Source organism: Dankookia sp. GCM10030260 (assembly GCF_042666655.1).
Classification (GTDB): domain Bacteria; phylum Pseudomonadota; class Alphaproteobacteria; order Acetobacterales; family Acetobacteraceae; genus Paracraurococcus.
Genome location: NZ_JBHTDE010000002.1, coordinates 221,366 through 276,423 on the forward strand (window position 1 = coordinate 221,366; position 55,058 = coordinate 276,423).

54 protein-coding genes (2 of these 54 running past the window's edge) are annotated in these 55,058 nt (G+C 71.7%); 21 read left to right on the plus strand and 33 right to left on the minus strand.

Annotation, left to right across the window (positions count from 1 at the left end):
- The 3 genes from ACFQS7_RS07455 to ACFQS7_RS07465 form a co-directional block, all read right to left on the minus strand.
- Positions 1-470, minus strand: the beginning of a protein-coding gene (locus ACFQS7_RS07455) for a DUF3141 domain-containing protein (protein WP_380066406.1). It extends 1,681 nt beyond the left edge of the window; only the first 470 of its 2,151 coding nucleotides appear in the window; it begins with the start codon at positions 468-470; its stop codon lies beyond the left edge, outside the window.
- A gap of 74 nt (positions 471-544) precedes the next feature.
- Complete coding sequence (locus ACFQS7_RS07460) at positions 545-1,507, minus strand: Bug family tripartite tricarboxylate transporter substrate binding protein (protein WP_380066407.1); 963 nt, start codon at positions 1,505-1,507, stop codon at positions 545-547.
- Position 1,508: 1 nt separating this feature from the next.
- A complete protein-coding gene (locus ACFQS7_RS07465; RefSeq protein WP_380066408.1) occupies positions 1,509-2,384 on the minus strand; it encodes an MBL fold metallo-hydrolase in 876 nt (291 codons plus the stop codon).
- Positions 2,385-2,534: 150 nt separating this feature from the next.
- Here ACFQS7_RS07465 and ACFQS7_RS07470 point away from each other — a divergent pair, with 150 nt between their 5' ends.
- A complete protein-coding gene (locus ACFQS7_RS07470) occupies positions 2,535-4,256 on the plus strand; it encodes a cation:proton antiporter (RefSeq protein WP_380066409.1) in 1,722 nt (573 codons plus the stop codon).
- A gap of 158 nt (positions 4,257-4,414) precedes the next feature.
- On the opposite strand, the gene ACFQS7_RS07475 is transcribed toward ACFQS7_RS07470, so the two are convergent.
- Entirely contained in the window at positions 4,415-5,521 is a 1,107-nt protein-coding gene (locus ACFQS7_RS07475) for a ring-opening amidohydrolase (RefSeq protein WP_380066410.1), read from the minus strand.
- 59 nt (positions 5,522-5,580) lie between these two features.
- Between ACFQS7_RS07475 and ACFQS7_RS07480 the strand changes: the two genes are divergently transcribed.
- Positions 5,581-6,336, plus strand: a complete 756-nt coding sequence (locus ACFQS7_RS07480; protein ID WP_380066411.1) for a hypothetical protein — start codon at positions 5,581-5,583, stop codon at positions 6,334-6,336.
- A gap of 433 nt (positions 6,337-6,769) precedes the next feature.
- Here ACFQS7_RS07480 and cysG read toward each other — a convergent pair whose 3' ends face one another.
- The 6 genes from cysG to ACFQS7_RS07510 form a co-directional block, all read right to left on the minus strand.
- A complete protein-coding gene (gene cysG / locus ACFQS7_RS07485) occupies positions 6,770-8,089 on the minus strand; it encodes a siroheme synthase CysG (protein ID WP_380066412.1) in 1,320 nt (439 codons plus the stop codon).
- A gap of 214 nt (positions 8,090-8,303) precedes the next feature.
- A complete protein-coding gene (locus tag ACFQS7_RS07490; protein WP_380066413.1) occupies positions 8,304-9,098 on the minus strand; it encodes an ABC transporter ATP-binding protein in 795 nt (264 codons plus the stop codon).
- Positions 9,099-9,112: 14 nt separating this feature from the next.
- Positions 9,113-9,976 carry a nitrate ABC transporter permease gene (ntrB, locus tag ACFQS7_RS07495; protein ID WP_380066414.1) on the minus strand — a complete coding sequence of 288 codons (864 nt, stop codon included), beginning with the start codon at positions 9,974-9,976 and terminating at the stop codon, positions 9,113-9,115.
- Position 9,977: 1 nt separating this feature from the next.
- The gene (locus ACFQS7_RS07500) at positions 9,978-11,243 is read right to left on the minus strand and encodes a CmpA/NrtA family ABC transporter substrate-binding protein (protein WP_380066415.1); all 1,266 of its coding nucleotides are present in this window, start codon (positions 11,241-11,243) and stop codon (positions 9,978-9,980) included.
- Positions 11,240-12,367, minus strand: coding sequence for a CmpA/NrtA family ABC transporter substrate-binding protein (locus ACFQS7_RS07505; protein WP_380066416.1), 1,128 nt, complete (start codon positions 12,365-12,367; stop codon positions 11,240-11,242). Before ACFQS7_RS07505 ends, ACFQS7_RS07500 begins: the two co-directional genes overlap by 4 nt.
- A 231-nt stretch (positions 12,368-12,598) precedes the next feature.
- Complete coding sequence (locus tag ACFQS7_RS07510) at positions 12,599-13,144, minus strand: ANTAR domain-containing response regulator (RefSeq protein WP_380066417.1); 546 nt, start codon at positions 13,142-13,144, stop codon at positions 12,599-12,601.
- Positions 13,145-13,283: 139 nt separating this feature from the next.
- Between ACFQS7_RS07510 and ACFQS7_RS07515 the strand changes: the two genes are divergently transcribed.
- From ACFQS7_RS07515 to ACFQS7_RS07525, 3 genes are all read left to right on the plus strand, one after another.
- Positions 13,284-14,258, plus strand: coding sequence for a Bug family tripartite tricarboxylate transporter substrate binding protein (locus ACFQS7_RS07515; protein ID WP_380066418.1), 975 nt, complete (start codon positions 13,284-13,286; stop codon positions 14,256-14,258).
- 234 nt (positions 14,259-14,492) lie between these two features.
- Positions 14,493-15,008 carry a hypothetical protein gene (locus tag ACFQS7_RS07520; protein ID WP_380066419.1) on the plus strand — a complete coding sequence of 172 codons (516 nt, stop codon included), beginning with the start codon at positions 14,493-14,495 and terminating at the stop codon, positions 15,006-15,008.
- Between the two features lie 91 nt (positions 15,009-15,099).
- Positions 15,100-16,524 carry a M20 family metallopeptidase gene (locus ACFQS7_RS07525; protein WP_380066420.1) on the plus strand — a complete coding sequence of 475 codons (1,425 nt, stop codon included), beginning with the start codon at positions 15,100-15,102 and terminating at the stop codon, positions 16,522-16,524.
- A gap of 132 nt (positions 16,525-16,656) precedes the next feature.
- Here ACFQS7_RS07525 and ACFQS7_RS07530 read toward each other — a convergent pair whose 3' ends face one another.
- The 5 genes from ACFQS7_RS07530 to ACFQS7_RS07550 all read right to left on the minus strand — a co-directional run bounded on the left by ACFQS7_RS07530 (position 16,657) and on the right by ACFQS7_RS07550 (position 22,621).
- Entirely contained in the window at positions 16,657-17,382 is a 726-nt protein-coding gene (locus ACFQS7_RS07530; protein WP_380066421.1) for an SOS response-associated peptidase, read from the minus strand.
- 68 nt (positions 17,383-17,450) lie between these two features.
- A complete protein-coding gene (locus tag ACFQS7_RS07535; protein ID WP_380066422.1) occupies positions 17,451-18,428 on the minus strand; it encodes a Bug family tripartite tricarboxylate transporter substrate binding protein in 978 nt (325 codons plus the stop codon).
- A gap of 127 nt (positions 18,429-18,555) precedes the next feature.
- Complete coding sequence (locus ACFQS7_RS07540; RefSeq protein WP_380066423.1) at positions 18,556-20,142, minus strand: gamma-glutamyltransferase; 1,587 nt, start codon at positions 20,140-20,142, stop codon at positions 18,556-18,558.
- A 93-nt stretch (positions 20,143-20,235) separates the two neighbouring features.
- Positions 20,236-20,886 (minus strand): GntR family transcriptional regulator, encoded by a 651-nt coding sequence (locus ACFQS7_RS07545; RefSeq protein ID WP_380066424.1) that lies wholly within the window; start codon positions 20,884-20,886, stop codon positions 20,236-20,238.
- 772 nt (positions 20,887-21,658) lie between these two features.
- Positions 21,659-22,621, minus strand: a complete 963-nt coding sequence (locus tag ACFQS7_RS07550; protein ID WP_380066425.1) for a tripartite tricarboxylate transporter substrate binding protein — start codon at positions 22,619-22,621, stop codon at positions 21,659-21,661.
- 82 nt (positions 22,622-22,703) lie between these two features.
- On the opposite strand from ACFQS7_RS07550, the gene ACFQS7_RS07555 reads away from it, so the two are divergent.
- Positions 22,704-23,153 carry an acyl-CoA thioesterase gene (locus tag ACFQS7_RS07555; protein ID WP_380066426.1) on the plus strand — a complete coding sequence of 150 codons (450 nt, stop codon included), beginning with the start codon at positions 22,704-22,706 and terminating at the stop codon, positions 23,151-23,153.
- Between the two features lie 28 nt (positions 23,154-23,181).
- The gene (locus ACFQS7_RS07560) at positions 23,182-23,562 is read left to right on the plus strand and encodes a YkvA family protein (protein ID WP_380066427.1); all 381 of its coding nucleotides are present in this window, start codon (positions 23,182-23,184) and stop codon (positions 23,560-23,562) included.
- A 118-nt stretch (positions 23,563-23,680) separates the two neighbouring features.
- On the opposite strand, the gene ACFQS7_RS07565 is transcribed toward ACFQS7_RS07560, so the two are convergent.
- Both ACFQS7_RS07565 and denD read right to left on the minus strand, forming a co-directional pair.
- The gene (locus tag ACFQS7_RS07565; RefSeq protein ID WP_380066428.1) at positions 23,681-24,073 is read right to left on the minus strand and encodes a RidA family protein; all 393 of its coding nucleotides are present in this window, start codon (positions 24,071-24,073) and stop codon (positions 23,681-23,683) included.
- Positions 24,073-25,059 carry a D-erythronate dehydrogenase gene (denD, locus tag ACFQS7_RS07570; RefSeq protein WP_380066429.1) on the minus strand — a complete coding sequence of 329 codons (987 nt, stop codon included), beginning with the start codon at positions 25,057-25,059 and terminating at the stop codon, positions 24,073-24,075. Before denD ends, ACFQS7_RS07565 begins: the two co-directional genes overlap by 1 nt.
- Before the next feature lie 86 nt (positions 25,060-25,145).
- Here denD and ACFQS7_RS07575 point away from each other — a divergent pair, with 86 nt between their 5' ends.
- The 5 genes from ACFQS7_RS07575 to ugpC all read left to right on the plus strand — a co-directional run bounded on the left by ACFQS7_RS07575 (position 25,146) and on the right by ugpC (position 30,661).
- Positions 25,146-26,309, plus strand: a complete 1,164-nt coding sequence (locus tag ACFQS7_RS07575; RefSeq protein ID WP_380066430.1) for a diaminopropionate ammonia-lyase — start codon at positions 25,146-25,148, stop codon at positions 26,307-26,309.
- Between the two features lie 124 nt (positions 26,310-26,433).
- Positions 26,434-27,777, plus strand: a complete 1,344-nt coding sequence (gene ugpB, locus ACFQS7_RS07580) for a sn-glycerol-3-phosphate ABC transporter substrate-binding protein UgpB (protein ID WP_380066431.1) — start codon at positions 26,434-26,436, stop codon at positions 27,775-27,777.
- Between the two features lie 85 nt (positions 27,778-27,862).
- Positions 27,863-28,744 (plus strand): sn-glycerol-3-phosphate ABC transporter permease UgpA, encoded by an 882-nt coding sequence (ugpA, locus tag ACFQS7_RS07585; protein ID WP_380066432.1) that lies wholly within the window; start codon positions 27,863-27,865, stop codon positions 28,742-28,744.
- Positions 28,731-29,588, plus strand: a complete 858-nt coding sequence (ugpE, locus tag ACFQS7_RS07590; RefSeq protein ID WP_380066433.1) for a sn-glycerol-3-phosphate ABC transporter permease UgpE — start codon at positions 28,731-28,733, stop codon at positions 29,586-29,588. Before ugpA ends, ugpE begins: the two co-directional genes overlap by 14 nt.
- Complete coding sequence (ugpC, locus tag ACFQS7_RS07595; RefSeq protein WP_380066434.1) at positions 29,588-30,661, plus strand: sn-glycerol-3-phosphate ABC transporter ATP-binding protein UgpC; 1,074 nt, start codon at positions 29,588-29,590, stop codon at positions 30,659-30,661. The genes ugpE and ugpC overlap by 1 nt, the downstream gene beginning before the upstream one ends.
- Positions 30,662-30,669: 8 nt before the next feature.
- Here ugpC and ACFQS7_RS07600 read toward each other — a convergent pair whose 3' ends face one another.
- The 8 genes from ACFQS7_RS07600 to ACFQS7_RS07635 form a co-directional block, all read right to left on the minus strand.
- Positions 30,670-31,857 (minus strand): glycoside hydrolase family 108 protein, encoded by a 1,188-nt coding sequence (locus ACFQS7_RS07600; protein WP_380066435.1) that lies wholly within the window; start codon positions 31,855-31,857, stop codon positions 30,670-30,672.
- A 297-nt stretch (positions 31,858-32,154) separates the two neighbouring features.
- Positions 32,155-32,793: a sugar transferase gene (locus ACFQS7_RS07605; protein ID WP_380066436.1), complete on the minus strand. Its 639-nt coding sequence runs from the start codon at positions 32,791-32,793 to the stop codon at positions 32,155-32,157.
- Between the two features lie 80 nt (positions 32,794-32,873).
- Positions 32,874-34,043, minus strand: a complete 1,170-nt coding sequence (locus ACFQS7_RS07610) for a glycosyltransferase family 2 protein (RefSeq protein WP_380066437.1) — start codon at positions 34,041-34,043, stop codon at positions 32,874-32,876.
- A 5-nt stretch (positions 34,044-34,048) separates the two neighbouring features.
- Positions 34,049-35,164 (minus strand): glycosyltransferase, encoded by a 1,116-nt coding sequence (locus ACFQS7_RS07615; RefSeq protein WP_380066438.1) that lies wholly within the window; start codon positions 35,162-35,164, stop codon positions 34,049-34,051.
- Positions 35,161-36,642: a GumC family protein gene (locus ACFQS7_RS07620; RefSeq protein ID WP_380066439.1), complete on the minus strand. Its 1,482-nt coding sequence runs from the start codon at positions 36,640-36,642 to the stop codon at positions 35,161-35,163. The genes ACFQS7_RS07615 and ACFQS7_RS07620 overlap by 4 nt, the downstream gene beginning before the upstream one ends.
- 103 nt (positions 36,643-36,745) lie before the next feature.
- Positions 36,746-37,276: a hypothetical protein gene (locus ACFQS7_RS07625; RefSeq protein WP_380066440.1), complete on the minus strand. Its 531-nt coding sequence runs from the start codon at positions 37,274-37,276 to the stop codon at positions 36,746-36,748.
- Between the two features lie 54 nt (positions 37,277-37,330).
- On the minus strand, positions 37,331-38,443 hold the full coding sequence (locus tag ACFQS7_RS07630) for an acyltransferase family protein (RefSeq protein ID WP_380066441.1): 1,113 nt from the start codon (positions 38,441-38,443) through the stop codon (positions 37,331-37,333).
- On the minus strand, positions 38,443-39,426 hold the full coding sequence (locus tag ACFQS7_RS07635) for a hypothetical protein (protein WP_380066442.1): 984 nt from the start codon (positions 39,424-39,426) through the stop codon (positions 38,443-38,445). Before ACFQS7_RS07635 ends, ACFQS7_RS07630 begins: the two co-directional genes overlap by 1 nt.
- A 138-nt stretch (positions 39,427-39,564) precedes the next feature.
- Between ACFQS7_RS07635 and msrA the strand changes: the two genes are divergently transcribed.
- The 8 genes from msrA to ACFQS7_RS07675 all read left to right on the plus strand — a co-directional run bounded on the left by msrA (position 39,565) and on the right by ACFQS7_RS07675 (position 46,369).
- Positions 39,565-40,140 (plus strand): peptide-methionine (S)-S-oxide reductase MsrA, encoded by a 576-nt coding sequence (gene msrA, locus ACFQS7_RS07640; RefSeq protein ID WP_380066443.1) that lies wholly within the window; start codon positions 39,565-39,567, stop codon positions 40,138-40,140.
- Between the two features lie 22 nt (positions 40,141-40,162).
- Positions 40,163-40,591 carry a peptide-methionine (R)-S-oxide reductase MsrB gene (msrB, locus tag ACFQS7_RS07645; RefSeq protein ID WP_380066444.1) on the plus strand — a complete coding sequence of 143 codons (429 nt, stop codon included), beginning with the start codon at positions 40,163-40,165 and terminating at the stop codon, positions 40,589-40,591.
- A gap of 87 nt (positions 40,592-40,678) precedes the next feature.
- The gene (locus ACFQS7_RS07650) at positions 40,679-41,734 is read left to right on the plus strand and encodes a beta-propeller fold lactonase family protein (RefSeq protein ID WP_380066445.1); all 1,056 of its coding nucleotides are present in this window, start codon (positions 40,679-40,681) and stop codon (positions 41,732-41,734) included.
- Positions 41,731-42,474 carry a polysaccharide deacetylase family protein gene (locus ACFQS7_RS07655; RefSeq protein ID WP_380066446.1) on the plus strand — a complete coding sequence of 248 codons (744 nt, stop codon included), beginning with the start codon at positions 41,731-41,733 and terminating at the stop codon, positions 42,472-42,474. The genes ACFQS7_RS07650 and ACFQS7_RS07655 overlap by 4 nt, the downstream gene beginning before the upstream one ends.
- A complete protein-coding gene (locus ACFQS7_RS07660) occupies positions 42,471-43,412 on the plus strand; it encodes a sterol desaturase family protein (protein ID WP_380066447.1) in 942 nt (313 codons plus the stop codon). The genes ACFQS7_RS07655 and ACFQS7_RS07660 overlap by 4 nt, the downstream gene beginning before the upstream one ends.
- Positions 43,413-43,460: 48 nt before the next feature.
- Positions 43,461-43,811, plus strand: coding sequence for a hypothetical protein (locus ACFQS7_RS07665; RefSeq protein ID WP_380066448.1), 351 nt, complete (start codon positions 43,461-43,463; stop codon positions 43,809-43,811).
- 286 nt (positions 43,812-44,097) lie between these two features.
- The gene (locus tag ACFQS7_RS07670) at positions 44,098-45,018 is read left to right on the plus strand and encodes a sensor histidine kinase (RefSeq protein ID WP_380066449.1); all 921 of its coding nucleotides are present in this window, start codon (positions 44,098-44,100) and stop codon (positions 45,016-45,018) included.
- A gap of 124 nt (positions 45,019-45,142) precedes the next feature.
- Positions 45,143-46,369 (plus strand): NAD(P)/FAD-dependent oxidoreductase, encoded by a 1,227-nt coding sequence (locus tag ACFQS7_RS07675; RefSeq protein WP_380066450.1) that lies wholly within the window; start codon positions 45,143-45,145, stop codon positions 46,367-46,369.
- 190 nt (positions 46,370-46,559) lie between these two features.
- Here ACFQS7_RS07675 and chrA read toward each other — a convergent pair whose 3' ends face one another.
- The 5 genes from chrA to ACFQS7_RS07700 form a co-directional block, all read right to left on the minus strand.
- A complete protein-coding gene (chrA, locus tag ACFQS7_RS07680; RefSeq protein ID WP_380066451.1) occupies positions 46,560-47,897 on the minus strand; it encodes a chromate efflux transporter in 1,338 nt (445 codons plus the stop codon).
- Entirely contained in the window at positions 47,894-48,055 is a 162-nt protein-coding gene (locus tag ACFQS7_RS07685; protein WP_380066452.1) for a hypothetical protein, read from the minus strand. The genes chrA and ACFQS7_RS07685 overlap by 4 nt, the downstream gene beginning before the upstream one ends.
- Positions 48,056-48,168: 113 nt before the next feature.
- Positions 48,169-48,708: a ferritin-like domain-containing protein gene (locus tag ACFQS7_RS07690; protein ID WP_380066453.1), complete on the minus strand. Its 540-nt coding sequence runs from the start codon at positions 48,706-48,708 to the stop codon at positions 48,169-48,171.
- A gap of 104 nt (positions 48,709-48,812) precedes the next feature.
- Positions 48,813-49,787, minus strand: coding sequence for an aldo/keto reductase (locus tag ACFQS7_RS07695; RefSeq protein ID WP_380066454.1), 975 nt, complete (start codon positions 49,785-49,787; stop codon positions 48,813-48,815).
- A 44-nt stretch (positions 49,788-49,831) separates the two neighbouring features.
- Positions 49,832-51,178 carry an alpha/beta hydrolase family esterase gene (locus ACFQS7_RS07700; RefSeq protein ID WP_380066455.1) on the minus strand — a complete coding sequence of 449 codons (1,347 nt, stop codon included), beginning with the start codon at positions 51,176-51,178 and terminating at the stop codon, positions 49,832-49,834.
- Positions 51,179-51,366: 188 nt separating this feature from the next.
- On the opposite strand from ACFQS7_RS07700, the gene ACFQS7_RS07705 reads away from it, so the two are divergent.
- The gene (locus ACFQS7_RS07705; protein WP_380066456.1) at positions 51,367-51,615 is read left to right on the plus strand and encodes a DUF3072 domain-containing protein; all 249 of its coding nucleotides are present in this window, start codon (positions 51,367-51,369) and stop codon (positions 51,613-51,615) included.
- Between the two features lie 51 nt (positions 51,616-51,666).
- On the opposite strand, the gene ACFQS7_RS07710 is transcribed toward ACFQS7_RS07705, so the two are convergent.
- The 3 genes from ACFQS7_RS07710 to ACFQS7_RS07720 form a co-directional block, all read right to left on the minus strand.
- Entirely contained in the window at positions 51,667-52,500 is an 834-nt protein-coding gene (locus tag ACFQS7_RS07710; RefSeq protein WP_380066457.1) for an NADPH-dependent oxidoreductase, read from the minus strand.
- A gap of 92 nt (positions 52,501-52,592) precedes the next feature.
- Positions 52,593-54,173: a hypothetical protein gene (locus tag ACFQS7_RS07715; protein WP_380066458.1), complete on the minus strand. Its 1,581-nt coding sequence runs from the start codon at positions 54,171-54,173 to the stop codon at positions 52,593-52,595.
- 279 nt (positions 54,174-54,452) lie between these two features.
- On the minus strand, positions 54,453-55,058 hold the 3' portion of the coding sequence (locus tag ACFQS7_RS07720; protein WP_380066459.1) for a Bug family tripartite tricarboxylate transporter substrate binding protein. Its footprint extends 390 nt past the window's final position; the window shows 606 of its 996 coding nt (coding positions 391-996); its start codon lies beyond the right edge, outside the window; it ends in the stop codon at positions 54,453-54,455.

Below are 55,058 nucleotides of genomic sequence, written 5' to 3' on the forward strand. Positions count from 1 at the left end.
TTGCCGATCACCGCCGGCGCCGGGGCCTGGCGGTGCCGGGCGCGGATCTCCTCCAGGAAGCGGGCCTCGGCCTCGGCCACGGTCAGCAGGGTCTGGCCCGGCATCGGTTCGGGGAAGAAGGTGACGAAATAGACCGGATGGCCGTGGCGCAGGGCGAAGCCGACCTCGCTGTCCGGCTTGAAGCCGCCGATGCCCGGCCCGTGCCCGGCGCGCGGGTCGACGATGACGAAGGGGCGGCGGCCGGGTTCCTCCGCCACGCCGTCCTCCGGCAGGATGCGCAGCAGGGCATAATTGGCGGGGGCCTCGAATTCGCGGGCGTCGAGGATGGTCTCGGTGGCGAATTTCAGCAGCGCCGGCTTGCCCGCCTGGGTGTGTTCGAGGAAAGCGTTGCCGCGCTGGCGCAGCGTGTCCCAGAACAGGATGCCGCGCTGGGTGGCGTCGAGCGCGTAGTCGAGCCAGTCCTTGATCATCGCCGTCGCTCCGCCATCGTCTATTTTTTGTGCGGTGCAGCATAACCGGGCCGGTTCTGCCTGGCCATCCGGTCTCAGTCCACCCGGATACTCGCCTCCCGCACCACTCGCGCATGCAGCGCGAACTGGCCTTCGAGGAAGCCCGCGAATTCTTCCGGCGTGTTCGGCCGCAGCAGGCCGCCGAGCGCCGCCAGCCGCTCCGCCACCGCGGGTTCCGCCGCGGCGGCGTTCAGCCCGGCGTTCAGCCGGCGGCGTGTCGCTTCCGGCGTGCCGGCCGGCAGGAAGATGCCGTTCCATTCATAGGTCTCGAAGCCGGGCAGGGTGGCGCCGATCGCCGGCACCCCGGGCAGCACCGCCACCTCCGCCTGCCCCGAATGGGCCAGGACGCGTGCGGTGCCGGCGCGAAACGGCGTGACGCTGCCGGGGACGTTGCTGAACTGCAGCTGGATGCGCCCGGTCACCATGTCGTTCCGCGCCGCCGGCGCGTCGCGGTAGACCACGTGGTTGATGCGCACCCCGGCCATGGTGTTGAACAGTGCCAGGGTGATGTGCTGGGCCGAGCCGATCCCGGTGGTCCCGGCATCGATCGTCCCCGGCGCCGCCTGCGCCGCGGCGATCAGCGCCGGCACGGTGCGGGGCGCGAACAGGGTGGACCCCAGGATGGTGTTCGGGGTGACGAGGGAGAGGAAGACCGGCAGGAAGTCGCGCTGGGTGTCGTAGGGCAGCCGCGGGCCGAACAGCGCCGGGTTCACCGAATGCGCGGTCGCGTCGTACAGCAACGTATTGCCGTCCGGCGGCGCGCGGGCCACCGCCGCGGCGGCGATGGTGCCGGCGCCGCCCGGCCGGTTCTCCACCACGAAATTCTGCCCGGTGCGTTCCGCCAGCCGGCCGAACAGCAGGCGGCAGACGATGTCCGCCGTGCCGCCGGCGCCATAGGCGTTGACGACGCGGATCGCCCGCGCCTGCGCCCGGGCGATGCCCGGTGCGGCGATGCCCGGTGCGGCGAGGCCCGCTGCCAGCAGCCCACGCCGGCGCATCTCAGCCGCGCGTCGGCATGAAGCGGAAGCCGTCGCCCCAGCGCGTCACGTGGCCGGTGGAGGGCGAGGGGAAATGCGCGGTGCAGACCAGCCGCCCGCTGTCGCACTGGTGTTCCAGGAAGCCCCGCCGGGTCGCCGCCGACTGCGCCGGGTCGACGTCACCGCGGAAGCAGATCTCCGGGTAGCGCATCTGCACCGGAGAATGGATCAGGTCGCCGGTGACCACGCCGATGGTCTCGCCCTTGCCCAGTTCGACCGCATAATGATCGGGCGTGTGGCCCGGCGTCGGGATCAGCCGGATGTGGTCGTTCAGCGCGATGTCGGTCCGCACCATCTCCGCCTGTCCGGCGGCGATGATCGGCAGCACGCTGTCCTCCAGCACCGGGTTCGGCGCGCGGGCGTGCTCCGCCTCCCAGTAGGCGAATTCCTTCTGCCCGAAGACGTACTTCGCCTTCGGGAAGGTCGGCACCCACCGGCCGTTCTCCAGCCGGGTGTTCCAGCCGACATGGTCGACATGCATGTGGGTGCACATGACATAGTCGATGTCGTTCACCGAACAGCCGGTGGCCGCCAGGTTACGCTCCCAGGTGTCCGAATCCTTCATGTTCCAGAAGGGCCGGGCCGGGCGCTGCTTGTGGTTGCCGACGCAGGTGTCGACCAGGATGGTGTGGTGCGGCGTGCGGATCAGGTAGGACTGGATGCAGAGCCGCAGCTTGCCCGTCGCCGGGTCGATGGCATCGGGTTCGAGCCAGGGGCGGTTCTCCTCCAGCATGTCATTCGTCAGCTTGGGGAAGAACTCCTGCGGATCGAAGAGCGGCGTCTCCTCCTCGATCACCCGATGGATCTCGAGGTCGCCCAGCTGGAACTTGGTGCTCATCCTGCGTCTCCCGCGCGGGCGTCCCCCCGCTGCCGGTCGCAGTGTAGCTTTCCGGCGGCAGGCCGCCAGCGGGAAGCCGCGCGGCGCGCCGCGGTGGAATTCGTCGGCGCGTGCGCCCCACGGCGATGCCGCCTGCGCTAGAAGCGTCGCATGCATGCCGCCCCGCCGATGCTGGCGACCCTCGTCCTCGCCCTCGCCCTTGCCCTGGCGTTCGGCGCCGCCGCGCGCTGGCTGCGGCTGCCGCCGCTGTTCGGCTACCTGCTGGCCGGCGTGGTCATCAGCCCGCATACGCCCGGCTTCGTCGGCGATGCCGAGCTGACCAGCACCCTGGCCGAGGTCGGCGTCGCCTTGCTGCTGTTCGGCGTCGGGCTGCATTTCCGCCTGGCCGACCTGCTGGCGGTCTGGCGCGTCGCGCTGCCGGGCGCAGTGCTGCAGGTCGGCTTCGGCATGGCACTGGGCGGGCTGCTGGGGGCCTTCGGCTTCGGCCTGGACTGGGGCCCGGCGCTGGTCTTCGGCCTGGCGCTCGCCATCGCCTCGACCGCGGTCGCCACCCGCATGCTGGCCGAGCAGGGCCAGCTCGCCGGCCCGGCCGGCAGGCTCGCGCTCGGCTGGCTGGTGGTGCAGGACCTGCTGGTGGTCCTCGCCTTGGTCATGGTCCCGGCCGCCGCCGGCGCCGGCACCGCGGGGCTGCCGCAGGCGCTGCTGACCGCCGGGCTGGAACTGGTCGGCTTCGCCGCCTGCGTGCTGCTGATCGGCCGCCGCGGCCTGCCGGCGCTGCTGTCGCGCCTGGCCCGTGGCCCGTCGCGCGAGCTCTTCACCCTCGGCGTCATCGTCGCCGCCCTCGGCACCGCCTATGCGGCGTCGGCGCTGTTCAACGTCTCCTTCGCGCTGGGCGCCTTCTTCGCCGGCGTGCTGCTGGGCGAGAGCGATGTCGGCCACCAGGCGGCGGCCGAATCCATGCCGATGCAGCGGGTCTTCGCCGCGCTGTTCTTCGTCTCGGTCGGCATGCTGCTCGACCCGGCGGCGCTGCTGGCGGCGCCGCTGCTCTCGGCCAGCGCCCTGCTAGCGGTGCTGCTCGGCGTCGGCCTCGCCAGCTTCCTGCTGCTGCTGGCCTTCCGGGTGCCGCCGCCGCTGGCGGCCCGGGTTGCCGGTGCCTTGGCGCAGATCGGCGAGTTCTCCTTCCTGCTGGTGAAGTTCGCCATTGGTCAGGGCGTGCTGCCGGCCTCCGCCAGCGCGCCGATCCTGGCCGCGGCCTTCGGCGGCATCCTGCTGCTGCCGCTGTCGCAGCGCGGCTTCGCCTGGGGCGCGCGGCGGCTGCACGCCTCGGCCCGCTGGCGCGCCTGGCAGGCGGCGGGGCAGGGGCCGCGCTTCACCCTGCCGGAGACCGGCGGGCTTTCCGGCCACGCCATCCTGATCGGCCACGGGCGGGTCGGCCGCGTGGTCTGCGCGGCGCTGCGGCGGCACGGGCTGCCGCTGGTGGTGATCGAGGCCGACCGCCGCAGCGCCGAAGCGGCGCGGGCCGCCGGCGTGCCGGTGATCTGGGGCGATGCCAGCCGGCCGGAGGTGCTGCAGGCCGCCCGGCCCGAGACCGCGGGGCTGGTGGTGCTGGCCCTGCCGGACGCGGCGGAGTCGCGCCGGGTGCTGCAGCTGGTCCGCGCCGCCAACCCGGAGATCCAGGCGGCAGCGCGGGCGCATGACGATGCCGACATGGCGGTGCTGCAGGGCGAGGGCGGCGTGGCGCTGGCGGTGATGGGGGAACGCGAGATCGCCCTCGGCATCGCCGATTTCGCCCTGCGCCGCCTCGGCGTCGAGGTGGCGGCGGCGCAGGCGACGGTGGATGCGCTGCGGGCGGGGCGGCCGGCCTTGGTTTGATCCACGACCGACAAGGCAAGGCCGGGGAGAAGGTATTCTCCCCGGACCCCTCATCTATTTCTGTGGGTTGGTACCTGCCGCGCGGCGAATGCCAAGCCCACAGAAAGGAAGGGAGGGGTTTGGGGAGGGAATGCCTTTCCCTCCCCGACCTTTCCTTCTCACCCCCGCCGGGCCACCACGGCGACCGGGCCGCCGCCATCCGGCCCCTGATGCTCCGCGCCGCCACTGACGAAGATGTCCGTCCTTCCGACCGCGCCGGCGATGACGCCGCCGACCAGGGCGCGGGCGTGGCGGGTGGCGTTGATGTCGCTGTCGTCGGCCATGATGTGCCGCCTGCCGCGGATCAACCCGGTCGAGGAGGGTTCTGCCTTGGCCAGCACCGCCACCAGCCGGTCCCGCGCGGCCTCCGGCACCTGACCGTCCTCGGTCGGCAGGCCGGCGGCGCGGAGCGCGGCATGGACCGCGGGCAGGTCGATGGCGTCGCGCATCACGGCGTGCGCGATGGCCAGGTCGCCGCCCCAGGCCGGGCTGTTGCCCAGCACGATGACCTCGTTGCGCAGCAATTCCACCCCCGCCGAGGTGCTGGCCCGGCCGGAGAACAGCGACCAGTCGGCGCCGATCGCCGCCTCCGGCACCGCGGCCAGCTCGCCCAAGGCCAGCGCCACGCCGAGCGCCGAGGCGCCGCGCGACAGGCCCATGGACTGGTAGGTGTCCTCGGTCGCCACGTCCCGGCCGCGGGCGCGCGCCGCGGCGATGCGCTCGCTGGTCAGCAGCGGGCACTTGACCTGGACGTAGTGGACCTGCGCCGGGTCGGTGATGCCGGCATCGGCCATGGCGGCGCGGACCGCGGCGGCGGTGGCCTGCACCTGGGGCGTGCGGCCCAGCGCCTCCGGCGCGAAGTCCGGCGTGAAGCCGGTGCCGATCGCCAGCGCGCCGGCCGGTTCCGGCGCCGCGGCCTCGCCCACCGCCAGCACCAGGAAATGCGGCGAGAGCCCGCCCTCGGTCCCGCCGGACATCACCATGGCGATGCGTTCGGCGACCGAATCCGCCGGCTCGTCCAACCAGCGCCCCAGCATCAGCGACAGCGCCTGCACCGCATAGGCGCGGGTGAAGTCGTTGACGCAGCCATTGCCCTCGGTCTTGCCCAGCACCGCCACCACCTGGCCCGGGTCGAGCGCGCCGGCCTCGAACAGCGCCTCGATCGACGCGGTGTCGCCGGGATGGCGCATGGGGACGCGGTGCAGGATGGCGCGGCGTGCGGGCATGGGTGGTCCGATCGGCTGGTTCGGTGGCAGCATAGCCGCCACACCCACGGAGGCGAGGCATGTACGAGACGCGCGAACGGCCGGGCGACGGCTACCGCTATATCCCGGCGGTCTTCCAGTATTCGGCGGGCGTCGCGGCGCTGCCGGGCTTCCGGATCGAGCGGGTGCGCTTCGCCGATCCGGTGCCGCTGGCCGCCGGCTTCGCCCGCATCGCCGACCACCTGAAGGGCATCGGCCGGCCGCTGAGCGCCTTCTGCCAATGCGAATTGCGCTCCCCCGGCCAGTTCACCGAACAGGGCTTCCGCGCGTTCAACCTCGGCTATGCCAAGGTGCTGGGCGAGTGGGGAATCCTGTCGGGCACCGACAACCCGGTGGCACGCAGCAATGTCTGCCCCGAATTGTCCCCGCCGGCCGAACCCGGCTTCCATGCCTTCGCCTACACCGTGCCCGATGCCGGCGCGGCGCCGAGCTTCGCCACCGCCGGCAGCGGCGAGAGCACCGAGGGCAAGGGCAGCTACGAGGAGCAGACCATCGCCCTCGGCGACACCTCGGCGGCCGGGATGCTGCGCAAGGCGCAATTCGTGCTGGGCGAGATGGAGGGCCGGATGCAGGCGCTGGGCGGGTCCTGGGCCATGGCGACCGCGGCCCAGGTCTATACCGTGCACGACATCCACCCCTTCCTGGGCGAGGAACTGGCCAGGCGCGGCGCGGCGCGGCATGGCGTCACCTGGCAGTTCTGCCGGCCGCCGGTGCTCGGGCTGGAATACGAGATGGACGTGCGCGGCCTGCCGCTGGAGCGGGTGATCCCGGCCTGAGGGCCGGGATTCCGTTGCCTTTTCGGCCTCCCGGGTATATAGGAATATCGTCAAAGGCACCGCCATGTCCGGCGCGATCCGGCGGGCGGGGTGAGGCGCGGTTGAAATGCTCAAATCCGCAAATCCTCAGGCTGAGACCTCGCGAAGCCAGGCCGCGCACGGGTTTGCGCCGATCGCAGCCGGATCGGCCTCAGGAAGATTGAGCGGTTCTGAAGCGGATTGAGGTTGAAGGATAAAAGCGCCGGCCCGCCCCGGGGAGAGCTGCGTCTCCCCGGCGCCGTCGCCCATGTCGCGGCGAGGGCGATGCGCTTCTCGGTGGTCGCCAGCCCCACCCGCGGCCTGGCCATGATGTCGCGGGCGCGCGGCTTCGGCGCCGGCGCGACGCGGGGCCTGCACGGCGAAACCGCCGGCATGCCGCGCCTGGGATGGCCACTCAGGCCGCCAGGGGCGCCTGCGCCCAGGCATGGCTGCCGCGGCCGACCGCCTCGCCGACCAGCAGCAGGGCCGGGCCGCCCTGCACCCAGGCCTGCGCCTCGGCGGCGACCGTCTCCAGCGTGCCGCGCAGCACCCGCTGCTGCGGGGTGCCGCCGCGCTCCACCACCGCGGCCGGCGTCGCCGGATCGAGACCCTGGCCCACCAGCCCGTCGCGGATCTCCCGCAGCATGGTGATGCCCATGTAGATCGCCAGGGTCTGACCCGGCCGCACCAGGCCGGAGACGTCCACCTTGCCATCGCGCCGGTGACCGGTGACGAAGGTGACGGCGCGGGCGCAGTCGCGGTGGGTCAGCGGGATGCCGGCGCCGGCGGCGCAGGCCAGCGCCGCGGTGACGCCGGGCACCACCTCGCAGGCGATACCGGCTTCGGCCAGGGCTTCGGCCTCCTCGCCGCCGCGGCCGAAGATCAGCGGGTCGCCGCCCTTCAGCCGCACCACGCGCTTGCCCGCGCGGGCGAGGCGCACGAGCAGGGCGTTGATCTCCTCCTGCGCCAGGCAGTGGTTGGCGCGGGACTTGCCGACGAAGATGCGCTCGGCATCGCGCCGGGCGAGTTCCAGCACCGCCTCGGTGCCGAGCCGGTCGTGCACGATGACATCGGCCTCGCCCAGCAGGCGCAGCGCCCGCAGGGTGAGCAGGTCGCCGGCGCCCGGGCCGGCGCCGACCAGGTGGACGATGCCGGGCGGCGCGGCATCGGCGCCGTCCAGCGCGCGGACGAAGGCGCGGTCGGCCTCGGCGTCGCGGCCGGCCATGGCGAGGTCGGCGGCGGGGCCGGACAGCGCCGCATCGAGGAAGCGGCGGCGGGCGACGAGGTCGGGCAGCCGGCGGCGCACCGCGGACTTGAAGCGATCCGCGAGCGCCGCGACGCGGCCGAGGCCCATCGGCAGCACCGCCTCGATCCGCTGCCGCACCTGCCGGGCAAGGACGGGGGCGGCGCCGCCGGTGGAGATGGCGATGGTCATCGGCTCGCGGTCGACGATGGCCGGCATGAGCGCGGTGCAGAGCGTGGGCTTGTCGACGACGTTGACCGGGATGCCGCGCGCGCGGCAGGCCTCGGCCAGGGCCAGCAGTTCGGGCTCGGCCGCATCGGCGCCGATGGCGATGGCGCAGCTTTCCAGCAGGGCGGGCGCGAAGGTCGCGGCGAAGCGAATCTCGGCGCCGGCTTGCCGCAGGAGGGCGGCCTTCCGCTCCGCGACCTCACCGGTGCCGAGGACGAGCGCCACCCGGCCCTTGAGGTCGAGGAAGACGGGGAAATGCAACATGCAAACGGGCTCCGGCGTGGGTGGGGTAGATGGCCGGCCGTGCGGCCGATCGCAACACGGGGCCGGCGGGAAGGAAGGTCGGGGAGGGAAAAGTATTCCCTCCCCGAACCCCACCCTTCCTTTTTGTGGGTTGGCACCAGCCGCGCGGCGAATACCGACTCAGAGAAATAGATGAGGGGGTCTGGGGGAGAATACCTTCTCCCCCAGCCTTCCTTCAGGCCGCCGAAAGCGCCGGATTGGCATGCCGCGCATGCAGGAATTCCAGCACCGCCGTCCGCGCCGCGACGAAGACCGGGTCGGCGGCGAGGGCCAGCCGGTCGCGCGGCCGCGGCAGCCCGACCTTGAGGATCTCGCCCACCGTCGCGTTCGGCCCGTTGGTCAGCATCACGATCCGGTCCGACAGCAGCACCGCCTCGTCCACGTCATGCGTGATCATCACCACGGTGGTGCCGCGGGAGGCATGGATCTCCATCACCTGGTCCTGCAGATGGGCGCGGGTCAGCGCGTCGAGCGCGCCGAAGGGCTCGTCCAGCAGCAGCACCTTGGGCTTCATCGACAGCGCGCGGGCGATGCCGATGCGCTGCTTCATGCCGCCGGAGATCTCGCCCGGGCGCTTGTCCTTCGCGGCCGTCATGTGGACCAGCGCCAGGGTCTCCAGCACCCAGTCGTGCCGTTCGGCGCGGCTCATCCTGCGGCCGACGGTCTGGTCCACCGCGAGCCTGATGTTCTCGTAGCAGGTCAGCCAGGGCAGCAGGCTGTGGTTCTGGAAGACCACGGCGCGGTCGGGACCCGGCCCGTCGATCTCCTTGCCTTCCAGCACCACGCCGCCGGCGGTGGCCGGCAGCAGGCCGGCGATGACGTTCAGCAGCGTCGACTTGCCGCAGCCGGAATGGCCGATGACGGCGACGTATTCGCCGCGGGCGATCTGCAGGTCCACCTGGCGCAGCACGGGCACCGGGCTGCGCGGGAACTGGATGGAGAGCTGCGAGATGTCGAGGTAGCGGTCCATGGTCCGGTCCCCTTTCAAGCCGCTGCCGTGCCGCGGGTGGCCAGCCGCCCGGCCAGCGCCACCACCCGGTCGAGCGCGAAGCCGACCAGGCCGACATAGATCAGCGCGACGATGATGTCGGAGAGGTTGGAGCTGTTCCACGCATCCCAGACGAAGAAGCCGATGCCGACGCCGCCGATCAGCATCTCGGCGGCGACGATCGCCAGCCAGGACAGGCCGATGCCGATGCGCAGGCCGGTGAAGATGTAGGGCGCGGCGGAGGGCAGCACGATCTTCCAGAAGAAGGCCGGGCCGCGCAGCCGGATGACGGCGGCGACGTTGCGGTAGTCCTGCGGCACGTTGCGGACGCCGACGGCGGTGTTGATGATGATCGGCCAGACCGAGGTGATGAAGATCACGAAGATCGCGCTCGGCTGCGCCTCGCGGAAGGCGGCCAGCGACAGCGGCAGCCAGGCCAGGGGCGGCACGGTGCGCAGCACCTGGAAGATCGGGTCGAGCCCGCGCATGGCGAAGGGCGAGGTGCCGATCAGCAGCCCGGTCAGGATACCGACGACGCCGGCGATGGTGAAGCCCAGCGCCACCCGCTGCAGGCTGGCGGCGAGGTGCCAGAACAGCCCCTTGTCCAGCCCGCCGCGGTCGAAGAAGGGATCGACGATCAGGTCGTAGCTGTCGGTCCAGACCTTGGAGGGCGGCGGCAGCGTGGCGGCCGGCCCGCTGGCGAGGAATTCCCAGAGCCCGAGGAAGATCACCAGGATCATCACCGGCGGGATGACATTGGCCAGCACCGGGGCGAGGCGCGACGGCGTCGGCAGCTTGGCCAGCAGCGGGCGCGACATCTGCGCCGGCGCCGGGGCGGGCTTGGTCGATACGGCGGTCATCTCAGGCCCCCGCGAGCTTCTTGATCGACAGCGACGCCAGGTAGGCGGCGGGGTCGGCGGGGTCGAAGACGCGGCCGTCGAAGAAGGTCTCGCGGCCGCGGCTCGGGCCGCGCGGCGTCTCGCCCGGCAGCACGCCGGCGCGTTCCGCCGCCTGGCGCCACAGCGCTTCCCTGTTGACCTGGGCGACCAAAGCCTTGGTGTCGGTGGCCTCCGGCAGCACGCCCCAGCGGATGTCCTCGGTCAGGAACCACAGGTCATGGGACGGGAAGGGGTAGCTGGCATGGTCGCGCCAGAACTTCATGAGCAGCGGCGAGCCTTCCACCTTGCGGCCGTCGCCGTAGTCGATGTTGCCGAGGCTGCGCTGCAGGATGTCGGCGACGGGGACGTTGAACCAGGCGCGCTTGCCGATGATGGCGCACATCTCCGGCTTGTTGGCGGCCTCGTCGCACCAGCGCGCCGCCTCGATCACCGCGGCGGTCAGGGCGACGGCGGCGTTCGGGTGCTTCTCCACCCATGCGGCCCGCATGCCGAGCGACTTCTCCGGGTGGTCCTTCCACAACTCGCCGGTGGTCAGCGCGGAGTAGCCGAGCTTCTGGTTCACCAGCTGGTCGTTCCAGGGCTCGCCGACGCAGAAGGCGTCCATGGTGCCGACCTTCATGTTGGCCACCATCTGAGGCGGCGGCACAACGATGGTCTGCACGTCGCGGTCGGGGTCGATGCCGGCGGCGGCCAGCCAATAGCGCAGCCAAAGGTCGTGGGTGCCGCCGCGGAAGGTCATGGCGACCTTGCTCTCCTGCGTCAGCGCCTTCCTCAGCGGCGCGGCATCCAGCTTCGCGCCGAGCGGCTTGTGCTTCTCGGCCACCGAGATCGCCTGGCCGTTGGTGTTGAGCCGCGCCAGGATCGCCATCGGCACCGGCTGGCCGTTCTGGGTGATCTTCCCCGTGGTCATCAGGTAGGGCATCGGCGTCAGGATATGGGCGCCGTCAATGCCGCCGCGCTCGCCGCCGAGCACCAGGTTGTCGCGGGTCGCGCCCCAGCTCGCCTGCTTCGAGACCTCGACCTCGGGCATGCCATGCTTGGCGAAGAAGCCCTTCTCGCGGGCGATGATCAGCGGCGCGGCATCCGTCAGCGCGATGTAGCCGAGCGTCGCCTTGGTGACCTCGGGCTTGGTCGAGCCTTGGGCGAAGGCACCGCGCGGGGCGGCGGCCCGGGCGGCGGCCAGCAGGGCGGCGGTGCCGGTGAGTGCCTGGCGGCGGGATAGGGTCATCGATGGGTCTCCGGCATGTCGGCAGGGGGTGGGCTGGGGGCGGGGGGTTCGACCTCCCGCAGGCGGGCGGCGGCGGCCCGCCAGATGTCCTGGCGCCAGGGGGCGAGGGCGGTGGCCTCGGCGACATTCGCCGGCACATGGCCCCAGCGGCGCATCTGCCGCAGCCACCAGGCGGCCTGCTCGCGCCGCGGCAGGGTGGCGGTGCGGAAGCGCAAGGGTGCTGCCTGCATGAAGCCTTCCGCGGTGCCGTCGAAGGCGGCGCCGATCGCGGCGGCGGACAGTTCGGGGAAGGCGCGGCGCTGCAGGATATGCACCGCCTCCGCCTTGTTCTCCGGCTCGTCCAGCCAGCGCGTCGCGGCAATGACGGCGGCGGTGCAGGCAGTGGCGCTTTCCGGGTCGCGCAGCGCATAGCCGGCGGCGAAGGCCAGCACCTTTTCCGGGTGGTTCGGCCAGATGTCGCCGGAGGACAGCGCGATGGTGCCGGCGCCGCGCTCCGCCGCATGGCTGCCCCAGGGCTCGCCGGCGCAGAAGCCGTCGATCGCGCCATCGGCCAGCCGCTGGGCGCAGAGCGCCGGCGGCACCACCACCAGCCGCAGGTCGCGGTCGGGGTCGAGCCCGGCCGAGGCCAGCCACCAGCGCAGCAGATAGTTGTGCGAGGAATAGGCGAACACCACGCCGAACGTCACCGGTTTGCCTGCGTCGGCGCGGCGGCGCGCCACGGCGGCGAAGGCGGCGGCCGGCAGCGGTCGGGGGAAGCGGCCGAGCTCCTGCGCCAGGGCGCGGCTGATGGTCAGCGTATTGCCGTTGGCGCCGAGCCCGGCGGCGACCGTGAGCTGCGCACGGACGCCGTCCAGCCCGGCGGCGAGGGCGATCGGCATCGGCCCCAGCAGCTGCGCCGCATCCAGCGCGCCGAAGGCCAGCTTGTCGCGCAGCGCCGCCCAGGCGGTCTCGATCGACAGCGTGACGCGCAGCCCGACCGCATCGAACAGGCCAAGTTCCTCGGCCACCAGCAGCGGCGCGGCATCGGTCAGCTGGACGCAGCCGAGCCGCAGCGTGCGCGCGGCGGTCCGGCGCTGGCTGCGCGGCGCGGCGGGAATTTCGGGGTCCACGGTTTCCGATGGCACGCGGGCGGACCTCCGGCCGGGAAGGCCAGGTGCGGGCCGCCATTGGACCGCGAATACCGGAGCCGCTTCACGCTCGGGGCAGGACCACCGGGCGGCAGGCCCGCGTCGTTGCGGGCCATCGGGTGGTGCGAAGAAAGCCGCAAGGGGCGCGGCGGGTCAAGGGTGATTTGCGCGCTTCCTGAGCAGATTACCGCTCAGAATCAGAAAATGCGCTCAATGGCGGCAAAACGCCTAGATTTTCGACACGATCGAGGCGGCCACGCTGCCCAGCTTCTGCCCGCGATCCATCGCCATCCGCCGCAGTCGCCGGTAAGCCTCCGGCTCGGTCAGCTTGTGCTTCTGCATCAGCACCGCCTTGGCGCGGTCGACCAGGCGGCGCTCCTCCAGGTCCTGCCGCGCCACGGCGAGCTCCTCGCGCAGTGCCTGGTGGGCGCGGAAGCGGCGGATCGCAACCTCGATCACCGGCCGGACGCGCGCCGGCGCCATGCCCTCCACCACATAGGCGGCGACGCCGGCCTCGAGCGCCGCCTCGATCTGCTCCGGCGCCGCCTTCTCGGCGAACAGCACCACCGGGCGCGGCTCGTCGCGGTGCAGCGCGCGCATGCCCTCCAACTCGTCGCGGGAGGGATCGTCGAGGCCGCAGACGATGACCTCGGCGCCGCTGTCGCGCACCGCCCGCGTCAGCTCCGTGGTGCCGCTCACCACGCCGACCACCACGCAGCCGGCAGCGACGAGCCCGGCCTCGACGGCCGCGGCCCGGTCACCATCGCTGTCCACAAGCAAGACTCGCAGAGTCCCGGTCCCCCGACACGCCTGGCCACGCACGGCCCCGACGGTGGCAAGGCACAGATCGTGCCGCGATATGGCGATGGCGGCCGGACGCGGGCTCGGGCAGCATCGCGGCGGAGGAACGCCGATGCGACAAGGCCTTGGACGCCGCGCCCTGCTGGCCGCGGCAGGAACCGGCGGCTTCGCGGCCGCGCCCGCTGCCCAGCCCGAGGGCTGGCCTGCCCGCCCGGTGCGCATCGTGGTGCCCTTCACCCCGGGCGGATCCAACGACGCCATCGCCCGGCCGCTGGCCGAACGGCTGCAGGCCCGCTTCGGCCAGCCCTTCGTGGTGGAGAACCGGCCCGGCGCCGGCAGCGCGGTGGGGGTCGGCATGGTGGCGCAGGGCGCGCCGGATGGCCACACGCTGCTGCTGACCACCTCCTCCATCACCGCGATCGGCCCGGTCCAGGGCACCGGCTTCAACCCGGCGGCCGAGCTGGATGCGGTGGCGCTGCTGGCGAAGGCCCCGCTGATCGTCCTGACCCCGCCCGGCTCGCCGCTCGGCAGCATCGCGGCGCTGGTCGCCGCCGACCGGGCCAGGCCGGGCAGCCTGCACTACGCCTCCTCCGGCCCCGGCAGCACCACCCATATCGCCGCGGAACTGTTCAACCTGCGGGCCGGCACCCGGCTGCAGCACGTGCCCTATCGCGGCACCGCCGGGGCGCTGACCGACCTGGTCGCCGGACGGGTGGACCTGATGTTCACCACCATCGCCAGCGCCGCCGGGCAGATCCGCGGCGGGCTGCTGCGCATCGTTGCCTATACGGACGAGGAGCGGCCGGCCGGCACGCCGCCGGCGCCGACGGTGCGGGCCGCCGGCATCGCCTATGAAGCGGGCATCTGGTGGGGGCTCTTCGCCCCGCGCGGCCTGCCGCCGGAGCTGCGCCGGGTGCTGAACGCCGCGGCCAATGCGGCGCTGGAGGAGCCGGGCTTCGCGCGCCATCTGGCGAGCGAGGGGGCGCTGCCGGCGCCGCTCTCGCCCGCCGGCGTCAGCGCTTTCCTCGAAGCGGAGGTGCGCGCGATGCGCGAGGTGGTGGCTGCGGCGCATATCAGGGCCGATTGACGCTCCGCGTCGGGGTTGATCGACGCTCCGCGTCGGGGCGCTTGCATACTGGGATGGCTTTGGTGGGGGCGGAGCGTGTCGGGCATCCTGTTCATCGGCCGCGGCGGGGGGCGGCCTGAAGGCGTAGGGCGGTTCGGCCTGGCGGCCGCTGCCTTCCCTGCGCCGGCGTGATACTGCGTCCGGGCAGGATGCCGGTCTGCGGCCCTGCCAAGCCATCTCGCGGAGTACCGATCCATGAGTCTCGCCTTCGCCACCGAACGCCGGCTGCTGGCCGAGGACGAGCTGGACCCGATCCGGCAAAGCCATTTCCCGCTGCTCGAGGGCCTGTCGCGCACTGAGCTGCAGGACCTGCTGCGCTGGCTGCGGGCGCGGCGCGACCGGGCGCGCGACCTGATGCGCGACCATCGCCGGTCCAAGCGCGGCAAGGGCGGCGCCGTGCCGCTGGCGGATGCGGATCGCGGCCTCGCCGCCAAGAAGCAGGTCTTCGCCGGCGCGCTGAAGCGGGCGAATGCCCGGCTGGAAGCGTTGCTGGCCGAGGAGCGGCGCACCGAGAACCTGGCGCGGCTGCGGCAGGCACTGGGTCGCCGGCAGGCGCAAGTGCCGCACCACCCATCGGCCGGGGCGACGCCGCAAGATGGGGCACGGTCTTTGCCCAACCGCAAGCGGCGGCCGACCATCCATGGTGCCCGCATCGGCAGCGTGTCCCAGGCCGGCCGCGCTGCGCAGGCCGGGCGCGACGCGCGCGGCTGACGCCGCGCAGGAGCCTTCGGGGCGGGCCGCCGTGCCCGCCCGTGACGCATCCGGCAGCGGGTCCGACCGCAGCCGCAGGGAAAGGACGAGCATGCAGAACACCGAGGAGATCTGGCGCCTGGTCGATGCCAAGAAGTCCGACTTCGAGGCGCTGTCCGACCGGGTCTGGCACATGCCGGAACTGGCCTATACCGAGACGCGGTCCTGCGTCGAGCATACCGCGGCGCTGCGCGAGCAGGGCTTCCGCGTCACCGAGCGCGTCGCCGACATCCCGACCGCGGTGATGGGCGAGGCGGGCGAGGGCGGCCCGGTCATCGCCATCCTCGGCGAGTACGACGCGCTGCCCGGCCTGTCGCAGGAGGCAGGCGTGGCCGAGCAGCGGCCGCTGCCCGGCCCCGGCTTCGGCCATGGCTGCGGCCACAACCTGCTGGGCTCGGCGGCGCTGCTCGCGGCGACGGCGGTGAAGGACTGGCTGGCCGCCAACAAGCTGCCCGGCCGGGTCCGCTACTATGGCTGCCCGGCCGAGGAGGGCGGCGCCGCCAAGGGCTTCATGGTGCGCGACGGCGCCTTCCGCGACGTGGACATCGCCATCTCCTGGCACCCCGCCGCCTTCGCCGCGGTGCAGGAGGCGCTGTCGCTGGCCAATACGCGCATCGACTTCAGCTTCGCCGGCCGCGCCAGCCATGCCGCCGCGGCGCCGCATCTCGGCCGCAGCGCGCTGGATGCGGTGGAGCTGATGAATGTCGGCGTCAACTACATGCGCGAGCACATGCCTTCCGACGCGCGCATCCACTACGCGTATCTCGATGCCGGCGGCGTGGCGCCGAACGTGGTGCAGCCGACCGCCAAGGTCCGCTACCTGATCCGCGCCCGCGACCTGATCGAACTGCGCGCGCTGATCGGCCGGGTGAAGAAGATCGCCGAGGGCGCCGCGCTGATGACCGAGACGAAGGTCGAGTCCAAGGTGGTCAGCGGCGTCTCCAACCTGCTCGGCAACCGGCCGATGGAACAGGCGATGCAGGCCAACCTCGACCGGCTCGGCCCGCCGCCCTTCGACGATGCCGACCGCGCCAAGGCCGCCGAATTCCAGGCGACCCTGAGCGACGAGGACATCGCCGCCGCCTGGCGGAAGATGGGCCTGGCGGTGCGGAAGGGCGTCTCGCTCTGCGACGTCGTGGTACCGCTCGATCTCAAGGGCGCGCCTATGGTGGGCAGCACCGATGTCGGCGACGTCTCCTGGGTGGTGCCGACGGTGCAGGCGCGGGGTGCCACCTATGCGATCGGCACGCCGGGGCATTCCTGGCAGCTCACCGCGCAGGGCATGCTGCCGGCGGCGCACAAGGGCATGGTGCATGTGGCCAAGGTGATGGCCGGCACGGCGGTGGACTGCCTGCGCGACCCGGCGCTGGTGGCAGCCGCCAAGGCCGACCTCGCGGCGCGGACGGCCGATAGCCCCTATGAGCCGGTGCTGTCGCCCGACGTGCAGCCGCCCTTCGGGATGTCGACGGCGGCGTGAAGGAAGGTTGGGGAGGGAAGGGCACTTCCTCCCCAAACGTCCTTGTTGCGGGTCGGCACCTGCCGCGAAGCGAGTGCCAGACTCCCGAAAATGGAGGAGGGTCCAGGGAGGATACCTCCTCCCCGGCCTTGCCTATTCAGCAAACTCCGGCGGGACGTCGTCCAGCCCCGCCGGCACCACCGCCAAGGGATCGCGCGCCAGCAGCCCGGCATCGTTCTCCGCCACCTTGTTGACCCGCGGCGTCACCGGCCAGGCGGCGACCATATCGGGCGGGCAGGGGCGCAGCAGGGCCAGCAGGTCCTCCGCCTCGGCCGGCTCCTCGCCCAGCCAGCGCGCCCAGGCCTCGCGCGGCAGGATCACCGGCATGCGGTGGTGCATCGGCGCCAGCTTCTCGTTCGCCTCGGTGGTGACGATGGTGCAGGTGCGCAGGATGCCGCCGTCCGGCGCGCGCCAGCCCTCCCACAGCCCGGCCAGGGCCATCGGCGCGCCATCGGCCAGGGCCACGGCGAAGGGCTGCTTGGACTTGCCCTCCGTGCGCCATTCGTAGAAGCCGTCGGCGGTGACGATGCAGCGGCGGCGGCGGAAGGCCTCGCGGAAGGCGGGCTTCTCGGCGATGCTCTCGGATCGCGCGTTGATCATCTTGGCGGCGCCCGTGGCATCCTTGGCCCAGCGCGGCACCAGCCCCCAGCGCAGCGGGTCGAGGTGGCGCTGCCCCGTCTCGGGATGCCGGCGCACCGCCATCGCCTCCTGGGTCGGGGCGCGGTTCCAGCTCGCCGCGAAATTCGGCAGCGGGTTCACCGTCTCGAAGTAGCGCGCGACCGAGACGGGGCCGCGCTGCTGGAAATAGCGTCCGCACATGGCCCCAGCCTAGCCGGCCGGCGCCGCCGCAGCCAGGGCGGCGGGCCGCAACCCGCCGCCGGCCGGGATCAGCTCTGGACGATGTTGAATTGCCGGGCGATGCCGGTCCAGGTGGCGATGTCGTCACGCATCACCTTGACGAAGTCGGCGCCGAGCGGCGTCGGCTTGCGCGGCAGGGTCGCCAGCTCCTCGCAGCGCTGCTTCAGCACCGGCGTCTCCAGCAGCGCCGGGATCAGCGCGGTCAGCTTCTCGGCGATCGGCACCGGCAGGTTCTTCGGCGCCGACAGGCCCAGCCACTGGCTGGAGGTCAGCTTGCCGAAGCCCTGCTCGGCGAAGGTCGGCACGTCCGGCAGCTGCGGCAGCCGCTGCGGGGAGGAGATGGCCAGGCAGCGCAGCGTGCCGTCCTTCAGCATCGCCACGTTGGTGGTGACCGGGTCGATCATGCTCTCGATCGTGCCGCCCATGAGGTCCTGCATCGCCGGCGCGCTGCCGCGATAGGGCACGTGGTCGAGGTTGCCGACCTTGGCCTCGGCCCCCAGCATGACGCCGAGCAGATGCGGCGCCGAGCCGATGCCGGAGGAGCCGTAGCGCACCGGCTTGGCCTTCGCCGCCGCCAGGTAGTCGGCCAGGGTCTTGTAGGGCGAGTTGGCCTTGACGATCAGGACATTCGCCGCCTCGACCAGCATGCCCAGATGGGTGAAGTCGGCGACCGGGTCGAAGGGCAGGGTCGGCAGCGTCGCGGTCGAGAAGACCTGCACCGAGGCATGGCTGACCAGGAGGGTGTAGCCATCCGCCGGCGCCTTGGCGACGAAGTCGGTGCCGATGACACCGCCGGCGCCGGCCCGGTTCTCCACCAGCACGGTCTGGCCGAGCGCGGCGGCCATCGGTGGGGCAATGAGGCGGGAGATGGTGTCGACCAGCCCGCCCGGTGGGAATTGCGCGACGAGGCGGATCGACCCGCGGCTCGGCCAGGCGCCCGACTGGGCCCGGGCGATGGCGGGCGTTGCCAGGGCGGCGGCGAGGCCGAGAAGATGGCGGCGTTGCATGCTCTGCGCTCCTTTGCGGCAAGGGGCAAAGCGGCCTGCCTCCGGATTACGCAGCGGCAATCGGAAGGCCGGCGTTCCGCCCCGGATGGAGGCGGAGGTGCAACGGGCGTGCCGCGGGCAGGGAAGCTCAGCCCGCCGCCACCGCCGCGCTCCAGGGGCTGGCGGCGTCGCTGATGCCGACCACGCCCGCCGGCCCGCGCTGGATCAGGTTGGGGCAGGCGAAGTTGATCGGCATGACGCCGTGTTCCAGCAGCTCCACCGTGCCCTCGGCGCGGAGCGCGGCCAGCACCGCCTCCGGCAGCCGCAGGTCGGCGCCGATGCCGGAAGGGCCGGAGACGTCGATCCGTGGGTGGTGTGCCGCGGCTTCCGGCTCCATGCCGAAATCGGCGACGAAGGAGAGCAGCTGGAAGACCGAGGCCATAATCCGCCGGCCGCCCGAGGCGCCGACCGCGATCTCCGGCTGGCCGCCGCTGGCGGCGATCACCGGGCACATGTTGTTCAGCGCCCGCTTGCCCGGGCCGATGGCGTTCGGCGTGCCGGGGATCGGGTCGAACCACATGACGCCGTTGTTCATCATGATGCCGGTCGCCGGCAGCATGACGCGCGAGCCCATGGAAGACAGCAGCGTCGTGGTCATCGCCACCATCATCCCGTCGCGGTCGGAGGCGGTGATGTGGGTGGTGCAGCTGTCGGCGCTGGGGTTCTCCCTGGGGGGCTCCGCGTCGCCCAGGCCGGCGAGGCGTTCGGCATAGGCATCCTGCATGGCGCGGGCGAGGGTCGCATACCAGGCGGCGGAGGGCTCGGGCCCGGCCCAATCCGCATCGGCCATGCCTTCGAGCACCCGACGCAGGGTCGGCGCGGCGGTCAGGCCGTTCACCATCATCAGCTCCCGCCCGCGCCAGGGCACGGCGACCGAGGGCAGGATGCGGGCCTGGCAGGCGGCGAGGTCGGCGGCAGAGAGGAACCCGCCCATCGCCTTCACGTCGGACGCGATCTGCGCGGCGATCTCGCCCTCGTAGAGGTCGCGCAGCCCGGCCTGCTGCAGCCGCTCGAGCGTCGCCGGCAGGTTGCCGAGGGTGAAAGTGCCAGGGCTGCCCTGGTAGGGCGGCACCGGCGGCAGGCCGCCCGGCAGGTAGACCCGGGCGCTTTCCGGATAGAGCCGGAGGACGGCGGCGGAGGAGGCGACCTTCAGCGTGGTGTACCAGTCCTGCGGCAGGCCGCGCTTGGCCAGCGCCACCGCCGGGGCCAGCACCTCGCGGATCGGCAGGCGCCCGTGCTTCTCGTGCAGCAGGGCGTAGCCGGCGACCGCCGAGGGCACGACGAAGGAGAGCGGGCCATGGACGTTACGGTCGCCCTCGACCTCCGGCCAGGGAAACAGGTCGCGCTTCATCCCGCCGGTCAGCGGATAAGCGCTGGGGTCGAGCCCGGCGGGCGAGACCGGGCCGAAGTCGAAGGTCTCGGCCTGGGCCATGCCCGGCTTCATCGCCTGGGCGAAGCCGATGCCGCCCAGGCCGGAATTCCAGGGCTCGAGCGCGGCCAGGGCGAAGGCCGTGGCGACCGCGGCATCGGCCGCGCTGCCGCCGGCCTCCAGCATCAGGGCGCCGGCCTCGGCCGCCGCCTTGACCTGGGAGACGACCATGCCGCCGCCACCGCGGGCAGCGGGCTTCCGCAGCTCCCAGTTCTGGGTCAGATGGGGGCCAAGGGATTCCGGCATGTCGGGCGCTCCGGCGAGGATCATCGCCGGCATGGTCCCGCCGCGCCGGTACGGCGGCAAGCCCCTCTCGCGCCCGCCCGCCTGGCGCCGGCGTCAACCGGCGGGTTGGTTGCGCCGCTCGGCGACCAGCGCCTCGAAGTCGAGCTCGCCATGCTGCTCGATATGGGCGACCAGCAGGGCCAGCGCCCCGGTCTCGTCGCCGCTCTCCAGCGCCTCGACCAGCGTGTAGTGCTCCTCGCTCTGCGGCGCGCTGTCGCGCAACTGCAGCGCCAAGCCCCAGACCACCGCCAGCTGCCGGGCCAGGCTCTGCCACAGCGCCAGCAGTGGCGGATTGCCGGCCGAACGGCACAACTCGGCGTGGAACTCCTGCTCCGCCAGGACATGCAGCGCCGGATCGCTGGCCCGGGTGGCCTCGGCGAAGGCTTCCGCCGCGCGGCGCAGCCGGTCGAAGCGTTCGGCCCCGCCCGGCTGGGCCAGCGCCTCGCGCACCGCGAGGGTCTCGAGCGCCAAGCGCACCCGCATCAGGGCGGCGACCCCCCGGTTGCTGACCTGCATCAGCCGCATGCCCTTGTAGGGCGTGCTGACCACGATCCCCTGGCTTTCCAGCAGGCGCAACGCCTCGCGGACCGGCACCCGGCTGATGCCGAGGTCACGGGCGATCTCCGCCTCGACCAGGCGGTCGTCGGGCAGGAAGATGCCGCGGGCGGCGCCGGCGACGATCGCCTCGGCGGCCTGCTCCACCATCGTGCGCGGCTGGACCGGCACGAGGCGACGCGCATCCGTACCGGCAGAGACCATCCCCACCGTCGCGCCGGTACGCGCGCGGTGGTCTCGAACTGCCACAGACATAGCTCCCGTCCCGCTCGCGAATATGCGAAGTCTAATTTCAACTTACTGGTTTGGGAAGCAATGCCGAGCTGGCACGAGCCCTGTCCCGGACGTGGCGCTGCACGAGCTGGGACGCCTGGAGGCACGCGATCGTCTCAACCCATAGTTGTATAATCGACGCGGGACCCTTCGGCAAGTGCTTTCTCACGGTCTCGCGAGCAGTATCGGATACAATATGTGACGTATTCGGTACAACGCAGGGCTGTACGGCGAGGCCTCCTCCCCCGGGCGAATGGCCGTTGCTGAAAAAACACAGTTCCATCGGAAGCGTGCCAAAGCGGCTGTACATGTCGCGGCCGCCGGCCCGGGATCCGCCTCGGGCCATCCCGCACGCCGGCAATCCCTGGCGCAGGCGTGCCGATCGCCAGCGGGCCGGGCCGCCCGGCCTGTCGCGGGACGACCGACTCGATCAGCGCCGCAGGCAAGGCGGCCATCGGCCGAGCGGGACGCCGCCGCTCATGCCGCGGCGACACGCCTTGGCTGCCATGGCCGATCCGCCGGTCGACGCGCACGCCGCGCGGTCCCGGCGGCGCCGGTCGCCTCTCCAAGGTCTTGCAGGGCGGCGGTGCCGCCGCCGCTGACCCTGCGGCTGCCCCCGGTCAGCCGGCCCGGACCGGCCCGCGCCGCGCTAGTCCTTCCAGGGCCGCCGCGCCCAGAGCCGGCGGAGCGAGTCCAGGTCGGCCGCCATCATCGCCGCATAGTCCTCGCCGATCAGCGGGCGCAGCGGCAGGTTCAGCCTGGCCGCCTCGGCGACGAAGGCGGGATCGGCCAGGGCGCCGCGGAAGGCTTCCCGCAAGGCGTCACGGATCGGCAGCGGGATGCCGGGCGGGCCGGCGATGCCGCGGGCGCTGCCGCCCAGGATGTCGAAGCCCTGTTCGCGGAAGGTCGGGATGTCCGCCGCCGCCTCCCAGCGCCGCGGCCCGGCCTGGCCGAGGCAGCGGATCCGGCCCTCGCGCAGCAGGGTGACGCCCTCGCCCATGTTGAAGCTGCCGATCGGCAGCCGGCCGCCCAGCAGGTCCCGCAGTGTCGGCGCGGTGCCGTTGTAGGGGATGTGGATGAGGCGGGCGCCGGATGCCTCCTCGAAGGTCAGCTGCAGGATGTGGTCGTCCGATCCCACCCCGGCGGTGCCGACGCCGAAGGCCTCCGGCTGTGCCCTGGCCGCGGCGGCAAGGTCGGCCAAGTCTTTCCACGGGCTGTCCGGATGCACCCAGAAGGCCGCCGGGTCGTCCACCACATTGGCGATGTAGGTGAATTCGGCCGGCCGGTAGCGCGGGGTGCGCTCGACGCTGATGGCGTTCATCGCGGTGTTGGTGGCCGCGCCCAGGGTATAGCCGTCGGGGGCGGCGTTGAAATTCGCCTCGAAGCCCAGCTGCCCGCCGGCGCCGGGACGGTTGGTGACGACGAAGCGGGCGCCGGGCAGGCGGGGCGCCACCTGCGCCAGGATGCCGCGCACCATGGTGTCGACCCCGCCGCCGGCCGGGAATGGCACGAAGACCTCGATCGCCCGGGCCGCGGGCCAAGGGGCCTGGGCCAGGGCCGGGGCGGCGAGCAGGGCGGGCAGCGCGGCAAGCGCGCCGCGGCGTGTCGGCATGGGCGGGACGCTCCCTCGGGGTGTGGGATTTTGCCGAAGGGTGCGTTACCCCATGCGCCGGGCGCAAGGGCATGAGGCGGCGATGACACCGGAAGACCGTGCGGCATTCGGCATCGAGGGCGACTGGCCGATCGGGCGGCGCCACCGCGTGCGCTGGTCGGAATGCGACGCGCTGGGCCATGCCAACAACGTCGCCTACCTGACCCTGTGCGAGGACCTCCGCGTCGGCCCCGGCTGGTCGGCGCTGGGCGGCACCTTCGCGCCGGGCTCGGTCAGCCCGGTCGTGGCGCAGATGGAGGCGCGCTACCTGAAGTCGCTGGTCTTCGAGGAGGAGGCGATGGTGACGCTGCGCTTCGCCGCGGTGAAGCGGACCAGCTTCGTCCATGAGTATGCGGTGTGGCGGCAGGGCCTCTGCTTCACCTGCCGCACGGTGCTGGTGGCGGTGAAGCAGGATACCGGGGAGCGCGTGCCGGTGCCGCCGGCGATCCGCGCGGCGATGCTGGCGGCCGGCGCGAAGGACGAGGCGGGCTGACGGTCCCGGCGGCGGCGGGATGCCGGCCATGGTTCACCGGCTGAAGACCTGGGCGCGCGCCATCCGGCGCGACGTCCATGCCCTCTGGCTGGCGGCGCGCGATCCGCGCACGCCCCGGGCGGCGCGGCTGCTGGCATTGGCGATCGCCGCCTATGCGCTGTCGCCGATCGACCTGATCCCCGACTTCATCCCGGTGCTCGGCCTGCTGGACGAGGCGATCCTGCTGCCGCTGGGCATCCTCCTGGCGATCCGGCTGATCCCCGCGCCGTTGCTGGCGGAGTTCCGCGCCGCCGCGGCGGCGGCCGAGACGCGGCCGGGCAGCCGGGCGGGGGCCGTCTTCGTCGTGGCGGTCTGGGTGCTGGTGGCGGGCGGGCTGTGCTGGTGGTTCTGGCCGCGGGGGGCGGTTTAGGTCCGGGTGGGGGAAGTATTCCCTCCCCATCGCCGCGCGGCCGGTGCCAACCCACAGAAATAAATGAGAGGGTCCGGGGGAGAATACTGTCTCCCCCGGCCTTGCTTCCTTATGGCCTTCAAAGCGCCGCCACCAGGTCGATCTCCACCAGCGCACCGACCGCCAGCGCAGTGACGCCGACGCAGGTGCGCGCCGGCAGCCCGCCCGGCGGGAAGCTCGCCTCCCAGATCGCGTTCATCGCGGGGTAGTCGCGGACGAACTCCGTCAGGTAGACCCGGGCGAAGACCGTCCGTGTCCACGCCCCGCCGCTGCCGGCCAGCACCGTCCGCAGGTTCTCGATCACCTGGCCGGTCTGCGCCTCGATCCCGCCCTCGACCAGCTGCATCCCGCCGCCCGGCAGGGTCGGCATCTGGCCTGTGACGAAGAGGAAATCGCCCGCCCGGACCGCATGGCTGAAGGGCGCCACGCGTTGCGGCGCATCGGGCAGCAGGTAACGGGCGAGCTCCAGCATCAGATGCCCCGGTCGGCGCGCGTCGCGGCCAGGTCGTCCTCGATGAAGGCCTGGATGATCTCCTCGAGGCTTTCCTGCTCGGAGAAGCCGTGCAGCCGGCGGGCGCGCTCGGCGGTGAAGCTGGCCGGCCAGGTGCCGACGATCGCCTCGATCGCCGCATCGGGCACATGCTTCACCCGGGCGCGCGCCTCGGGCCCGGCCACCTCCTCCAGCGCCGCCAGCATCTTGCCGACCGTGGCGCTGCGCCCGGGCGGGTTGATGCCGCGGTCGAGGCCGAGCGGGGCGGTGTCCATCGCCATGGCGTGCAGGAACCATTCGACCGCACGCCGGGGCGAGCAGATCCAGAGGGCGAATTCCTCCCCCACCGGCAATTCGGTTTCGAGCCCCAGCAGCGGCTCCCGCAGGATCGCCGAGACGAAGCTCGACGCCGCCTTGTTCGGCCGGCCGGGACGGACGATGACGGTGGGCAGGCGGATACTGACAGCGTCGAGAAAGCCGCGGCGGCTGGCATCCTGCAGCAGCAGCTCGGCCGCCGCCTTCTCCGCGCCGTAGCTGTTGCCGGGCAGCTGGCGGGCATCGTCCTCCAGCCGCGCCTCCTGCCCGCCGCTGAAGCTGGCGACCGAGGAGGTGAAGACCACCCGGGGTGGCTTCGGCAGGGCGCGGCAGGCCTGCAGCACCGCCAGCGTGCCATGGAGGTTCACCATCAGGCCGAGGTCGAAATCCGATTCCGCCTGGGCCGACACCACGGCTGCCAGATGCACCACCACGTCGGTGCCGGGCGGAACCGCCGCCTTCACCGCCTCGGCATCGGCGATGTTGCCGCCGAGGCAGCGGACCGGGAAGGGGGCAGGCACCGGCGACGGCGCCGTCAGGTCGAACAGGGTCAGGCCAGTGATCGCGCGGCCGTCCAGCGCGCCGTCGGCGGCCAGCCGATGCGCCAGCTTGCGCCCGAGGAAGCCCCCGCCGCCCAGGATCGTGATCTGCATGGCGTCCTCCTTTTTCGCGCCGTGGCGCCCAACGCTTGATGTCGCGCCTTGGCAGCATCGGCGCAAGCGGGCCATGGTCCGCCGCCATGACCATACCCCGCCGCTCCTACCGCCTGCTGCTCAACCGCCATCCCGGGACCCCCGGCGTGGTCGTCCTCCCCGAGGGAGGCTTCCGCCGCGCCAAGGCGGAGATCGCCTCCTGGCCCGGCTATGCACCGACGCCGCTGCTTCCGCTGCCGGAGGTAGCAAGCGCGGCCCGGGTGGGTTCGGTCCATTGGAAGGACGAGGGCGGGCGGTTCGGCCTCGGCAGCTTCAAGGCGCTGGGCGGGGCCTACGCGGTGATGAAGCTGCTGCAGGCCGAGCTGTCGCGCCGCGGCGTGGCGAACGCCGCCACCGCCGAGGAACTGGCCGAGGGGAAGTACAAGGATGCGGTCCGCGCCATCACCGTGACCTGCGCCACGGATGGCAACCATGGCCGCAGCGTCGCCTGGGGCGCCGAGCGGTTCGGCGCCCGCTGCGTCATCTTCGTGCATGAGACGGTCAGCCAGGGCCGCCGCGACGCCATCGCCAAATACGGCGCCGAGATCCGGGTGGTCCCCGGCACCTATGACGATGCCGTGCGCGCCGCCCAGCGGACGGCGGAGGCGGAGGCTTGGTTCGTCGTCTCCGACACCTCCTATGCCGGCTATACCGAGGTGCCGCGCGACGTCATGCAGGGCTACCGGCTGATGGCCGACGAGGCCGCCGAGTCGCTGCCGCAGCCGCCCACCCATGTCTTCATCCAGGGCGGGGTGGGGGGCGTCGCGGCCGCCGTCTCGGTCCAGATGCGCGCCCGCTACGGCGCCAACGCGCCGAAGCTGGTGGTGGTGGAGCCCGACAAGGCCGCCTGCCTGCTGGCCAGCGCCGAGGCCGGCCAGCCCACCAGCATCGAGGGCGACCTCGACACCATCATGGCGGGCCTGGCCTGCGGGGAACCCAGCCTGCTGGCCTGGCAGGAATTGGAACGCGCCGCCTTCGCCTGGATGGCGGTGCCGGACGACTCGGCGGTGGACTGCATGAAGCTGCTGGCGAAGCGCGATCCCAAGGTCGTTGCCGGGGAAAGCGCCGTCGCCGGCCTGGCCGGCCTGTTGCTCGCCGCCCGCGACCCGTTCGGCCGCAACGCGCTGGGGCTGGAGGAGGCCAGCCGCATCCTGCTCTTCGGCACCGAGGGGGCGACCGACCCGGAGCTTTATTCCAGGCTGGTGGGCTGACATTTCGACGCTGCCGCTTGCCGCGGGCGCGCCGCTTCACCAATCTGACGCCAGCTTGTCACAGAAGCGCAACGCGCGGCGGCTACCAGCCGCCGCACCAAACGCCGATCGGGGAGATCACGCCATGCAGCGCCGTTCCTTGCTGGCCGGGGCCGCCGCCCTCGGCCTCGCCGCGCCTTCCGTCACCCGCGCCCAGGGCGGCAGTGCATCGCGGACCGAGATCCAGTTCTGGCACGCCATGCCCGGCGTGCTCGGCGAGATCGTCGGCGAGCAGGTCAAGCGCTTCAACGACAGCCAGGCCGGCGTCACCGTCGTGCCCAGCTTCAAGGGCAGCTACACCGATGCCATGACCGGCGCGATCGCCGCTTGGCGCGCCGGCAACCCGCCGCATATCGTCCAGGTCTTCGAGGTCGGCACCGCCACCATGATGTCGGCCGGACCGGCGATCCGCCCGGTGCACGAGCTGCTGGCCCAGTCCGGCGTGGCGCTGGACCCGAAGCGCTACCTCGCCGGCGTCCGCGGCTACTACAGCGACACGCAGGGGCGGCTGATCTCGATGCCGCACAACTCGTCTTCGGCCATCATGTGGATCAACCTCGACGCCTTCGACAAGGCCGGGCTGTCCACCACCGACCTGCCGAAGACCTGGAAGCAGATCCGCGCGGCGGCGGAGAAGATCAAGGCGGCCAATGCGGCGCCGGTCGCCGTCACCACCTCCTGGCCCACCTGGGTGATGTTCGAGCAGATGGCGGCGATGCACGACGTGCCCTTCGCTACCCTGTCGAACGGCTTCGAGGGGCTGGGGGCCGAGCTGCGGCTGACCAGCCCGCTCTTCGTCAAGCAGGTGGAGTACCTGCTGGCGCTGCAGAAGGACGGCATGTTCCGCTACGGCGGCCGCGACAATGCCGCGGACGGCCTGTTCGTCGCCGGCGAGGCGGCGATCAGCTTCATGTCCTCCTCGCTCCGCGCCCGGGTGGCGAAGGAGGCCAGGTTCAAATGGGCCTCCGTCCCGCTGCCCTACCATGACGACGTGATCGCCACGCCGAAGAACGGCGTGCTGGGCGGCGCCAGCCTCTGGACGCTGACGTCCAAGACCCGGACGCCGGCGGAATACAAGGGCGTGGCGGAGTTCTTCCGCTCGATCTCCGACGTCGACCAGGATCTCTGGTGGCACAAGGCGACCGGCTACGTGCCGATCACCCTGGCGGCCTACGAGAAGGCCAAGGCCGAGGGGTACTACACGCAGAACCCCGGCGCCGACGCCGCCATCCTGCAGCTCTCCCGCGCCGAGCCGACGCCGAACAGCGCCGGCTTCCGGCTGGGCGGGATGGTCGAGATCAGGAACATCATCCAGGAGGAACTGGAGAAGGCGCTGCAGGGGCAGCAGCCCGCGACCGCGGCGCTGGAATCCGCCAACCGGCGCGGTAACGTGGTGCTGCGGAACTTCGAACGCGCCAACAAGGCGTGAAGCACCCAAGGAGGGCTCCGCCCTCCCTGGACCCTCCCGCCAAAGGCCGGAAGGCCTCTGGACACCTCTAGTTTAGGGTCGGCCCTTGGACCGCAAGGTTGTCTTCAACCAGAAGCTGTTGCCGTATTTGCTGCTGCTGCCGCAGATGGCAATCACCATCGTCTTCTTCTTCTGGCCGGCGGGGCAGGCGGTGTGGTTCGCCTTCCTGCGGCAGGACGCCTTCGGCATCCGCACCACCTTCGTGGGGTTCGAGAATTTCCAGGACCTCTTCGCCGACCCGCTCTACCTCGACACCATCCGCAACACCGCGGTCTTCTCGACCGGCGTGACCGTCATCGCCCTCGCCGTGGCGCTGCTGCTGGCGGTGCTGGCGGACAAGCAGATCAAGGGCGCCGGCGGCTACCGCACCCTGCTGATCTGGCCCTATGCCATCGCGCCGGCGATCGCCGCGGTGCTGTGGATCTTCCTCTTTCATCCCAGCATCGGGCTGATCGGCCGCGCCCTGAACGACGCCGGCCTGCCCTTCGACTACAAGCTGAACGGCAACCAGGCGATGCTGGTGGTGATCCTGGCCTCAGCCTGGAAGCAGGTCTCCTACAACTTCATCTTCTTCCTGGCCGGGCTGCAATCCATCCCGAAGGCGGTGCTGGAAGCCGCCGCCATCGACGGGGCGCGGGCCACGCGGCGGTTCTGGACCATCATCTTCCCGCTGCTTTCGCCCACCACCTTCTTCCTGCTGGTGGTGAACCTGGTCTACGCCTTCTTCGACACCTTCGGCGTCATCGACGCGCTGACCAAGGGCGGCCCGGCCAAGGCGACCGAGACGCTGATCTACCGCGCCTATGTCGACGGAAGGGTCAACCTCGACCTCGGCTCCTCCTCGGCCCAGTCGGTGGTGCTGATGATCGTCGTCATCCTGCTGACCGCCATCCAGTTCCGCTATGTCGAACGCCGTGTCCACTACTGACGCCCCCCTGGCCGCGGAGGGCCGCGGCGGCGCCTGGGTGACGCATGCGATCCTCGGGATCGGCGTCATCCTCTTCGCTTTGCCGCTGTGGATCGTCCTGATGGGCTCGACCCATGACGCCGCCACCATCGGCCGCGGCGAGGTGCCGCTGCTGCCGGGCCCGCATGCGCTGGAAAACTACCAGGCGGCCTGGACCCGCGGCGGCACCGGCGTCGGCGTCGGCTGGATGCTGTGGAACAGCATGGTCATGGCGCTGTCGATCGCGGTGGGGAAGATCGCCATCTCCATCATCTCGGCCTATGCGGTGGTCTTCTTCCGCTTCCCCGGGCGGCGGCTGGCCTTCTGGGCGATCTTCATCACCCTGATGCTTCCCGTGGAGGTCCGCATCTTCCCGACCTTCAAGGTGGTCTCCGACCTCGGCCTGGTGAACACCTATGCCGGGCTGATCATCCCGGTCATCGCCTCGGCCACCGCGACGCTGCTGTTCCGTCAGTTCTTCCTGACCATCCCGGACGAGTTCGTCGAGGCCGCCAAGATGGACGGCGCCGGGCCGCTGCGCTTCTTCTGGGACGTGGTGCTGCCGCTGTCGCGCACCAACATGGCGGCGCTCTTCGTCATCCTGTTCGTCTATGGCTGGAACCAGTATCTCTGGCCGCTGCTGGTCGCCACCTCGGCGGATGTCGAGACGGTGGTGATCGGCATGGTCAAGATGATCGGCTCCGAGTCCAACACCGAATGGAACATCGTCATGGCGACCTGCGTGCTCGCCATGCTGCCGCCGGTCCTGGTGGTGATGCTGATGCAGCGCTGGTTCGTCAAAGGCCTCACGGATACCGAAAAGTAATGGCCACGCTCGACCTCATGGACGTGCAGAAATCCTTCGGCGCGACGAAGGTGCTGCATGGCGTCGACCTGCATGTGGCGGACGGCGAGATGATCGTCATCGTCGGCGCCTCCGGCTGCGGCAAGTCCACCCTGCTGCGGATCGTGGCGGGTCTGGAGACCGCGACCAGCGGCCATGTCCGGATCGAGGGCAGGGACGTCACCGCGCTCGAGCCCGCCGACCGCGACATCGCCATGGTCTTCCAGAACTACGCGCTCTACCCGCACATGACCGTCGCCCAGAACATGGGCTACGGGCTGAAGATCCGCGGCCTGCCGCGGGACGAGATAGCCCGCCGCGTCGCCGCGACCGCCGAGCTCATCGGCATCGGCCCGCTGCTCGACCGCCGGCCGCGCCAGCTCTCGGGCGGCCAGCGCCAGCGCGTCGCCATGGGCCGCGCCATCATCCGCGAGCCGAAGCTCTTCCTGTTCGACGAGCCGCTGTCCAACCTCGACGCCAAGCTCCGCGTCCAGATGCGGGCCGAGATCCGCCGGCTGCAGAAGCGGCTCGGCGTGACGTCGCTGTTCGTCACGCATGACCAGGTCGAGGCGATGACCCTGGGCGACCGCCTCGTGGTGATGCACCAGGGCCATGCGGCGCAGGTGGCGACGCCGATGGAGATCTTCGAGCGGCCGGCCGATACCTATGTCGCCGGCTTCATCGGCAGCCCCTCGATGAACTTCCTCGGCGGACGCCTGGCGGAGGGCGGGCGGGCCGTGGCGCTCGACGCCGGGCCGGTGATCCGCTTCGCCGATGGCCCGCGCCCCGGCCCGGACGGCATGCCGCTGACCATCGGCCTCCGGCCCGAACATATCCGCGCCGACCCCGCCGGCCTCGCCCTGGCGCTGGAATTGGCCGAGCCGCTGGGCTCGGAGACCGTGCTGCACGGCCGCCTGCCGAACGGCGAGGCGCTGGTGGTGAAGCTCACCGGCCCCGGCCCGCGCGACGGCACGCTGCCCGTCGCATTGCCGGCCGAGGCGCTGCATGTCTTCGCCGCCGAGGGTGGCCGCCGGCTCGACTCCGTCGACGGCTGAACGGCGACTCATGCCGCCACCATCAGCAGCGCCTGCCGCCGGATGTCCTCGATGCGGCTGGTCCAGCCCGCGCCGAACCGGGCGAAGCCGGTCAGTCCGCGGCAGTGCTCCAGCCGCGCCTGGCTGACGGCGCCGACCAGGGCTCGGGCATCGGCCGCGCGCGCCGCCTGCAGGGTGAAGGGGCCGACCGCGCCATCCGGCACGGTGCCGACCGCCCGCTGCAGCGTCTTCACCGCGGTGCCCGGCCCGGCATTCACGCCGAAGTCGAAGATCACCAGGTCGAGCCCGCGCGGCAGGTCCTCGCAGCGCATCAGGTTCCAGTACTGCGCCCGGTAGATCTCCTTCGCCTCCGCCCGGGTCAGGTCGCGCACTTCCTGCGTCGTCACCGGCCGGCCGCGCCAGGCCGCCAAGGTGCGCTGGGTGATGCCCATCTGCGTCGCGCCGCCCGGATCGGCCGGGTCGTCGGCGAAGCCGCCTTCCTTGGCGAGCACGATCGGCAGGCAGAGGTCGAACCGGCTGGGCTGCCCAGGCTGCGGGCCGGCTGCCGGCGGGACGGGCGCCGCAGGGGCAGGCTCGGCGACGGCCTTTCCCGCCCCGGCCTGCCCCTGCCGCAGCGCCGCCGCCGCGCGATCCTTGTCGCGCGAGCCCTGGCTGGAGCCGAGCCAGAAATTGACCACTGCGGTGAAGCCGGCGACCAGCGAGCCCACCACAACGTTCAGCAGCGTCAGCGTGGTCGCATCCGCCCCGGCCGGCGGGTCGCGCACCAGCCAGCCGGTGAAGACGAAGAAGCCGAGCATGACGATCACCGAGACCGCCGCCGGCCCGAGCGCCACGGCCCGGGCCGTCCAGCCCTCGGCGCCGAGCGCGCCGACCATCGCCCCGCTGGCCCGCCGGCGGTCGTCGAGCTCGATCCGCAAGGCCTCCACTATCGACTGCCGCTCGGCCTGGCGGTCCTTCGCCTGCAGGTCGAGGTATTCGCGGCGGACCTCTTCCAGCCGCAGCGTCAGCTCACTGGCCTTGGCGGCATCCGCACGGACCGCCTTGGCGGCCGCGTCGATGTCATCGGTGCCGGCGACCGACTGCACCACCGCGGCGACCCGGCCGGCCAACTCGCCGGCGCGCCGACCGCCAAACAGCCCGACCAAGTCGGGTACCAGGCTGCTGGCAAGGGAGATCAGGGGGACCAGGGGAAGCATGGCGGAACTCCTCCAGCGAGGGTCGGCCAGGCGCTTCCCTCGGACGGGAATATAAGCCTATTTCAGGGCGGCAATTGCAAGGAAAATATTTCTATCTCTGGTTGGGAAGGGCTTTCTCACCCCACGGCTGCCGGCGCTGGCGCCCGTGCCGCCTCCGCCTGGCCACCTGATGGCGGTTCCGCCAGCGCCAGCGCGGTCGGCAGCGCAGGCGGGTGCATCAACCGGGAGGCCGGCGCCGCGATCAGGCAGCGCAGTCCGCCGGGTGCCCAGTCGAAGCTCGAAGTCATGTTCGCTGAGTCATTGGCCACGCCCCGTGACCATGACGGTGACGGTGCGCAAGGCCAGCGACGTATCCATGACGAACCAGGCGCGCAGGCCACGCAGCGCCAGCGCATAGGCATGGTCGAAGGCCGCCTTGTTGCGGACGTCGTCCAGACAGGTGTCGTAGCCCTGGTTCACCTGCGCCAGCCCGGTGATGCCCGGGCGGATGCCAGCGGTACGGTCGGCAAAGAAGGGGATGGAGCGTTCCAGCTTCTGGTAGAAGCCCGGCCGCTCCGGCCGCGGACCGATGATCGCCATGTCGCCCCGCAGCACGTTCAGCAGCTGCGGCAACTCGTCCAGCCGGGTCTTGCGCAGGAACAGCCCGACCCGGGTGATGCGCGGGTCGCGCTTCTGCGCCCAGACCGCGCCGGCCTTCTCGGCATCCGTCCGCATGCTGCGGAATTTCAGCATCATGAAGACTTCGGTCCGGTCCGGCAGCATCCGGCCGATGCGCATCTGGCGGTAGACGATGGGGCCGGGGCTGTCCAACCGAATGGCCAGGGCGATCAGCGGCCAGAGCGGCAGGGTCAGCAGCAGGCCCAGCAGCGCGACGACGATGTCGAAGACCCGCTTGGCGATGGCCACGTGGGGCGGCAAATGAAGGGTCTCGGTCATCGCGGCGGCTCCGGTCCTGGCCCCGCTGTTCGGCGGGCGGCGCGCCTCCGCTGGCGAGGCCAGGTTTCGGCGAACCGCCCTCAGGCCGGCGCGGTATCCGCCGCGCGACGCCAGGGCTGTCGGGGGCGAAACAGCAGGTAGCGTGCCACGCCGATCGCACTGGCGAGGTGGCCGGTCACCAGATAATTGAGGATTGCCAAGGGTTTCGGCGCCCGGCTGCCGAGCAGCCAGCCGCACGCGGCCAGCAGGACGCAAAAAGCCTCGCAAATTGCGAGGAAAAGGAAGAAATTGGAGACGGGGACCAAAGCCAGGGTCCCCAGTGCCGCCGCCAGCAACAGGAAGGGCATCACCACCCGCAGCGCCTTGCCCGACAGGAAGGCCAGCGCGATGCCGCCATGCCGCGGATGCAGCAAACCACGGGCCCGCCAGAGTTGCTGCGCATTGCCCGCCGCGATCCGCCGGCGCCGCCGGGCATCCAGCCCGGCATCGGCTACCTCCGCCTCCCGCGTCCGGATCGTCTCGTCGTAGGCGATGCGCCAGCCCCGTTCGGCCATATGGGCGGGCCAGAGGAAGTCGTCGTTGATGGTGTCGGGTGGCAGCGGCGACCAGGCCTCCCGGCGGAAGGCCCAGAAGGCGCCGTGCAGTCCGAGCGGTGCGCCGAGCGCGGCCTCCCCACGCTTCACCGCCACTTGGTATTGCCAGTACTTGGCCTCGCCCGCCGATCCCGCCCGTTCCAGCACATAGGTGCCGCCCACCGCGCCAAGCCGCGGGTCGGCGAAATGCGCCGCCGCCCGGCGCAGCGCATCGGGCGGCAGCATGGCCGAGATGTCGGACAGCGCGACGATCCCCGGCGGCAGCGCGCCGATCAGCTCGTTCAGCACGCCGAGCTTGCCGCGGTTCGGCCGCAGGTCGCGGATTTCGGCGCGCAGCCCGGCGCAATCCGGCTCCTGCAAGGTGGCCTCGGCAATGGCAACGGTGCCGTCGGTGCAGCCGTCGCAGGCCAGGATCACCAGCAGCCGGTCCTTCGGGTAATCCAGCGCCGCCAGGTTGCGCAGCTTGCGGGCGATGAAGGCGGCCTCGTTATAGGCCGGCATCACCAGCGTGATGGCCGGCAGTGCCGATTCCACCAGCGGAACAGGCGACGGCGCTTGCCGGCGGGCGATGCGCGACAGCAGCAGCGGCCAGGCGGCATGGTGCCAGGCGGCCAGCGCCAGCGCGCCGAGGGTGAGCGCCGCGAGCAGGGTCTGCATGGCGCTCAGCCCAACCCGGCGAGGGCGAGGTATTCGCGCGCCGCGACCGCCAGGCTGCCCTGCCGCAGCACGAAGCCGCGCGGGTCGCCGCCACGCCCGGCCAGGCCGGCGCCGAGCGCCGCGGCCAGCGCCGCCGGGTCCTCGGCCGGCACCAGGGTGCCGCTGGCCGGGTCGACCGCCGCGGGCACGCCGCCGACCGCGGTCGCCACCACCGGCAGGCCGCAGGCCTGGGCCTCGAGCAGGGCGAGCGGCAAGCCTTCGTTCCGCGAGGGCAGGCAATAGAGGTCGAGTGCCGCGTAGAAGCCCGGCATGTCGCCGAGCAGGCCGAGGAAGCGGACCCGGTCGCCGAGGCCGGCGGCCTGGGCGCGCAGCGCAGCGGCCTCCCCGCCCGCGCCGGCGATGGCCAGGATCGCGTCGCCCGGCAGCCGCGCCATGGCGGCGACGGCCAGGTCGACGCCCTTCACCGGCTCCAGCCGCGCCGCGATGCCGATGACGGCGCGGTCCAGGGGCAGGCCGAGCGCGGCGCGGGCCGCCGCCTTCGCCGCCGCATCGGCCGGCAGGAAGCGGTCGGTATCGACGCCGTTCAGCACCACCTGCGGCCGGGCGCCGATCGCCGCCTCGACCGCCGCGGCAACATGCGGCGCATCGGCGATCAGCACCGGCCGGGCCAGGGCGAGCGCGGCGCGGACCAGCCGGGCGCGCTTCGGGTCGGCCAGGTGCCAGGCGTCGTGTTCGGTGTGCAGCCGCGCCCGGATGCCGGCCAGCCTAGCGGCCGGCCCGGCATAGAGCAGCGGCCCGACATGGTGGGTATGGACGGCAGCCGGCCGCAGCCGGCGGAACAGTGCGGCGAGGCGGAAGGGCAGCAGCGGGTCGAGCCCCGGGCCCTTCGCCCCGAACAGCAGGCGGCCGCGGTGCTCGGCCAGCCGCGGCCAGGCGGCGACGGCTTCGGCCTCATCGCCCTCCAGGCTCAGGACCAGGGTCGGGTGGCGCGCCGCCTGGGCGTGGGCCAGTTCCAGCGCCATCACCTCCAGCCCCCCCGGGGCGAGGTGCTGCACCACATGGACGACCGCGCCGGTCGCCGCGGCGGCGGCCGCCAGCGGCAGGGTGGCTGCCGAGCTCATGCCGGGCGCCGGACCGAGGGGATGCGGGCCAGGACCTTCACCCCGGTGGTCTTCTCGACGTCACGGACGCGGCGGAAGGTGCCGTCTACCAGTTCCAGCAGGAAGGCAAGGGCGATGCCGAGGCCGATGCCGGCGGCGACGCCGGCGCCGGCGAAGATCACCGTCATCGGCTTCATCGGCGCCGAGGGCCGGTAGGGGCGGTCGATGATCTTGATGCGCTCCGGCGCCTGCTGGGTCGCCAGCTCGCTGGTCACCCGGGCGCGCTCGAACCGGGTGCGCAGCTGCTGGGTCAGTTCGGCCTTCACCTGGGCCTCGCGCTCCAGGCCCTTGAGCTCGCGCTCCACCTCGCCGTTGCCGGCGATCTTGGTGGCGAGTTCGGCGATGCTGGCGCGCATGTTGGCGGTCTCGCCGCGCAGCTGCTCCAGCCGGTCGCGCGCCGCGGCCATGCCGGCGATCTGCGAGATCAGCAGCGGCTGCGCCCCCTCGGTCTTCGGCTGCAGGGTGGCGGCGAGGTTCCACAGCCGGTCCATGTCGACCGCCGGCGCCTGCTCGGCCGCCTTCAGCATGGCCTGCCGCTCGTTCTCCAGCCGCTTGAGCCGGCCCTCGGCGGCCTGCACCGCGGAGTGTTCCTCGGTATAGCGGGCCCGCAGCAGGGCCAGCTCGCCGAGGATGGCGACGATGTCCTGCTCCATCCGGCCGAGCACCGGATTGGTCTGCACCAGCCGGTCCTTCATCGCCGCGACCTCGCCCTCGGCCCCGGCCAGCTTGACCTCGCGGTCGGCGAGCTGTTCCCGCAGCGTCGCCATGCGCTGGAGGTTGGCGGTGCGCAGTTCGGGCAATTGGGCGGCGTGCCGCGCCTTGAACTCGGCCAGTGCCTGCTCGCTCCGTTGCAGCTGCGCCTGGCTGTCGTTCCACTGGCCTTCCAGGAAGCGGAAGCTGTCCCGCATGCTGCTGTCCTCGGGCCCGCGCACCTTCTCGATGAAGCGGGTGCCGATCTGCGCGAGCGTGCGGTCCATGCCTTCCGGCGTGCGGGCGCGGTAGCGCATCTCCACCATCTCCTGCCCCAGGAGGGTGACGGAAAGACCGGCCGCGAGCTCGGCGACCGCGCCGGATTGCTGCGCCTCGGTGGCGTTGGGCGGGACCATCTGCAGGTCCTCGGCGACCTGGCCGAGCACGTGGCGGCTCATCAGCAGGGCGCGCAGCCCCTCCATCCGCTCCTTCAGATTGGTCTTGACCGAGAGGTCTTCCAGGAACGGGTTGAACTTGGCCGGGTCCTGGATGAGCACGCTCATCCGCGTCTCGTAGCTGCGCGGCGCCATGCTGCCGAGGAAGAAGCCGACCGGCGGCAGGACGATGATGGGCAGCAGGATGACGTAGCGCCGGCGCCAGGCTGCCGCGAGAACGGCATGGATCACCTCCGCGATGGGCGGGGGGGCCGGCGGTGCTATCGCAGCGGCGTTGGCGGGGATGTCGGACATCGATGGCTCCGCGCCCGCCGGCTGCCGCCCCGGGCAGGGGCCGGCGCTCCGGCTGGCGCTTGACCTCTTTTAGCGCAAGATCGCTTTGTAAGGGGATATCAACTTAACGGCGTGCCTCTCCGGCCGATGGCAGGCTGCCCAGCAGCACCAGCACCTCGCCGGCCGGAATGGCCGCCTCGAAGCGCAGTTCCACGTTCGGCACTTCCGGCCGGATCAGCCGGGCAACCGCCAGAGCGCGTCGTTCACCAATAAGTGAGGCATCGCCGCCTTCGAACCCGGCCGGGCGGCTGGCCACGGTTACCAGGGCGGCCCCGCGCATCGCGGCGGCGAAGGCTGCCACGTCGCGGCGCTGGGCATCGTCCGGCTGCACCTGCGTGGCGGTGAAGCGCAGCACCAGCCCGGTCTGCGCCGCCGGCCCCTGCGGCGCGACGGATTCGGCGCGAGCCTTGGCGAGCAGTTCGGCAACCGTGATGCGGCCGCCCGGCTGCCGCGTCGCGCCGCTCTCGCCGAGCCGCGCCTGGGCTTCCAGCAGAGTGCGGTCGGTCGGCGGGATGAAGCGCATCGGGTCCGGGTTGCAGGCCGCCAGCAAAGCCAGCGACAGCAGGAGCGAAACGCATCGGAGCGAGGCTGCCATGGCGATGGGGTTAGGCTGGCCGCAGAACGACGGCAAGCCGGCCTGCCGCGGCCCTCATCCCGGCACCGGCCGGGCCGGGTGGGGCGCCGCGCCGGGCAGCCGGCGGGCCAGGGTCATGGAGGGCTGCTCCACCCAGCGGTTCATCGCCTCGGCCGCCGGCAAGGCGAGCAGGATGGCGAGCAGCAGCATCGCCTCCAGCGGCAGCCACCCGTGCAGCCCATGCACCACCACCAGCAGCACCGGCACGTGGACCAGATAGAGGCTATAGGACACCTTGCCGAGCCAGAGCAGCGGCGGCACCTCCAGCAGCCGCTGGGCTGTGGGCGAGCCGATGGCGAGCGCCATCAGCAGCGCGGCGCCGAGCGTGCAGGTGTAGTCGATCGACGGGCCGAGCAGCAGCATCGCGGCCAGCCAGAGCCCGGCGCGGGTCCAGCCCGGCAGCCGGGCGAGCGCGGCCTGCACCGCCTCCCCACGCAAGGCCAGCAGGGCGCCGACCAGGAAGCAGTTGACGAAATGCAGCGTGGTCAGGGTCGCCCCCACCCAGCCATCGCCGAAGAAGGGCGCCAGCGGCAGGCCGAGCCAGCGCATCGTCGCATCGGTGCCGACCTGCAGCGCCAGCATGCCGGGCAGCAGGACCCGCAGCGGCAGCCGCTGCACCGCCAGCAGCAGCAGCGGGAAGACCAGGGAGATGCGCAGCTCATAGGTCAGGCTCCACATCACCACGTTCAGATGGGCCGAATGGGTGTCGCCCAGCATGGCGAGGTGCCGCCAGATCGTCTCGGCATCCGGGGCGGCGGACCAGGGATCGGCGTTGAACCAGGGATGCACGCCGGCCAGGGCGGTGGGGCGCATCAGCCAGTAAAGCCCGGCCGAGAGCAGGATGGAGACGGCAAAGGGCAGCCAGACCCGGCAGATCCGCCGCAGCACGAAGCCGCCCCACCCCGTGCCAGGACCGTGGGTGAGCGCCAAAGCCAGGACATAGCCGGACAGAACGAAGAACAGGATCACCGCCGGCCGGGCGCCCACCGCAGACTTGAACGGGGTGAACAGCAGGGCCTGGCGGATGCCGTCGGCAAGCGGGCCGGGCGGCAGGGTCTGCCAGGCATGATAGAGCACCACCATGAAGGCGGCCAGGCCACGCAAGCTGTCGAGGACCCGGACCCGCATCAGGCGGCATTCCGAGTGGGCAGAGGGGGCGGCGCCCCCTCTGCACTCCCCTGCCAGGATCCGGTGGGATCCTGCGCAGGCCCGAGCGGCAGCACGGTTGGTTCCAACAAGGCCGCGGAAGGAGAACGCGGATTTGCCAGACGTGCCTGGGCCAGTCGGGGGAAAAGGACGCGGCCTTGGGTAGCCGCGGGATTCCGGCGGAGCCAATCTGCCAGCATTCGATCCGCGAATAAAGGCAGCCCAGCAAAATTGGCGGAATAGAGACACTCCTTCAGCGCGGCATCCTCGAACCGGCCACGCGCCTGCTGGATGCGGCGGTTCCACAGGCGGTGCAGGTCGCGCGGCCGGAAGGGGGATAGCGTGGCCACCTTCCAGGTCGCGTCCTCGGCCAGGGCGATCCGGTCGGTATCCCAGGGATTCGCCAGGGCATCGAGGTCGTGCACCACCAGGCTGCCGATCAGCCCGTCGCCGCGGTAGAGGCCGACCGGCAGGCGGATACCGGCGGCGCGGACCCGGTCCAGGAAATCGCCGCGCAAGGCATGCAGCGACCCGTGCAGGGACGGTGCGCGGCGCATCTGCTGGCGCTGCGCCGGGGCGCTGCGGCCGCAGGAGGGCAGGGCAGCCGCGGCCAACGCCCGCGGCTGCTCCGCCAGCGCCGCCGCCAGGGCGCGAATCGCCCCTGGCGTAACCGTGGCATAGGCATCGACGAAGACATGCATCCCGGCCTCAGGCGCCAGGGCATGGACATACTGGTTCCAGGCATTGGACTTGTCGGCGAAGGGGATGTCGAACAGCCGCAGCGAATGCCGGGCTGCCGCGGCGAAACGGCGGACGGCACCGCCGCTGTCGTCGGTGGTGCCGTTGAGCACCACGGTGAGGCTGGCATCCAGCCCGTCGAGCGCCACATCCAGCGCCCGCAGGCAATCCTGCAGGCCGGCGGCTTCGTTGCGGGCGAATACGGCGACGCTGATGGCGACGGGCATGGCAGGCTCCTGCGGTCCTAGGGAACCGCGCGATGCCTTCTACCGCAAGTTGCGTGCCGGGTGGGGTCGCATTTTGCGATGCCGGCTGCACCTGGGCTGGCGGCACCCTATGTTGGGGCAAACCGAAGGAGACAAGGCATGAGTGGGACGGAAATCCGGAACACGGCGCCAGGGCTGGAGACCGCCACCCTGGGTGGCGGCTGCTTCTGGTGCCTGGACGCGGTGTTCCGCGACCTGCACGGCGTGGCGCAGGTGCATTCCGGCTATGCCGGTGGCCATGCCGCCAACCCGACCTACGAGCAGGTCTGCGGCAAGCGCACCGGGCATGCCGAGGTGGTGCAGGTAACCTTCGACCCGGCAGTGGTGAGCTATGCCGACCTGCTGCGGGTCTTCTTCACCATCCACGACCCGACCACCAAGGACCGTCAGGGCAATGATGTCGGGCCGCAGTACCGCTCCGTCATCCTGTTCCATTCGCCGGAACAGCGGGAAACGGCCGAGGCGGTGATGGCGGAGATCAAGGCGGCCGGCGTCTGGGCGGCGCCGCTGGTCACCGAACTGGTGCCCTTCGAGCACTACTGGCCCGGCGAGCCGGAGCACCAGGACTACTTCGCGCGGAACCCCTGGAGCGGCTATTGCCAGGTTGTGGTCGGCCCGAAGGTCGCCAAATTCCGCAAGCTCTACGCCGACCGGCTGAAGCGCCCCGCGGCCTGACGCCCTGATCGAGGATCGACCCATGTCCCTGTTCCGCAAGGAAACCCCGACCGAGCACTACCCGGTCGAGAAGCCCGAGGCCGAATGGCGGCGCGAGCTGCCGCCCGAGGCCTTCCGCGTGCTGCGTGAGCACGGCACCGAACGCGCCGGCACCAGCCCGCTGAATGCCGAGAAGCGCCCGGGCACCTTCGTCTGCGCGGGCTGCGGCCATCCGCTGTTCGACGCCGACACCAAATTCGAGAGCGGCACCGGCTGGCCGAGCTTCTGGGCGCCGAAGGAGGCAGGCGTCGGCACCACCACCGACCGCAGCTTCTTCATGACCCGGACCGAGGTGCACTGCGCCCGGTGCGGCGGCCATCTCGGCCACGTCTTCCCGGACGGGCCGCCGCCGACCGGCCAGCGCTTCTGCATGAATGGCGTGGCGATGCGCTTCCAACCCAAGGCGGGTTGATCAACCGCAAAGCGTTGAACGCAACGTCGCTTGCCTTTATGCGCCGGGCGAGGAATTTTCCCGCCCCAGTTTGAAGGTCCCAGTACCATGCGGCGCGCCCGACTCGCGCTTTTTTTCGGCCTGGCGGGCCTGCTACCGGGCACTGCCAAGGCCGATCTGGTCTATGTGCTGAACAGCGCCGATGCCTCCATCAGCGTGCTGGAAAGCACGACGCGGGAGGAGGTGCGCCGCATCCCGGTGCTGCGGGAGGCGCACCACCTCATCCTGACGCCCGAGCGGGGCGAGCTGATGGTGGGGGATGCCGGCGGCAACGAGCTGATCTTCATCGACCCGGCGACCGCGGAGGTCACCAGGCGGGAGAAGTTCAGCAACCCCTACCACATGGAGCTCAGCCCGGACGGGAGGCTGCTGGTGGTCACCAGCCTGCGCCGCGACCAGGTCGACATCTACGAGGCCGCGACCCGCACCCTGCTGGCCCGGCTGAAGGTGCCCGACAAGCCGAGCCACCTGGCCTACACGCCCGACAGCCGGATCGCCTTCATCACCCTGCAGGGCGCGCGGCGGCTGATGGCGATCGACCTGGCGACCTACAAGCCGCTCTGGTCGGCCGAGGTCGGACCGCAGCCGGCCGGCGTCACCTGGCACAACGGCAAGCTGCTGGTCGGCATCATGGGGTCGGACCATGTCGCCGTGGTGAACCCCATCGACGGCAAGGTGGAGCGCACCATCTTCGCCGGGCGCGGGGCGCATACCGTGTTCCGCTCGCCGGATGGCAAGTCGCTGTACGTGAACAGCCGGGTGGACAGCCGCATCACCGTGCTGGACAGCGAGACGCTGGAGCCCCGGACCCGCTGGGAACTGCCGGGCGGGCCGGACTGCATCGCCTTCGACCGCCAGGGGCGGCTCTGGGTGACCATGCGCTGGACCGGGCGGCTGGCGATCGTCGATCCGGCGACCGGGGAGGCGGAGACCGTGCCGGTCGGCCGCTCGCCGCACGGCGTGTACGTGCAGCCGCGTGCCACGCCGCTGCCGCCGCTGGCGGTGTCCGAAGCCGCGCCGCCGCCCGAGGTCACGCCGGCCAAGGCCGAGGCGACGCCTCCGGCGCAACAGCCCGCGGTCTGGCAGCGCATGCTCGGCCGATGAGGCGGCGTGGGCTGCTCGGCGCCCTGGCCGCCACGCCGGTGGCCGTGCGGGCGCAGCCGGCCTGCCGCGGCACCGTCTACCTGACCATCGACACCGGCTGGTCGCGGGAGGCCGAGCAGATCGCCGCCATCCTGCGCCGGCGTGGGGTGCGGGCGACGCTGTTCGTGGCGGACGAGCCGACCTATCGGGGCGACCGGACGCTGGACGACAGCTGGGCGCCGTTCTGGCGGGCCCGCGCGGCCGAGGGCCATGCCTTCGCCAGCCATACCTGGCGGCACTGGTATTTCCGGGGGGACCCGGCACCGGGCAAGGTCCGCTACGTCTCCAGCCAGAAGGCGGGGGAGGAGGTGCTTGACCTCGCGGCACTCTGCGCCGAGCTGCGCCGGCCGACGGACCGGCTGAAGCAGTTGGCGCCCGAGGCCAGGATCCTGCCGCTGTGGCGCGCACCGGGCGGCATCGTCACGCCGAACGCCATCGCGCTCGCCGGCGCCTGCGGGCTGCGGCACCAGGGCTGGACCGCCAACGGCTTCTGGGGCGACGAGCTGGACAGCGCAAAGCACCCCAATGCAGCGCTCGCCAGCCGCGCCATCGAACGCACCCGGGACGGCGAGGTGGTGGTGCTGCACTGGGGCATCCGCAGCCGGCGGGATCCCTTCGCCGGGGTGCTGGACGAGGTGATCGGCGGCCTGCAGGCGCGCGGCCTCTGCTTCGCCCCGCTGCCGGCGGAGGGGCGCGCGTGACCGGCATCAGCGATCTTTATACCGACCTCACCGGCTGGATCTTCGAGCATGCGCTGCAGCCGCTGCTCTATGCGCTCGGCCTGATGGACTGGGCGGAGGATGCCTATGCCTGGCTGGACTTCGCGCTGTTCGGCCTGCTCGGCATCGTCGTCGCCTGGGCGCTCTGCCGGCCGCTGGAGGCCTGGCGGCCGGTCGAGCCGCTGGCCGACCGCGGCGCAGTGCGGACCGACATGCTCTATACCTTCCTCAGCCGGCTCGGGCTGCTGCCGCTGCTGGCCTTCGTGCTGCTGGCTTCCGCCCAGGCGGCCTGGGAAGGCTGGCTGACCGAGGCCGGGCTGCTGCCGCCGACGCTGGAGGAAATGCTGCCGCCGCTGCGGGACCACCCGGTCGCCGCCTTCGCCGCCTATGTCGTGATCCTGGATTTCGCCGAATACTGGCGGCACCGGGCGCAGCACACCTTCCGCTGGTGGTGGGCGCTGCACGCCATCCACCATGCGCAGCGGCAGATGACCTTCTGGACCGACGACCGCAACCATGTGCTGGACGACGTGCTGGCGGCGGTCTGGTTCGGCGTGATCGCCCTGCTGATCGGCGTGCCGCCGGGGCAGTTCCCGGTGATCGTGCTGATCCTGCGCCTGGCCGAGAGCCTTTCCCACGCCAATGTCCGGCTGGACTATGGCCGGGTAGGAGAGCGGTTGCTGGTCTCGCCGCGCTTCCACCGGCAACATCATGCGCCTCTCTCAGCCGGGGCGCATGGGCAGAATTACGCGGTGCTGCTGCCGGTCTGGGACTGGGCCTTCGGCACCGCGAATTTCCGCCGCGGCGTATTCCCGCCGACCGGGACGCCGGAGGAGCCGGAATCCCTGGCGAGCGGTGGCTGGCTGCGACAGCAGGCGGTCGGGCTGCGGCGGATGGTGGGGGCGATCGCCGGGCGGTAGGCTCGCTCGCGCTACTGGCTGAAGGCGCCGCCGCATGAGGACCGCTGCATGAAAGCCCTGGGCATCCTGCTGTTGCTGGCGACAGTGGCGCTCGGCGTGCTGGTCGGCTTCCAGTACCTCGCCCGCCGGCGGCGGCCCTGGATCGTGACCCTGCACCTCGCCTGCGGCGCGATCGGCGTCTGGCTGTTCTTCCTCTTGTTGCATGCCCCGCCCGAAGGCAGCATCGCCCCGCCGGGCCTCATCGCCGGCAGCCTGTTGGGCGCCGCCGTGCTGGGCGGGCTGCTGCCCCGGCTGCTCGCCCGCCCGGCCCGCCGGGCCGCCGAATGGCTGTTGGTCGTCCATGTCTTCACCGGCCTTGCGGGCTTCCTGGTTTTCCTGTCCTGGGCTTCGCGGCTGTAGCGCGCCCGGGCCACACCGCCGACCGGCCCGTTTTTCTCGATGCGTCGTGGCACTTTACCCCGGGTCGTCGCGTTCCGCGCACGATCCACAGATTGCGGCGCGTGCCGCAAACTGCGGCACCGTTGCCAAGGATGCCACCCTGCACGATGACGCCGAGCCCCAACGGGGCCTGACCGACGCTTGGCAACGCGCGCTGCGGATCGCGGTTGGAAGCGGTCTTGCCCTCGTCGCCGGGGTGGGGGGTGAGCTACTCCCTGCGCTCGGAGCGGCGGAGCGGCAGGCCCTGTTGCTCGCCGCGGTGGCGGTGGCGGCGCTCGGCGTCGGCCTTGCCGGAGGGCTCGCCGCGGCGGCGGCCGGCTTCGTCTGGCTGCTCTGGCCTGCCGCCGAGGCCGGGACGCTGGGCATTCCGACGCTGTTGCGGGCTTTGCTCTGGTTCGCCTTGGCCAAGGGCGTTGCCGCGGCGATCGCGCTGCCGCGCGGTCACCTTGCGCGGCTCGCTGCCCGGCTGCGCGGCACGGAGGCGGTGTCCCGCGAGCGCGGCCTGCTGCTGGAGGAAATGTCTCACCGGATCCGGAACGACATGCAAAGGCTCGTCGGCCTGCTGCAGGCCCAGGCCGGCACTGAGCCGGCGGTCTCCGGTGCCCTGCTCCAGGCCGCCGGCCGCATCCAGATCCTTGGTCGGGTCCACCGCCGGCTGGCTAGCCGGGGCGGTGCCGGCATGGTGGATAGCCAAACCTTCCTGGAAGGCCTGGCCGACGATCTCCGCGCCGCCTTGCTGCCCGACAGCGGCATGGCGCTGACTGCGGAGGCCGAGGCGCATGGCCTGCCGGTCTCCGTCGCCGGCGATCTTGGGCTGGTGGTGAACGAGCTTGTCACCAATGCCCTGAAATACGCCTTCCCGCGGGCGCAGGGTGGGATCGTCCGGATCTGCTTCCTACGACACCACGACACCTACCAGCTTACCGTCTCCGACAACGGCATCGGCCTCGGCAAGGCTCGGCTGGCGGCGATGGGCAGCGGCAGCGGCATGCGCCTGGTGCGGGCGCTTGCGGGGCAGCTCGGCGGGCGGCTGGACGTGCGCGCCGGCGAGGTGGGCGGGACGCTCTGCACGTTGCGCTTCCCCGCCGCGGGTCTCGCACGCGTCCCGGCGGCCGAGGCCTTGCCCGATGCGCCGATGGAGGAAGGACGCCGCGCCGGTATGCGGTAGGACGGCGCGCCGGAGGGCGTGAGCGCCCCGGATGGGTGAATCCGCCCTGCAGACGACAGGCTGCAGCGGAGCAGTGCTCATGCACGAACGCAATCCGCTGTAGGAAGGCCGGCGCGGGGGCTGTATGGCCCCCGCAGTCATCGTCCCTGTCCCCCGGATCCCTTCGCTGACCAATCCGCCGTTCTTCGATGTGATCATCCTCGGCGCCGGCGCCGCGGGCCTGATGGCTGCGATCAGCGCCGGCCAGCGTGGCCGCCGCGTGCTGCTGCTCGACCATGCCGAGGCGGCGGGGAAGAAGATCCTCATCTCCGGTGGTGGCCGCTGCAATTTCACCAACAGCGACTGCCGGTCCGACCGCTTCCTCTCGGCCAACCCGCATTTCGCCAAGTCGGCGTTGGCCCGCTACACCCAGCACGACTTCATCGCCCTGGTGCGCAAGCACGGCATCGCCTTCCACGAGAAGACGCTGGGCCAGTTGTTCTGCGACGGCTCGGCCCGGCAGGTGGTGGCAATGCTGCTGGCGGAGGCCGCGGCCGCCGGGGTCGACCTCCGCCTGTCGCACCGCGTCACCGGCGTCACCCGGGCGGACCACTTCCGGGTCGAGACCGACCGCGGCGCCTTCGAGGCGCCGTCCCTCGTGCTGGCCACCGGTGGGCTATCCATCCCGAAGATGGGCGCCACCGGCCTGGCGCACGACATCGCCCGCCGCTTCGGCCTGCCTTTGGTCGCGCCGCGCCCCGGCCTGGTGCCGCTGACCTTCGAGGGCACCTTGCTCGACCTGATGCGGCCACTGTCCGGCGTCGCGCTCGACAGCATCGCTCGCTGCGGCAAGGTGGCGTTCCGGGAGGCGATGCTGTTCACCCATCGTGGCCTGTCCGGCCCGGCCATCCTGCAGGCCAGTTCGTACTGGGCGCCGGGGGAGCCGTTGCTGGTTGACCTGCTGCCCGGCCAGGACCCGACGGCCTTGCTGCGGGTCGCCCGCCGCGCCCGGCCGCGGGCGGAGCCGCGCACCATCCTCGGCGAGTGGCTGCCGCAGCGCCTGGCCCAGGCGCTGGCCGGGCTGCATCTGCCGGGGCCGCGGATGGCCGACCTGCCGGACCGCGCCATCGATGCCGCAGCCGGGCAGATCAAGGCCTGGCGCCTGCTGCCGGCCGGAACGGAGGGCTACGCCAAGGCCGAGGTGACTTTGGGCGGCGTGGATACCGCGGCGTTGTCGTCCCGTGACTGCCAAGCCAAGGCGGTGCCGGGGCTGTTCGTGGTGGGGGAGGCGGTGGATGTCACCGGCTGGCTCGGCGGCTATAATTTCCAATGGGCCTGGAGCAGCGGTTGGGTGGCCGGGCAGGCCGCCTGAGCAAGCCTCTGGAGGTTCGCGCACATGAAGAAGCTCAAGCAGCCTTTCCCGCCGGGGGCCAGTGCCGATTGCGGCGCGAAAGGCTGCTTAGAGTGTGATCGTCTGAGGTGGACGCACCGAAGGACGTGAATCAGACGACAGAACAAGGGCCTGGAGTCTGTCCGGCGCTTCTATCAGCGCCTGACAGACTCTAGCCAAGCAGCCAGCCGAAGGCGGTGTGCAGCACGAGACCGGCCAGGGCGGCGATGCCCAGGGTCTTCACCACACCCATCTTCATGCGGAACAGGCAGATCGCCGCCAGCATGGCCAGCAGCGCCGCGACCGGATCGATACTGGCCATGATCGGCACCTCCAGCGTCGCCGGGCCGAGCGGAATCTCCCGCATGGCGCCGAACAGCACGCGTAGGCCGAACCACACCGCCAGGTTGGCAATGACACCGACCACCGCGGCCGTCACTCCGGCCAGCGCGCCCTTGAGCCGCGGCGCGTCGTGCAGCCGCTCCACATAGGGGGCCCCGAGAAAGATCCAGGCGAAGCAGGGGGCGAAGGTGACCCAGAGGGTCAACAGCGCGCCGAGCACCCCGCCCCAGACGCCGCCTTGCGCATGGCCCGCCAGGTAGCCGACGAATTGCAGCACCAGGATCAGCGGCCCCGGCGTGGTCTCCGCGAGACCGAGGCCGGCCAGCATCTGCCCGGCCGAAAGCCAGCGGTAATGCTCCACCGCCTCCTGCGCCACATAGGCCAGCACGGCATAGGCGCCGCCGAAGGTGACGATGGCCATCTTCGAGAAGAACCAGGCGATATCGCCCCATACCGCTGTGCCGAGCAGCAGCACCACCGGCCAGACCCACAGGACAACCGCCAGCAGCCCGGCCCGCCGCGCTGCACCGGTCAGCCGGGCGATGCGGTCCGGTTCGGCAGCCAGCAGCGCATCGAGCAGCGCCGGCGGGCCGTCCTTCGGCTCGGCATGGCCGCCGCCGGCGAAGGCCGCGGGGGCAAGATAGCCGGCCAGGCCCGCCGCAAGGACCACCACCGGGAAGGGCAGGTTGAGCAGGAACAGCGCAGCGAAGGCCAGCCCGGCGGCCGCCCAGGGCACGCGGCCCCGCAGCGCGCGCTTCGCCACCCGCAGCAGCGCCTCCACCACCAGCACCAGCACGGCGCATTTCAGGCCATAGAACAGCCCGGCGATGATCGGCATCTCGCCGAAGGCGACATAGATCGCCGACAGCGCCAGCATCACCACGGCGCCGGGGAGGACGAAGAGCAGCCCTGCCGCCAGCCCGCCCTTCACCCCATGCATCAGCCAGCCGAGATAGGTGGCAAGTTGCTGCGCCTCCGGACCCGGCAGCAGGGTGCAGAAGTTCAGCGCATGCAGGAAGCGCGCGTCGGAAACCCAGCGGCGCTCGTCCACCACTTCGCGGTGCATCAGCGCGATCTGCCCCGCCGGGCCGCCGAAGGACAGGCAGCCGATGCGGAACCAGACGCGGGTCGCATCGGCGAAGCTGGGGAAGCCTGGCGTCCCGCTCACCGCGGCACCACCTGGCTGGCGGCGGCCGACCACGGGTCGATGAACCGGGCTCCGGCGACGTGGATGTCGCGCGCCTCGTTCTGCGGCAACTCGTCCATCCGCGCCATGAAATGGTCCCCGTCAAGCCGACGCCCGACGATATGCCATGCGACCGTCACGATGGGCAGACCGTCCGGTTCGTCCGTGGGCGATTACGCAGGACATGGCCGCCACCGGGAAGTGCCGCCGGGCGGCAGGCAGCGGCGGAGATGCTCCGCCGCTGCCCTAAGCCTCAGGCGGCGCCGCGCTTGCCCTTGCGGTCGTTCGCCGGCTCGGTCTGCTGCATGCCCTCGATCGCCGCCGGGTTCACCTCGCTCTCGGCGAGCCTGGAGAGCGTCTCGTCGGTCTGCTTCTCCTCCGCCAGCGTCTCGGCCAGCAGGTCGGCGAGCTTGGTCTGCCCGGCCGCCTTGGCCAGCGCGACCATGGTGCCGTAGGCGGCGATCTCGTAGTGCTCGACGCGCTGGATGCCGGCGACCACCAGCATGTCGAGGACAGGGCCCTTCTCCTGCTCCTCGATCTCCTGCTGCGCCTCCTCGAGGATTCCGCGCATGCCCTCGCAGACCTTGCGGCCGGCCTTGCCGCCCAGCATCTCCAGCGCCTGGTCCAGCCGCTCGACCTGGGTCTCGGTCTGTTCGGCGTGCAGCTGCAGCGCCTCCTTCAGCGCCGGCGAGCTGACCTTCTTGGCCATCCGCGGCATCACGCGCAGCGCCTGCTTCTCTGCGCTGTAGGCGTCGCGCAGTTGCTCGATCATCAGCTTGTTCAGGTCGTCCATTGGCCGTTTCCCTCCGCGTCGTGGCCGGGGTGGCCACGGCAGGGCGGGAACGGGGAGGAAGGGGCAGGGTTGCCGCGCACTCCTGAACGGCAACCCTGCCCGATTCAGGCGCTGGCGGCGTCCAGCTTCGCCACGGCCGCCGGCGAAAGCGTCAACGATGCCGCCTTCACCAAATCGTCGATCTGCGCATCGTTGGTCGCGCTGGCGATCGGCGCGCTGACCACGGGCTTGGCCAGCAGCCAGGCAAGCGCCACCTGCGCCGGCGTCGCCCTGGCCTCCTGCGCCACCGCATCCAGCGCGTCGAGCACCGCATGGCCGCGTGGCGTCAGGTACTTCGCCATGCCGCCGCCGCGCGGGCTTTTGCCATAATCCGCCGCCGAGCGGTACTTGCCGGACAGGAAGCCGGAGGCGAGCGCATAGTAATTGATGACGCCGACACCCTCGCGGGCGCAGAGCGGGCCGAGCTCGGCCTCGAAGCCCTCGCGCTCCATCAGGTTGTACTGCGGCTGCATGGTCTCGTAGCGCGGCAGGTCGAGCTTCGCGCTGGTCTCCAACGCCTCCTGCAGCCGTGGCGCGGAATAGTTGGAGGCACCGATGGCGCGCACCTTGCCAGCCTTGATGAGGTCGGCGAAGGCCGAAAGCGTTTCCTCCAGCGGCGTCTCGGGGTCGTCCTTGTGCGCCTGGTACAGGTCGATGACGTCGGTCCGCAGCCGCTTGAGCGAGGCATCGACGCTGGCCATGATCCAGCGGCGCGACAGGCCGACGGCGTGCTTCGGGCCGTTCCCCTCGGCGTCGCGCGGGCCCACCTGCATGCCGACCTTGGTCAGGATCGTCAGCTTCGCGCGGTTGCCGCGGGCGGCCAGCCACTCGCCGATGATCGCTTCTGACTCGCCGCCCTGGTTGCCCGGCACCCAGGCGGAATAGACGTCGGCGGTGTCGATCGCGGTCAGCCCGACCTCGGACAGCCGGTCGAGGATGCGGAAGGACGCCGCCTTGTCCAAGGTCCAGCCGAAAACATTGCCACCGAAGACGATGGGCGGGACGGTGATGCCGCTGCGCCCCAGGTTGCGGTGCCGCATGACGTTTCTCCTCGTGCTCGGCGGTGAGGATGCCGCCGGCGCGGTCAGCGGTCCAGCAGGCGGGCGGCACGCAGCGCGCGGCGGAGGATCGGGCCCGGGGCGATGCGGCCGATGCGGGCAGGGGCTGCCGGCGCCTCGTCCGGCTGCGGCCGGGCCTTCGACGGCTCAGGCTCGTTCGCCAGCAGTTGCCCGAGCCAGCCGCGCGGTCCCGCCAGTGGTGTCGCGGATTGCGACCGGGCGGCAGCGGCGGCGGTCTGGGCGCTGCTGTCGCGCCCGATGGCGATGATCCGGTTGAGCCACCCTGGTGACCCTGCATCCGCCGGCACGGGCGTCGGCGGCGCCACGGTCTCCGGCGTCCCGGGCCGCGTCCGCCCGGTCTGCGGCGCGGGGGCCCGCTGCGTGGCGGCGCCCAGGCCGAAGAAGCCGGCGATCGCCGTGGTGGAGGAGACCCCGACGTCGAGGATGAAGGGCGCCGCCTCGCCGAGCGGCGCCCCCCCGGTGCTGATCGGCACACCATGGCCCATGCCGGCGATGGCATGGTGTTCCAGCAGCGGCATACCGTCCCGCCCGTGCCACACCTCGACGCGATGCGCCCGGCCGAGCGATGCGCCGGCCTCGGGGGCGGCGTCCAGCCCGTGCAGCGCCTGCCACTGCTTGACGATCTCCGCCGCATTCGGCGGCCGGACGGTGGTGTCGGCATCGCCGTGCCAGACCGCCACGCGCGGCCAGGGACCGGGATGCGACGAGGCGGCGCGCACCGCCGCGGCGCGCTCGGCCGCCGGGCGTGGCCGGCCGGTCGCCATGGCCTCGAAGGCCGCCGCCGTCGATTGCGCCGCGCCATGCGGCAGGCCGGCCAGGATGGCGCCGGCGGCGAAGACCTCCGGATACGTGGCCAGCAGGGTCGAGGTCATCGCGCCGCCGGCCGAGAGGCCGGTGACGAAGACCCGCGTCGGGTCCAGCCGGTGCTGGCTGATCATATGCGCCACCATCTGCCGGATCGAGGCGACCTCGCCCCGGTCGCGCTGGCTGTCGCCCGGCTCGAACCAATTGAAGCAGCGGTTTGCGTTGTTCGCGGCGCGCTGTTCCGGCAGCAGCAGGGCGAAGCCCTGGCGCGCCGCCAGCACCGACCAGCCGCAGCCGCGGTCATAGCCGCTGGCGGATTGGGTGCAGCCATGCAGGGCGACGACCAGCGGCGCCCTGGCGGGCAGCGCATCGGGGACGAATTCCAGCATGCGGAGCTCGCCGGGATTGCTGCCGAAACCACTTACCTCCGCCAGCGCGCCGTCGCCGGACGGCACGCCGCCGAGGCTGCCAACGGAAAAGCCGGCGCCCTGTGCCATGGCCTGGCTGCGGCGGACGAGATCGGCGATGGCGATGCGGCGGGGGAACAAAATGCGGGTCCTTCAGGGACGCCGCGTGGTGCGGCTTCATGACCAGCGTGAAGCGTGGAGGTGAGTTTCGCTGCGTCGCAGCATATAAATTTGCTGCAACGCAACATGCACATCGAATGCGGCGGCAGGCAACGCGATGCCAGAGTGAACGTTAAGCGAACACCCAATCGGCAAAGGAAGCCCGACCCATGGCGAAACACCCTGCCCCGGCCCATGACGCGCCCGAGAATCCCAAGCTCGACCCGGAGCCCGGGTCCAACACCATCAAGGACCCGGACGACTGGACCACGGGTGACGAAAAGATGACCGGTGCCCAGGCCAGCTACTTGAAGACGCTCAGCGAGGAGGCCGGCGAGGCCTTCGACCCGGGACTCAGCAAGGCCGATGCTTCGAAGCGGATCGACGAATTGCAGTCCAGGACCGGGCGTGGGCGGTAGCCCCACCCGGCGCCGGCAGCCAGGGCCATGGTGGCCCTGGCTGCCGTGCCGCTACTTGAGCGGGAAGCCCAGCGCCCGTAGCGCCGCCGCCAGCATGTCCCGGCCGCGTAGCGCCTTGATGGTGCCGTTGCGGGCAATGACGCGTGCGGTCCAGGTATCCGCCGCCATCTCGTTCCGCTGCGAGAAGGCGCTCATCTCGGCGTCATAGGCGGCGCGCGCCGCCGTCTCGCCGGAGGCATCGTAGCGGCCGCGGTGCAGGATTGTGGATTGCGGCAGGCGCGGCTTCACCTCGCCCTCCGCCCCGGCCTTCGGATAGCCGACGCAGAGGCCGAAGACTCCGGCAGTGCCCGGCGGCAGGCCGAGCGTCGCCGCCACCCGCTGGGTGTCGTTACGCAACGCGCCGATATAGACAGTCGAGAGGCCCAGGCTTTCGGCGGCCACGACGGCATTCTGCGCCGCCAGCGCTGCGTCGATCGAGGCGACCAGGAAAGCTTCGAGGAAAGGCGTGCCCTCCAGCGGCTTGCCCTCGGCGATGCCCATTCGCTCGTTGCGTCCGACATCGGCCAGGAACACCAGGAACAGCGGACATTCCAGGATGTGCTGCTGGTTGCCGGCGACCTCGGTCATCACTGCGCGGGCCGCCGAGTCGGCCACCTCGACCACCGACCAGGTCTGCAGGTTCGAGGAGGTAGCGGCGGATTGCGCCGCGGCGACCAGTGTCTCCAGCGTGCCGGGCGGCAGCGGGTCGGGCCGGTAGCCGCGGACCGAGCGGTGCTCGACCATGCCGGCAATGGTGGCGTTCCAGGGGCCGGCGGGTGGCGTGGCGGCGCCGTAGCGCGCCGCCAGCGCCGCCTGCTGGGTGGTGGGGGAAGTCATGCCGTCCATCGAACCGCTCCTCGCGTTGCAGCGAGGCTAGCGGGAACGCTGCCGGTGGCAAGGGCTGCCGGCGCCAGGCCGGAGTGGTTGGTCACGGCCGGTCAGGGTCGCATCTCCAGCAGGGTGATCGGTGGGACGCTGGGCGCGAAATCGCGCAGCGCCGCCTGGATGCGCGGCACATCGGCTTCGGTCACCGCATAGAGGGTGATGCCGAAATTGGTCTCCCCGGCACCGATCCGCCGCGCCGCCAGCCGCGCCACCGGGCGCCAGGACGGCGGTTCCACCGTGCCGCCGCCGTCGAAGAGGAGGGCGAGGCCGATCCCGCGCCGGGCCGCCTCGGCCTCGGCCTGGGCGATCTGCACCGATTCCGGGATGGCCCGGGAGGGTGCCGGCATCGGCGCCACGACATAAGGATTGTGCCAGTTGATCCGGCCCCAGCGCGTCACCATCACCGGCCCGCGCCAGTATTCGGTGACGAAGCGGGCCATCTGGTCGTCGGTCGCGTGCAGCGCCTGGGCCGATTTTACCGCGTCGATGCTGCGCAGCGTGTAGCCGGCGCCACCGATCAGGAAAGAGGCGCAAACCGCAGCACAGGCCCAGGGTCCCAAACGGCTGAACAGCGCCTCCGCCGGGCGGTCGAAGACCACGAGCATGGCACCGAGGCCGAGAAAGATGACGTAGATCTCGTAGCGCGAGATCGAGACCAGGCTGCCGGCCAGGAGATGCGCGAAGCCGGCGCAGCTGAACAGTATCACCGCAGCGATCCGCGCGCGGTCGCGGGCGTCGAAGCCCGCCAGGGGTCGGGTCCAGCGGAAGGGCGCGACCGGCGCGCCGAGACCGATCACCGTGCCCCAGCCCGCCACCAGCACGCCGAGCAGGATATGCGCGCCGCCATGGCTCAGCAGGTTCACCCGCAGGTTGGTGTAGAAGATCCAGACCAATCGACCCGGCAGACGCCGCCAGTCGGTTTCCGCACCGGTGCCGGCGACCATCGACCGGTCGAGCACCGATTGCGGCAAGGCGGGCAGGCCGAGCGCATGCATCGTGCCGAAGAAGCTGCCCAGCACCAGGACCGTCAGCCCCATTATCCCGGCAGCCAGCCGCCAGCGACCGAGCGCCATGAGCACCAGCACGCAGCTGAGGGTTACCGACCCCGTCTCGAACCGCAGCAACGGCAGCAGGACCAGGGCGGCGATCCACCAGGCATCCGCCCGCTCGCGATGGCAAACGCGCACCAGGCCAAGCAGGGCAGCGAGGCTGAAGGTGACCTGCGGCGCGTGTTCCAACCCGCCCATGGCCAAGCCGACCAGGTTGAGGCCGAGCGAGAGCGCTGCCGCCATGGCAGCGAGGTAGCCGGGCGCCACGGCCCGCAGCCGGATGCCGCATTCCGTTGCGATCAGACAGAGCAGCACCGCCGAGCCGGCATTGGCGGCGAGGCAGAAGACCAGGCTGGTTGCCGCGCCGAAGGGCAGCGGGGTGAGCAGCGCGAGCAGGAAGGGATAGAGAATCGAAGAGCTGGGCGAGGCTGGTTCCCCGGGATTGAGGCCATAATTGCCCTGCCGGATCTGGTCCGCCATCGCCATGTGGATGTAAGGCCCGTCCATCCCATAGGCGAAGTCGCCGCCATTGGCCATGATCACCAGGGCAACTGCGACCAGGCTGGGCAGGGTGACGCCGAGCACGACGGCCAGCAGCGGTCCGATTCCGGTGCGCGGCGCTGCATCAGGCCAAGGCAATGCGCGTTGGATGCGGTGCAAGAGAGGACTCCGGCCTGCGGTTGTGCGCGTGCAGCACCCATCGGCGTCTGCCCGGTGCAGGCCACGCCGACCCGCAACCCGTCCCTAGTGGCGCGAACGCGGCTCAAATGCCTTTCACGTTCCCAAGTGCCGCAGCAGCCAGGCAACGATGTGACCCGGTGGACACAGGCCACCCACGGCGCTTGCTGCCGCTATGAAGCCGCCTCAGAGCAGCCCAAGCCGGCGGCCGAGATCCCGGTATAACGCTACTTGGCCGCGCAGATAGGCGCGGGTCTCCTCGGGTCCGAGCAGACGCGGGACACCGCCGGCAGCGCGGACACCGTCCTGCCATGACTTGTCGTCGCGCAATGCGGCAAGCGCGATGGTCCAGGCCCGCATCGGCACGTCCTCGAGCGCCGCCGGGCCGAATACCGCGCTCCACCCGGTCACGTCGGCCAAGCCAGGTACTTCGGCCTCCCGCGCCGTCGGCACCGCGGGCAGGATCCGCAGCCGCTCGTGGGTGCCGATCGCCAGGCCGCGCAACCGTCCATCCCGCAGCGGCGGCAGGGCATCGCTGAGATTGGTCCCGAGGAATTGCACTCGTCCGTCCAGCAACGCGGCCACCGCGTCACCGCCGCCGCGGAACGGTATGGCAAGGGCGGCGTCGATCGGCAGGCCGGCTGTAGCGAACAGGTGACGGACGCCAAGGTCGAGCAGCGTTGCCGTTCCGGTGGTGGCGAATCTGATGCGCCCTGGCTGTTCGCGTAGCACGGCGAGCAGGTCGCGGAGTGAGTCCCAGGGCGAGTCCGCCCTGACGCAAAGCACGAACGG

Bases quoted from the DNA above. Each gene is read 5' to 3' on its own strand.
- ACFQS7_RS07460 (WP_380066407.1), bottom strand. From the start codon at position 1,507: ATGCGCCGGCGTGGGCTGCTGGCAGCGGGCCTCGCCGCACCGGGCATC.
- ACFQS7_RS07575 (WP_380066430.1), top strand. From the start codon at position 25,146: ATGACCATACCCCGCCGCTCCTACCGCCTGCTGCTCAACCGCCATCCC.
- ACFQS7_RS07470 (WP_380066409.1), top strand. From the start codon at position 2,535: ATGCATGCCGCCCCGCCGATGCTGGCGACCCTCGTCCTCGCCCTCGCC.
- ACFQS7_RS07565 (WP_380066428.1), bottom strand. From the start codon at position 24,073: ATGCTGGAGCTCGCCCGTTACCTGCTGCCCGATGCGCCGCAACGCGTG.
- ACFQS7_RS07480 (WP_380066411.1), top strand. From the start codon at position 5,581: ATGTACGAGACGCGCGAACGGCCGGGCGACGGCTACCGCTATATCCCG.
- ACFQS7_RS07690 (WP_380066453.1), bottom strand. From the start codon at position 48,708: ATGGACGACCTGAACAAGCTGATGATCGAGCAACTGCGCGACGCCTAC.
- ugpC (WP_380066434.1), top strand. From the start codon at position 29,588: ATGGCCACGCTCGACCTCATGGACGTGCAGAAATCCTTCGGCGCGACG.
- ACFQS7_RS07695 (WP_380066454.1), bottom strand. From the start codon at position 49,787: ATGCGGCACCGCAACCTGGGGCGCAGCGGCATCACCGTCCCGCCCATC.
- ACFQS7_RS07530 (WP_380066421.1), bottom strand. From the start codon at position 17,382: ATGTGCGGACGCTATTTCCAGCAGCGCGGCCCCGTCTCGGTCGCGCGC.
- ACFQS7_RS07620 (WP_380066439.1), bottom strand. From the start codon at position 36,642: ATGTCCGACATCCCCGCCAACGCCGCTGCGATAGCACCGCCGGCCCCC.
- ACFQS7_RS07545 (WP_380066424.1), bottom strand. From the start codon at position 20,886: ATGGTGGAGCAGGCCGCCGAGGCGATCGTCGCCGGCGCCGCCCGCGGC.
- ACFQS7_RS07525 (WP_380066420.1), top strand. From the start codon at position 15,100: ATGCAGAACACCGAGGAGATCTGGCGCCTGGTCGATGCCAAGAAGTCC.
- ACFQS7_RS07550 (WP_380066425.1), bottom strand. From the start codon at position 22,621: ATGCCGACACGCCGCGGCGCGCTTGCCGCGCTGCCCGCCCTGCTCGCC.
- ACFQS7_RS07535 (WP_380066422.1), bottom strand. From the start codon at position 18,428: ATGCAACGCCGCCATCTTCTCGGCCTCGCCGCCGCCCTGGCAACGCCC.
- ACFQS7_RS07635 (WP_380066442.1), bottom strand. From the start codon at position 39,426: ATGCCCGTCGCCATCAGCGTCGCCGTATTCGCCCGCAACGAAGCCGCC.
- ntrB (WP_380066414.1), bottom strand. From the start codon at position 9,976: ATGACCGCCGTATCGACCAAGCCCGCCCCGGCGCCGGCGCAGATGTCG.
- ACFQS7_RS07555 (WP_380066426.1), top strand. From the start codon at position 22,704: ATGACACCGGAAGACCGTGCGGCATTCGGCATCGAGGGCGACTGGCCG.
- ACFQS7_RS07655 (WP_380066446.1), top strand. From the start codon at position 41,731: ATGAGGCGGCGTGGGCTGCTCGGCGCCCTGGCCGCCACGCCGGTGGCC.
- ACFQS7_RS07665 (WP_380066448.1), top strand. From the start codon at position 43,461: ATGAAAGCCCTGGGCATCCTGCTGTTGCTGGCGACAGTGGCGCTCGGC.
- ACFQS7_RS07465 (WP_380066408.1), bottom strand. From the start codon at position 2,384: ATGAGCACCAAGTTCCAGCTGGGCGACCTCGAGATCCATCGGGTGATC.
- cysG (WP_380066412.1), bottom strand. From the start codon at position 8,089: ATGTTGCATTTCCCCGTCTTCCTCGACCTCAAGGGCCGGGTGGCGCTC.
- ACFQS7_RS07540 (WP_380066423.1), bottom strand. From the start codon at position 20,142: ATGCCGGAATCCCTTGGCCCCCATCTGACCCAGAACTGGGAGCTGCGG.
- ACFQS7_RS07705 (WP_380066456.1), top strand. From the start codon at position 51,367: ATGGCGAAACACCCTGCCCCGGCCCATGACGCGCCCGAGAATCCCAAG.
- ugpB (WP_380066431.1), top strand. From the start codon at position 26,434: ATGCAGCGCCGTTCCTTGCTGGCCGGGGCCGCCGCCCTCGGCCTCGCC.
- denD (WP_380066429.1), bottom strand. From the start codon at position 25,059: ATGCAGATCACGATCCTGGGCGGCGGGGGCTTCCTCGGGCGCAAGCTG.
- ACFQS7_RS07500 (WP_380066415.1), bottom strand. From the start codon at position 11,243: ATGACCCTATCCCGCCGCCAGGCACTCACCGGCACCGCCGCCCTGCTG.
- ACFQS7_RS07650 (WP_380066445.1), top strand. From the start codon at position 40,679: ATGCGGCGCGCCCGACTCGCGCTTTTTTTCGGCCTGGCGGGCCTGCTA.
- ACFQS7_RS07675 (WP_380066450.1), top strand. From the start codon at position 45,143: ATGGCCCCCGCAGTCATCGTCCCTGTCCCCCGGATCCCTTCGCTGACC.
- ACFQS7_RS07560 (WP_380066427.1), top strand. From the start codon at position 23,182: ATGGTTCACCGGCTGAAGACCTGGGCGCGCGCCATCCGGCGCGACGTC.
- ACFQS7_RS07615 (WP_380066438.1), bottom strand. From the start codon at position 35,164: ATGAGCTCGGCAGCCACCCTGCCGCTGGCGGCCGCCGCCGCGGCGACC.
- msrA (WP_380066443.1), top strand. From the start codon at position 39,565: ATGAGTGGGACGGAAATCCGGAACACGGCGCCAGGGCTGGAGACCGCC.
- ACFQS7_RS07605 (WP_380066436.1), bottom strand. From the start codon at position 32,793: ATGACCGAGACCCTTCATTTGCCGCCCCACGTGGCCATCGCCAAGCGG.
- ACFQS7_RS07710 (WP_380066457.1), bottom strand. From the start codon at position 52,500: ATGGACGGCATGACTTCCCCCACCACCCAGCAGGCGGCGCTGGCGGCG.
- ACFQS7_RS07520 (WP_380066419.1), top strand. From the start codon at position 14,493: ATGAGTCTCGCCTTCGCCACCGAACGCCGGCTGCTGGCCGAGGACGAG.
- ACFQS7_RS07490 (WP_380066413.1), bottom strand. From the start codon at position 9,098: ATGGACCGCTACCTCGACATCTCGCAGCTCTCCATCCAGTTCCCGCGC.
- ACFQS7_RS07515 (WP_380066418.1), top strand. From the start codon at position 13,284: ATGCGACAAGGCCTTGGACGCCGCGCCCTGCTGGCCGCGGCAGGAACC.
- msrB (WP_380066444.1), top strand. From the start codon at position 40,163: ATGTCCCTGTTCCGCAAGGAAACCCCGACCGAGCACTACCCGGTCGAG.
- ACFQS7_RS07625 (WP_380066440.1), bottom strand. From the start codon at position 37,276: ATGGCAGCCTCGCTCCGATGCGTTTCGCTCCTGCTGTCGCTGGCTTTG.
- ACFQS7_RS07610 (WP_380066437.1), bottom strand. From the start codon at position 34,043: ATGCAGACCCTGCTCGCGGCGCTCACCCTCGGCGCGCTGGCGCTGGCC.
- ACFQS7_RS07475 (WP_380066410.1), bottom strand. From the start codon at position 5,521: ATGCCCGCACGCCGCGCCATCCTGCACCGCGTCCCCATGCGCCATCCC.
- ACFQS7_RS07600 (WP_380066435.1), bottom strand. From the start codon at position 31,857: ATGCTTCCCCTGGTCCCCCTGATCTCCCTTGCCAGCAGCCTGGTACCC.
- ACFQS7_RS07630 (WP_380066441.1), bottom strand. From the start codon at position 38,443: ATGCGGGTCCGGGTCCTCGACAGCTTGCGTGGCCTGGCCGCCTTCATG.